Annotated in this window: 42 protein-coding genes (1 of these 42 running past the window's edge); 24 read left to right on the top strand and 18 right to left on the bottom strand. The window is 63.8% G+C overall.

Translation table 11 applies throughout. The features are described 5' to 3' along the window. Window positions 1–35: 35 nt before the first annotated feature. The gene (locus AOP77_RS02820; RefSeq protein WP_084622212.1) at window positions 36–1,706 is read right to left on the bottom strand and encodes an FAD-dependent oxidoreductase; all 1,671 of its coding nucleotides are present in this window, start codon (window positions 1,704–1,706) and stop codon (window positions 36–38) included. Window positions 1,707–1,801: 95 nt separating this feature from the next. Between AOP77_RS02820 and AOP77_RS12650 the strand changes: the two genes are divergently transcribed. Both AOP77_RS12650 and AOP77_RS02815 read left to right on the top strand, forming a co-directional pair. After that, the gene (locus tag AOP77_RS12650) at window positions 1,802–1,969 is read left to right on the top strand and encodes a DUF8730 family Cys-rich protein (RefSeq protein WP_500778284.1); all 168 of its coding nucleotides are present in this window, start codon (window positions 1,802–1,804) and stop codon (window positions 1,967–1,969) included. 59 nt (window positions 1,970–2,028) lie between these two features. After that, the gene (locus tag AOP77_RS02815) at window positions 2,029–2,295 is read left to right on the top strand and encodes a metal-sensitive transcriptional regulator (protein ID WP_061963821.1); all 267 of its coding nucleotides are present in this window, start codon (window positions 2,029–2,031) and stop codon (window positions 2,293–2,295) included. Here AOP77_RS02815 and AOP77_RS02810 read toward each other — a convergent pair. The 4 genes from AOP77_RS02810 to AOP77_RS12065 form a co-directional block, all read right to left on the bottom strand. Beyond that, window positions 2,292–3,605 (bottom strand): NAD(P)/FAD-dependent oxidoreductase, encoded by a 1,314-nt coding sequence (locus AOP77_RS02810; RefSeq protein ID WP_061963823.1) that lies wholly within the window; start codon window positions 3,603–3,605, stop codon window positions 2,292–2,294. The genes AOP77_RS02815 and AOP77_RS02810 overlap by 4 nt on opposite strands. 68 nt (window positions 3,606–3,673) lie before the next feature. Then, the gene (locus AOP77_RS02805; protein ID WP_061963825.1) at window positions 3,674–5,065 is read right to left on the bottom strand and encodes a class II fumarate hydratase; all 1,392 of its coding nucleotides are present in this window, start codon (window positions 5,063–5,065) and stop codon (window positions 3,674–3,676) included. Window positions 5,066–5,103: 38 nt separating this feature from the next. Continuing rightward, window positions 5,104–6,054: a carbohydrate kinase family protein gene (locus AOP77_RS02800; RefSeq protein WP_062209079.1), complete on the bottom strand. Its 951-nt coding sequence runs from the start codon at window positions 6,052–6,054 to the stop codon at window positions 5,104–5,106. After that, the gene (locus tag AOP77_RS12065; protein WP_084622408.1) at window positions 6,047–6,343 is read right to left on the bottom strand and encodes an exodeoxyribonuclease VII small subunit; all 297 of its coding nucleotides are present in this window, start codon (window positions 6,341–6,343) and stop codon (window positions 6,047–6,049) included. The genes AOP77_RS02800 and AOP77_RS12065 overlap by 8 nt, the downstream gene beginning before the upstream one ends. Window positions 6,344–6,428: 85 nt before the next feature. On the opposite strand from AOP77_RS12065, the gene AOP77_RS02790 reads away from it, so the two are divergent. Continuing rightward, complete coding sequence (locus AOP77_RS02790) at window positions 6,429–6,866, top strand: hypothetical protein (protein ID WP_061963829.1); 438 nt, start codon at window positions 6,429–6,431, stop codon at window positions 6,864–6,866. An 80-nt stretch (window positions 6,867–6,946) separates the two neighbouring features. Here the strand turns inward: AOP77_RS02790 and xseA are convergent, their stop codons facing one another. Continuing rightward, window positions 6,947–8,404, bottom strand: a complete 1,458-nt coding sequence (gene xseA, locus AOP77_RS02785; RefSeq protein WP_236685737.1) for an exodeoxyribonuclease VII large subunit — start codon at window positions 8,402–8,404, stop codon at window positions 6,947–6,949. Between the two features lie 31 nt (window positions 8,405–8,435). Between xseA and AOP77_RS02780 the strand changes: the two genes are divergently transcribed. Further along, window positions 8,436–9,419 carry a 4-hydroxy-3-methylbut-2-enyl diphosphate reductase gene (locus AOP77_RS02780; RefSeq protein WP_236685736.1) on the top strand — a complete coding sequence of 328 codons (984 nt, stop codon included), beginning with the start codon at window positions 8,436–8,438 and terminating at the stop codon, window positions 9,417–9,419. 237 nt (window positions 9,420–9,656) lie between these two features. On the opposite strand, the gene AOP77_RS02775 is transcribed toward AOP77_RS02780, so the two are convergent. Continuing rightward, the gene (locus AOP77_RS02775) at window positions 9,657–11,108 is read right to left on the bottom strand and encodes a DNA recombination protein RmuC (RefSeq protein ID WP_062209072.1); all 1,452 of its coding nucleotides are present in this window, start codon (window positions 11,106–11,108) and stop codon (window positions 9,657–9,659) included. A 276-nt stretch (window positions 11,109–11,384) separates the two neighbouring features. Here AOP77_RS02775 and AOP77_RS02770 point away from each other — a divergent pair, with 276 nt between their 5' ends. The 4 genes from AOP77_RS02770 to AOP77_RS02755 all read left to right on the top strand — a co-directional run bounded on the left by AOP77_RS02770 (window position 11,385) and on the right by AOP77_RS02755 (window position 16,865). Next, window positions 11,385–13,028, top strand: a complete 1,644-nt coding sequence (locus AOP77_RS02770) for a peptide ABC transporter substrate-binding protein (protein ID WP_062209070.1) — start codon at window positions 11,385–11,387, stop codon at window positions 13,026–13,028. Window positions 13,029–13,229: 201 nt separating this feature from the next. Next, on the top strand, window positions 13,230–14,156 hold the full coding sequence (locus AOP77_RS02765) for an ABC transporter permease (protein ID WP_061963835.1): 927 nt from the start codon (window positions 13,230–13,232) through the stop codon (window positions 14,154–14,156). Beyond that, the gene (locus tag AOP77_RS02760) at window positions 14,149–15,090 is read left to right on the top strand and encodes an ABC transporter permease (protein WP_062209067.1); all 942 of its coding nucleotides are present in this window, start codon (window positions 14,149–14,151) and stop codon (window positions 15,088–15,090) included. Before AOP77_RS02765 ends, AOP77_RS02760 begins: the two co-directional genes overlap by 8 nt. Next, complete coding sequence (locus tag AOP77_RS02755) at window positions 15,087–16,865, top strand: ABC transporter ATP-binding protein (RefSeq protein ID WP_084622206.1); 1,779 nt, start codon at window positions 15,087–15,089, stop codon at window positions 16,863–16,865. Before AOP77_RS02760 ends, AOP77_RS02755 begins: the two co-directional genes overlap by 4 nt. A 9-nt stretch (window positions 16,866–16,874) precedes the next feature. Here the strand turns inward: AOP77_RS02755 and AOP77_RS02750 are convergent, their stop codons facing one another. Continuing rightward, window positions 16,875–17,567, bottom strand: a complete 693-nt coding sequence (locus tag AOP77_RS02750; RefSeq protein WP_062209064.1) for a hypothetical protein — start codon at window positions 17,565–17,567, stop codon at window positions 16,875–16,877. A 48-nt stretch (window positions 17,568–17,615) separates the two neighbouring features. Here AOP77_RS02750 and ychF point away from each other — a divergent pair, with 48 nt between their 5' ends. Further along, on the top strand, window positions 17,616–18,701 hold the full coding sequence (gene ychF / locus AOP77_RS02745) for a redox-regulated ATPase YchF (protein WP_062209061.1): 1,086 nt from the start codon (window positions 17,616–17,618) through the stop codon (window positions 18,699–18,701). A 115-nt stretch (window positions 18,702–18,816) separates the two neighbouring features. Beyond that, on the top strand, window positions 18,817–19,122 hold the full coding sequence (locus AOP77_RS12635) for a type II toxin-antitoxin system RelE/ParE family toxin (protein WP_439644693.1): 306 nt from the start codon (window positions 18,817–18,819) through the stop codon (window positions 19,120–19,122). On the opposite strand, the gene AOP77_RS02740 is transcribed toward AOP77_RS12635, so the two are convergent. After that, on the bottom strand, window positions 19,119–20,075 hold the full coding sequence (locus AOP77_RS02740) for a class II glutamine amidotransferase (RefSeq protein ID WP_062209058.1): 957 nt from the start codon (window positions 20,073–20,075) through the stop codon (window positions 19,119–19,121). The genes AOP77_RS12635 and AOP77_RS02740 overlap by 4 nt on opposite strands. 456 nt (window positions 20,076–20,531) lie before the next feature. Between AOP77_RS02740 and AOP77_RS02735 the strand changes: the two genes are divergently transcribed. Together AOP77_RS02735 and AOP77_RS02730 are read left to right on the top strand one after the other, a co-directional pair. After that, window positions 20,532–21,995, top strand: a complete 1,464-nt coding sequence (locus AOP77_RS02735; protein WP_062209055.1) for a protein adenylyltransferase SelO — start codon at window positions 20,532–20,534, stop codon at window positions 21,993–21,995. A 164-nt stretch (window positions 21,996–22,159) separates the two neighbouring features. Next, entirely contained in the window at window positions 22,160–22,651 is a 492-nt protein-coding gene (locus AOP77_RS02730) for a peptide-methionine (S)-S-oxide reductase (RefSeq protein ID WP_236685735.1), read from the top strand. Between the two features lie 87 nt (window positions 22,652–22,738). On the opposite strand, the gene AOP77_RS02725 is transcribed toward AOP77_RS02730, so the two are convergent. The 8 genes from AOP77_RS02725 to AOP77_RS02690 all read right to left on the bottom strand — a co-directional run bounded on the left by AOP77_RS02725 (window position 22,739) and on the right by AOP77_RS02690 (window position 29,482). Further along, window positions 22,739–23,017, bottom strand: a complete 279-nt coding sequence (locus AOP77_RS02725) for a hypothetical protein (RefSeq protein WP_152649744.1) — start codon at window positions 23,015–23,017, stop codon at window positions 22,739–22,741. Between the two features lie 71 nt (window positions 23,018–23,088). Further along, on the bottom strand, window positions 23,089–23,919 hold the full coding sequence (locus tag AOP77_RS02720; protein ID WP_236685734.1) for a pseudouridine synthase: 831 nt from the start codon (window positions 23,917–23,919) through the stop codon (window positions 23,089–23,091). A gap of 113 nt (window positions 23,920–24,032) precedes the next feature. After that, the gene (locus AOP77_RS02715; protein ID WP_062209044.1) at window positions 24,033–24,500 is read right to left on the bottom strand and encodes a hypothetical protein; all 468 of its coding nucleotides are present in this window, start codon (window positions 24,498–24,500) and stop codon (window positions 24,033–24,035) included. A gap of 14 nt (window positions 24,501–24,514) precedes the next feature. Beyond that, window positions 24,515–25,126 (bottom strand): NAD(P)-dependent oxidoreductase, encoded by a 612-nt coding sequence (locus tag AOP77_RS02710; RefSeq protein WP_062209041.1) that lies wholly within the window; start codon window positions 25,124–25,126, stop codon window positions 24,515–24,517. Between the two features lie 256 nt (window positions 25,127–25,382). Further along, window positions 25,383–26,609: a low temperature requirement protein A gene (locus AOP77_RS02705; RefSeq protein WP_201774084.1), complete on the bottom strand. Its 1,227-nt coding sequence runs from the start codon at window positions 26,607–26,609 to the stop codon at window positions 25,383–25,385. A gap of 128 nt (window positions 26,610–26,737) precedes the next feature. Then, on the bottom strand, window positions 26,738–27,190 hold the full coding sequence (locus AOP77_RS02700; RefSeq protein ID WP_084622204.1) for an iron chaperone: 453 nt from the start codon (window positions 27,188–27,190) through the stop codon (window positions 26,738–26,740). Window positions 27,191–27,202: 12 nt separating this feature from the next. Further along, window positions 27,203–27,577 (bottom strand): DUF488 domain-containing protein, encoded by a 375-nt coding sequence (locus AOP77_RS02695; RefSeq protein WP_062209032.1) that lies wholly within the window; start codon window positions 27,575–27,577, stop codon window positions 27,203–27,205. 48 nt (window positions 27,578–27,625) lie between these two features. Beyond that, window positions 27,626–29,482: a phosphoenolpyruvate carboxykinase (GTP) gene (locus AOP77_RS02690; protein WP_062209029.1), complete on the bottom strand. Its 1,857-nt coding sequence runs from the start codon at window positions 29,480–29,482 to the stop codon at window positions 27,626–27,628. A gap of 118 nt (window positions 29,483–29,600) precedes the next feature. On the opposite strand from AOP77_RS02690, the gene AOP77_RS02685 reads away from it, so the two are divergent. Continuing rightward, on the top strand, window positions 29,601–31,043 hold the full coding sequence (locus AOP77_RS02685) for a helix-turn-helix transcriptional regulator (protein ID WP_062209026.1): 1,443 nt from the start codon (window positions 29,601–29,603) through the stop codon (window positions 31,041–31,043). A gap of 116 nt (window positions 31,044–31,159) precedes the next feature. Here the strand turns inward: AOP77_RS02685 and AOP77_RS02680 are convergent, their stop codons facing one another. After that, window positions 31,160–31,693, bottom strand: coding sequence for a CGNR zinc finger domain-containing protein (locus AOP77_RS02680; RefSeq protein WP_062209024.1), 534 nt, complete (start codon window positions 31,691–31,693; stop codon window positions 31,160–31,162). A 102-nt stretch (window positions 31,694–31,795) separates the two neighbouring features. Here AOP77_RS02680 and AOP77_RS02675 point away from each other — a divergent pair, with 102 nt between their 5' ends. The 11 genes from AOP77_RS02675 to AOP77_RS02625 form a co-directional block, all read left to right on the top strand. Then, entirely contained in the window at window positions 31,796–32,842 is a 1,047-nt protein-coding gene (locus AOP77_RS02675) for an EamA family transporter (protein WP_084622202.1), read from the top strand. A gap of 103 nt (window positions 32,843–32,945) precedes the next feature. Next, window positions 32,946–34,217, top strand: a complete 1,272-nt coding sequence (locus AOP77_RS02670) for a right-handed parallel beta-helix repeat-containing protein (protein WP_062209022.1) — start codon at window positions 32,946–32,948, stop codon at window positions 34,215–34,217. After that, complete coding sequence (locus tag AOP77_RS02665; protein WP_152649742.1) at window positions 34,214–34,942, top strand: hypothetical protein; 729 nt, start codon at window positions 34,214–34,216, stop codon at window positions 34,940–34,942. The genes AOP77_RS02670 and AOP77_RS02665 overlap by 4 nt, the downstream gene beginning before the upstream one ends. A gap of 90 nt (window positions 34,943–35,032) precedes the next feature. Next, window positions 35,033–46,315 carry an SdrD B-like domain-containing protein gene (locus AOP77_RS02660; protein WP_062209017.1) on the top strand — a complete coding sequence of 3,761 codons (11,283 nt, stop codon included), beginning with the start codon at window positions 35,033–35,035 and terminating at the stop codon, window positions 46,313–46,315. Window positions 46,316–46,472: 157 nt separating this feature from the next. Beyond that, window positions 46,473–49,409, top strand: coding sequence for a helix-turn-helix domain-containing protein (locus tag AOP77_RS02655; protein ID WP_062209015.1), 2,937 nt, complete (start codon window positions 46,473–46,475; stop codon window positions 49,407–49,409). Window positions 49,410–49,683: 274 nt separating this feature from the next. After that, complete coding sequence (locus tag AOP77_RS02650; RefSeq protein WP_201774083.1) at window positions 49,684–52,284, top strand: glycosyl hydrolase family 18 protein; 2,601 nt, start codon at window positions 49,684–49,686, stop codon at window positions 52,282–52,284. Between the two features lie 195 nt (window positions 52,285–52,479). Beyond that, a complete protein-coding gene (locus AOP77_RS02645; protein ID WP_084622198.1) occupies window positions 52,480–54,441 on the top strand; it encodes a glycosyl hydrolase family 18 protein in 1,962 nt (653 codons plus the stop codon). A 17-nt stretch (window positions 54,442–54,458) separates the two neighbouring features. Continuing rightward, window positions 54,459–55,055 carry a hypothetical protein gene (locus AOP77_RS02640; RefSeq protein WP_062209013.1) on the top strand — a complete coding sequence of 199 codons (597 nt, stop codon included), beginning with the start codon at window positions 54,459–54,461 and terminating at the stop codon, window positions 55,053–55,055. Between the two features lie 89 nt (window positions 55,056–55,144). Continuing rightward, window positions 55,145–57,043, top strand: a complete 1,899-nt coding sequence (gene typA, locus AOP77_RS02635; protein WP_062209010.1) for a translational GTPase TypA — start codon at window positions 55,145–55,147, stop codon at window positions 57,041–57,043. A gap of 101 nt (window positions 57,044–57,144) precedes the next feature. Next, complete coding sequence (locus AOP77_RS02630; RefSeq protein ID WP_062209008.1) at window positions 57,145–57,498, top strand: hypothetical protein; 354 nt, start codon at window positions 57,145–57,147, stop codon at window positions 57,496–57,498. After that, window positions 57,488–57,671: the start of a VanW family protein gene (locus tag AOP77_RS02625; protein ID WP_062209004.1), read on the top strand. The gene runs 2,132 nt beyond the window's last position; the window shows 184 of its 2,316 coding nt (coding positions 1–184); it begins with the start codon at window positions 57,488–57,490; its stop codon lies off the right edge, out of view. Before AOP77_RS02630 ends, AOP77_RS02625 begins: the two co-directional genes overlap by 11 nt.

Genomic DNA, 57,671 nt, shown 5'->3' with positions numbered 1-57,671 from the left:
AGGAGCTAGCCGGTTGTCCGTCTGAAGGCACCAGCTCAGACGGCGGCGACAGAACTACCGGCGCGCGTGCCATCGCGCCAGGTCAGGTAGCCGCCGTCGAGGTTCACTGCGTCGTAGCCCATCTGACGTAAGAGGCGTGTGGCGGTGTTGCCGCGCTGGCCCACCTGGCAGTGCACGACGAGCTTGACCTTGGAGGGGAGTTCACTGGCTCGGGTCCGGAGTTCGTCCAGCGGAATGTTGATCGCGGGGGAACCCGCAACCTCGACCGTGCCGCCGGCGTGCTCGGCCGCGCTGCGGACGTCCACCACCACGGCGCCGTCGTGGCCAACCATCGCGTCGAGCTCATGCCACTGGACTGACGGCGAGTCGCCGTAGCGGCGGTTGTCCGCGATGTAGCCGAGCATGTTCACGGGGTCCTTGGCGGAGCCGTAGGCAGGTGCGTAGGCGAGCTCCAGGTCTGTAAGCTCCGAGGCACGGATTCCGCCCATCATCGCTGTTGCGATGACGTCGATGCGCTTGTCCGCACCGTCCTCGCCCACAGCCTGCGCCCCCAGAATCTGGTCGGTGTGAGAGTCGACTAGCAGCTTGAGAGCGAGTGGCGTCGCACCGGGGTAGTAGCCGGCGTGCTGGGCAGGGTGGGCGTGAATCACCTCGAAGTCGCGGCCCTCAGCGAGGAGGCGCCGCTCATTGCGTCCGGTGGTTGCCGCTGTGAGGCCGAAGACTCCGACGACAGCGGTGCCGATCGACGCGCGCATCGGCGCCTCGCGACCGGCGATGACGTCCGCGACGTGGCGGCCGTGGCGGTTTGCGAGGTTGGCCAACGGAATCAGCGTGGTTGCCTCGATAGCGCCTAGCGCGTCTCGCTTGGATGCCGCGTCTCCCACCGCGAAAACATCTGGCGCTCTAGTGCGCAGGTTTTCGTCCACGAGGATGCCGCCCTGGGGGCTCAACTCGAGCCCTGCAGCCCTCGCAAGGGAGGTTTCTGGACGCACTCCGATGGCGGCAATCACGACATCTGCGGGAATTTGCTGCTCGCCACAGGGCCCAAGGACCGTGGCTGTTGTAGCGCCCAATCTTGTGACTTGCGCCGATGTATGGATAGTCACGCCGTTCGCTGCCATCCGGTCCCGGACGCGTATGGCCATCTCGGCATCGAGAGGGGCAAGTACCTGAGGTGCGAGTTCGACAACGGTGACGCCGATGCCGCGGTGGCTGAGGTTCTCGGCCACCTCCAGTCCCACGAATCCGGCGCCGATGACAACCGCGCTGCGGGCGTTCGGCAGCTGAGCGACGAGCGCGTCTACATCGCTTACGTCACGCAGGGTAAGCGCCTGCTCAATGCCTGGGATGGGAGGGAGGATGGGGCTTGCCCCCGGGCTGAGGACGAGCGAGTCGTAATCCTCGGTGTAGGTATCCCCGGTGGCGACTGCAATGGTGACCGACTTTGCTGCAGTGTCGATGGCGGTGACGCGCTCGCGGGTGCGCACGTCGAGACGGAAGCGCGCGTGGAGTGACTCGGGGGTCTGAAGCAGTAGTGCATCTCTTTCGGTGATCACTCCGCCGGCGTAGTAGGGCAGCCCACAGTTTGCGTAGGAGACGTGCTCGCCTGCCTCGACCACGATGATCTCTGCGGATTCGTCTAGGCGGCGAAGCCTGGTGGCCGCTGACATTCCGGCGGCGACTCCGCCCACGATGATGACCTTCACTTGGTTTCCTTACGTTCTGAGGTTGCTGCACTTGCTCCGACTATACCCCCCGGGGTATATTTAGTCGAGCCGAGATTCCAACCTAGAAGGAGTAGATGATGTGTAGCCCGATGAACTGCAAGAAGTGCGGCAAGACCACGTGGACTGGCTGCGGCCAGCATGTCGATAGTGTGATGAAGAACGTTCCGGCGTCTCAGCGGTGTCAGGGCCACGAAGGTGAGAAGTCTGACTCGCTGTTGGCGCGGATCTTCGGCCGCGCATGACCCAAGGCGCCGGAGCGCGAGGGCGTACCGGCCGTATTCACAACCTGGAGAGTGGACAGATGGAACTCGATGCAGAGCAGATGCGGAAGGTCAGCAATAGGCTCAAGCGCGCCCAGGGTCAGCTCGCCGGAGTGATCCGCAGAGTCGACGAGGGTGGCGAGTGCGAGGACATCGTGATTCAACTCGCGGCGGTGTCCAAGGCGCTAGACCGCGCCGGGTTCGCCGTGATGTCCGCGGGCATTCAGGAATGCATGACCGAGAACGATGCTGAGGCTAGGCAGGAGAACATGGCTCGCCTCGAGAAGGTGTTCATGGCGCTGGCCTAACTGTCCGCCGCCTCCTCGAAGGCGCGGCGCGGCTCGCTGATCCGCCCCATCGAGACTAGGTCGCGGCGGAAGAACACCGCCGTGGTCCAGTCAAGGATCACGCGCGCCTTGCGGTTCACGGTGGGAATCTGGGACATGTGATAGGTCCGGTGCGCGAACCAGGCGGGCCAGCCGCGTAGCTTCACGCCCATGATGTTGGCGACGCCCTCGTTGAGTCCGAGTGACGCGACCATGCCCAGGTTCCTGTGCTTGTACTCGCGCAGTTGCTTGCCGTCGATGCTGCGGGCGATGTTGTCGCCGAGCACGCGCGCCTGGCGCACCGCGTGCTGGGCGGTGGGGGCACACCACGCAGGCTGCTCCTTGGTGAGGTCCGGGATCTGCGCGCAGTCGCCCGCGGCCCATACTCCGTCCAGCGCCTCACCGTCCTCGGTAGCGACCTGCAGCGTCGGCAAGGTGTTGACGTGACCCTTGGGACCCAGCGGCAGATCCGAGTCCGCGAGCACGGGAGAGGGCTTGACGCCCGCGGTCCACACCAGGGTGTCGGCCTCGAACTTCTGGCCATCAGACAACTCGATGTGGCCGTCTACGCAGCTGACCAACTTGGTTCCCAGGTAGACCTCCATGCCGCGGCCACGCAGTTCCTCGAGCGCATACTCGCCCATACCTTCGCCCATCTCCGGCAGGATGCCGTCGAGCATCTCGACCATGACGAATCGCAGGTCGTCGGCGCTGAGGTTGGGGAAGTCGCGCAGCGCGGCACGGGCCATGTCCTCGGTCTCCGCGAACGCTTCGACGCCGGCGAATCCACCGCCAACGAACACAAAGGTGAGCAGTCGCCGGCGCAAATCAGCATCGTCCGTCGAGGCGGCGCGCGCGAGTCGGCCCAGCACCCGGTTCCTCAGGTTGATGGCCTCTTCGATGTACTTGAAGCCCAGGCCGAACTCCTTGAGCCCCGGTATTGGCAGAGTGCGCGACACGGAGCCGAGCGCGAGCACCAGGTCGTCGTACGCGATGGACTTGTCATCCCCCACGTCGGACGTCACGTGCACGCGCTTGTCCTGGCTGCTAATCCCGGTGATCTTTCCTTGGATGACGCGGACGCCCTCCAGCTCGCGACGCAGTGGAACTACGGCGTGACGCGGCTCGATGGAGCCTGCCGCGGCCTCGGGAAGGAACGGCTGGTACGTCATGTACGCGCGGCGGTCCACCACGATGATCTTGGCCTTGCGACCAGCGTGACGGCGTAGCGCCAGCGCGGTATACAGTCCGACGTAGCCGCCGCCCAGAATTAGAATCCTCTTACGCTTCATGTGTTGCCTCCATTGGGGGCAACCGGGCGCGGGGTCATTTCCTTCCCTGAGTCGGGAGCGCGCGGAGGCTACTTGTGGTCGCCCACCATGGTGGTCACGTCGAGGTACTCGTCCAGTTGTGCCTCGGTGAGCTCGCCGCGCTCCACATATCCCAGCGCAATGGTCGCCTCACGCACGGTCAGACCCTGCTTGACGGCGTGTTTAGCGATCTTCGCAGCGTTCTCATAGCCGATGAGGCGGTTCAGCGGGGTGACGATGCTGGGGGAGGCCTCAGCAAGGAAGCGCGCACGCTCAACATTCGCCGTAATGCCGTCCACCGTGGTCGTGGCGAGCAGCTCGGAGGCGTTGCCCAGCAGGCGCATGGACTCGAGCACTCCGAGTGCCATGACCGGAATCTGCACATTGAGTTCAAACGAACCGGAGGCGCCGGCCCACGCGACGGTGGCGTCGTTGCCGATGACCCGGGCGCACACCATGAGTGTCGCCTCGGGAATGACCGGGTTGACCTTGCCGGGCATGATCGAGGATCCGGGCTGCAGGTCGGGCAGGGCGATCTCGCCCAGGCCGGTGTTGGGGCCGGAGCCCATCCAGCGCAGGTCGTTGCAGATTTTGGTCAGCGAGACCGCGATGGTCTTCAGCGCTCCGGACACCTCCACCAGGCCGTCGCGAGCGGACTGCGCCTCGAAGTGGTTGCGTGCCTCCGTGATGGGCAGGCCGGTGTCCTCTGCAAGCAAAGCGATGACGCGCTGCGGGAAGCCCTTAGGCGTGTTGATGCCGGTGCCCACGGCGGTGCCGCCCTGCGGAACCTCGGCGACGCGGGGCAGCGCAGCCTGCAGCCGCTCGATTCCGTAGCGGATCGCGGCCGCGTAGCCACCAAACTCCTGGCCGAGCGTCACGGGCGTTGCGTCCATGAGGTGCGTGCGGCCTGACTTATAGACCTCCGCGAACTCGACGGCTTTGGCCTCGAGCGAGGCGGCGAGCGTCTCGAGTTTGGGAGTCAGGTCGTTGACGAGGGTCGACGTCGCGGCCACGTGCACCGAGGTGGGGAACACGTCGTTGCTGGACTGCGAGCAGTTCACGTGATCGTTGGGGTGGACGTCCTTGCCCAGCTCGCGCGTGGCGAGCGTCGCGATGACCTCGTTGGTGTTCATGTTCGACGACGTGCCCGAACCGGTCTGGAAGACGTCGATGGGGAAGTGGTCGTCGAACTGCCCAGCCGCTACGGCATCGGCCGCGGAGACGATCGCGTCGGCAATGTCCTGGTCCAGCACGCCCAGCTCGGCGTTGGCGCGGGCGGCGGCCTTCTTCACTCGCGCGAGGGCCTCGATGTGGCGTCGCTCAAGCGTGATTCCCGAGATGGGGAAGTTCTCCACGGCACGCTGGGTCTGCGCGCGGTAGAGGGCGGCGGCGGGTACTTTGACCTCGCCCATGGTGTCGTGTTCGATGCGGTAGTCGTCCATGCGTCCATTGTGTCAGGCGTGGACCGCGCGAGTGACTGTCAGCCTTCGCCGAGTTCCCAGATGGTGGGCGGGTTGGCGCCGGGACGGGAGACGGTGATTCCAGCGATGCGAGCGCAGCGGATCAAGATCTGCTCGAGCGCGGCGGTCTCGAGCGCATGGAGCTTGTCGCGGTGGCTTCCACCCAGCAGTCCGAAGTACCAGAGCCCATCAATCAGCCCGGCCATGAATGAGTCGCCAGCGCCCACAGTGTCCGCGACCGTGACCTTGGGGGCGGTGACGTCCAGCGTGCGCCCGTCGTGAATGAAGGCGCTCGCGCCCGAGCCGCCCCGCGTCAGGACGACAATGCTGGGTCCGCCCGATGCCGCCCAGGCTTGGGCGCTCGCGGTCGCGTCGCGCTCGGGGTAGAGCCATTCGAGATCCTCGTCGGAGACCTTGACGACGTCGGACAGGGCAACGGTGTCCTCGATCGCGGGCCTTGCCTCGTCAGGGGAACCCATGAGCGTGGGTCGCACATTGGGGTCGTAGGTGATGGTTGCGCCGTCGCGGTTTTCCGCGATGAGCCGGCGAACGTCCGCGGCCCCCGGGTGCATGACGGCGGCAATCGACCCGGTGTGGACCACCAGCGGGTCGATCCGGGGGCGGGCCTCGGGAGAAATCTCCCAGGCGAGGTCGAAGTTGTAGGTGGCCGCGCCATCGGCGTCGAGCGTTGCGGTGGCAACTGACGTGCGCGCCGCTGACTGTGAGCCGGGAACCAGGTGTACGCCCGAGGCCTCGACGTGGTCGCGCACGATAGCGCCGTTGTCGTCGAGTCCCATGAAGCACAGCAACTCGGCGTCGCGGCCCAGGCGACCCAGGCCGATCGCTACGTTCGCGGGTGATCCACCCGGGTGGGCACTCGTGGTGCCGTCCTGACGCACCACGACGTCGACGAGTGCCTCGCCGATCACCAGGGCGTGGATTGCGATGGGTGTGCGGGGGGCGTCAGTCATGAGCTTCTTCCGTGTCGGTCGCCTCAGCGAGAGATGAATCGTCCGCTTGGACTACCCCGATGACCCCAGCATCGGCCGAATCGGCGTCGCCGCGCGTCTCGGTGATGCGATCGCGTGCGCCATCGAGGAGATCCTGACAGCGGGCAGCCAGCGCCTCGCCTCGCTCCCACAGGCCCAGTGACTCGTCGAGGGTGGCGGAGCCGGTTTCCAACTTCGCTACGATTGCGATCAGTTCGTCGCGGGCGTCCTCGTAGCTGAGGGCGGCAACATCGTCCGTGGTATTTTTCACGACTTCCACGCTACCGCGTCATAACTAGCGGGGGTAGCCCTCTCACCTAGTACAGAGTCTTCTATTCACAATGAGGTGAAGGAACATGTTCAGCGAAAACTATTCACGGCAGACCGCCAATGCGAGTGCGAGCGGCGCCGTCCCAGACGAAATTTCCGAGGGTGAACTGGCCCAGCTCGCACGCTCTCCCGAGGCTAAGGTGCGCGCCACCGTTGCCGCCCGCACCAAGACTCCACTGACGTCGATCCTTCGTCTGCTGACCGACGAGTCGCCCGCCGTCCGCGCCGGCGTCGCCCGCAACGAGCGCCACGACATGCCCGTCGAAATTTGGGAAGACCTGGCCGGCGACAAGGCTCATGAGGTCATCGCGGCCCTGATCGCCAACCCCTCGGTACCTGACAAGGTCATCTCAAAGTTGGCTCGCCACCGTGGCAAGGACTACTCGGCCTCCGCACGCCAGCGCCTGTCCGCCTCGAAGGGCAAGTCCGGCATCCTCGGTATGGTGGGACTGGGTTCCAGGTAGGGATAGCGCGTCGCCGGCCTCCAAGCTGGCGTACGTGTCACAACGGCGTGACGCGTGCGTCTTACCTGGTAGTAGGCGTGTTATTGCTTCTTTCTAGTAGCAGGCTTCGTTGCGGCTGACTTCTTGGTCGTTGCCTTTTTTGCCGTGGGCTTTTGCGGTGAGGTGGGCTTCTTGCCGGCCGATGCATCGGCTGCTGTGACGGCGGCGAACTCGCCGCGGGCGACCCTGACGCTGACGTGCTGCCCCTCCGCAACCTCGGCGGCGTCGCGGACCACATCTCCGTTTGCGTCGCGCACCACCGCGTATCCGCGATCCAGCGTGGACTGCGGGCTCAATGCGCGCATGCTGGCGGCGAGCTCGCGGGTCTGGGCATCTGCTCGGCTCAAGATGTTGACGAGCGAGGCGCCCGCCGCGTGTCGAGCGCGCCCGAGCTGCTCCAAGTGAGGGGTGATGAGCGCGTGCGGGTTGCGTAGGACCGGGCGCGTGAGGAACGACTCGAGGCCGCGCGCCTCGCGGTCCAACTGAGTCTCGATCGCGGCGCGCATGAGCAACCGTGCTCGGGCGATGGCGCGTGCCTCCTCGGCGGCGTCGGGGACGATGCGTTTTCCGGCGTCCGTGGGGGTCGAGGCGCGATAGTCGGCCACCAGGTCCAGCAGCGGCGAGTCCTTCTCGTGCCCGATGGCGCTGACCAGGGGGGTGCGGCAAGCGGCAGCCGCGCGGATCATATTCTCGTCGCTGAACGGCAGGAGGTCCTCGAGCGAGCCGCCGCCGCGTGCGACCACAATGACGTCGACGTTGGGGTGAGAATCGAGCTCGGCGATGGCTGCGGTGGTCTCGGGGACGCATCGTGCGCCCTGAACAGTGACCCGACGAATCTCAAACTGGACCGACGGCCACCGGCGCTGCGCGTTCTCGATGACGTCGTGCTCCGCATCGCCCTGGTTGGCGCACACCAGGCCCACGAGCGTGGGGACGTAGGGGAGCGGGACCTTACGGTCCTCGGCGAATAGCCCCTCGGTGGCCAGGGCTTCTTTGAGCATTTCAATGCGGGCCAGCAGGTCACCAAGGCCCACGGTGCGGATCTGCTTGCCGGCCATCTGAAGGTCGCCGTTCTTGGTCCACCAGTCGGGCTTGGCGTGGATGACGACGCGGGCGCCGTCGGTGAGGTCGATTCCTAGCGCGTCGACCTCCTTGGCGGGGAGGGTGGCCTTGAGTGACATGTTCTCCTGGGTGTCGCGCAGGGTGAGGAACACCATGTGCTTCCAACGCTTGACGTTGAGCACCTGGCCCTCGATCCACACCGGGGACATCTTCGAGATGTAGGCGCCGATCTTGGGGGAGAGATGGCGCACCGGCCAAGGACTCTCGGGGGTGGTGTCCGCGGCAACGGTCGGCAGGATGACACTTCCTTGCGGGGCGCCGGGGACTTCCTTTGGCGACGTCAATCCCGCGCTCGACTCCGTGCCGGGAACGGACCCGCGGGTGGATGCGTTGCCTTGTTTGGACGGGCCCACGTGGGCCATGGAAGCTTCGGTCACGCCCCCTAGCGTGCCACGTAGGATGGAGAACATGCCCGACACCACTGAAAAGCGAGTCCTACTAGCCGCGCCGCGCGGATACTGTGCCGGCGTAGACCGGGCGGTGATCGCGGTCGAGAAGGCTCTCGAGCTGCACGGATCACCCATATATGTGCGCAAGGAGATCGTTCACAACAAGTATGTCGTGGAGACGCTTTCCGAACGCGGAGCGATTTTTGTGAACGAGACTGATGAGGTGCCGGAGGGCGCGCGCGTCGTGTTCTCGGCTCACGGAGTCTCGCCAGCGGTGCGTCAGGCAGCCGATGATCGAAACCTGCTATCCATCGACGCCACCTGCCCACTTGTCACCAAGGTGCACAAAGAAGCGGTGCGCTTTGCTCGCGAGGACCAGACCATTCTGCTTATTGGCCACGAGGGCCACGAGGAGGTTGAGGGCACCGCGGGTGAGGCTCCCGAGCACACCATCATCGTGAACTCGCCCGAGGAGGCGGACACGGTCGAGGTCCCGGATCCCGACAACGTCGTGTGGCTCTCGCAGACCACGCTGTCGGTGGACGAGACCATGGACACCGTGAAACGGCTTCGCGCTCGATTCCCCAAACTCCAGGATCCGCCCAGCGATGACATTTGCTACGCGACCCAGAACCGTCAGGTCGCCGTGAAGAAGCTCGCGCCCGAGTGCGATCTGGTGATCGTGGTCGGCTCCGCAAACTCCTCCAACTCGGTGCGGCTCGTTGAGGTGGCGCTGGAGTACGGAGCGCGCACCTCGTATCGCGTGGATCGCGCGACCGAGATCGACGAGGCGTGGTTCGAGGGTGTTTCTACGGTTGGTGTGACGTCTGGTGCTTCGGTGCCGGAGATTCTGGTGCGCGACGTGCTGGACCTGCTTGCTGGCCGCGGCTTCGACACGGTTGAAGAGGTTCGCACCGCGACCGAGGACCTGATGTTCTCGCTGCCTCGCGAGATTCGTGCGGATCTCAAGGAGAAGCAGGCAGAAAACGCGATGCGCGCCTAGCGGTCCCCCAACGTACGTATTGCGCACTGCAATTTTTCTAGCGGTCCGTGGCTGAGCGGGCGATGGCGTCTTCTTGTTCTAGGAATTCCTGGAACAAGGAAACTGAGGTCCCCGTCCAGCGACGTCGTCGAGGTGCCTACGTCCCGGTTCCACAAGAGGAGTGGACAGGGCGAGGCGTGTGGTGCCTGGTCGCGAGTCGCGGCGAGCCGTGTGCGGGGTTTGGAGCTCGCGGGAGGTCTAGGCGAAGTCGTTTGGTAGGACTGGCTCGGCGCGGCCCAGTCTTAACGGTGCAGACTTCTCCTGCACTGCGGAACTGGGGATGTCCACGGCACCTGCGTGCTCCGGGGGCCGGACAGTCGCTTGCTCCGTGAACTCCGGTGCTGACAGCGGCCGGATGTACTCCTCGGAGGGGATGCTGGGGGCGATCTCGGCGGAGATTGCCTGCATCTCGCCGAACTTGCGTGCACTCACTAGCACTCGCGACTCCATGGAGGCGACGGTCGCGTTGTAGGACCTGCTGGCGCTGTCGAGGGCTTTGCCGACCTTGGACAGGTGCCCACCCATCACGGATAGACGCTCGTACAGTTCCTTGCCGGTAGCGAGCACTTGCTGTGCGTTCTGGGCAAGGGTGTCCTCGCGCCAGGCGTGCGCCACTGTGCGCAGCATTGCGACGAGCGTGGTCGGAGTGGCGATCACCACATTCTTGCCGAAGGCGTACTCCTGTAGTGCCGGGTCCTGCTCGACGGCGGATTGGTAAAAGGCCTCTGACGGCAGGAACATCACCACAAATTCGGGCGCGGAGTCGAACTGGTCCCAGTATTTCTTGGCTGAGAGGTCGTCGACGTGCTTCTTGACGTGGCGCGCGTGCGCCACGAGGCGGTCGGCGCGCACTAGCTCGTCCTCAGTCTCAAATGCCTCGAGAAGGGCGGACAGCGCAACCTTGGAGTCCACCACGATGGTGCGCCCGCCGGCGAGCTTCACGGTCATGTCGGGGCGGAGGTTCTTGCCCTCGGAGTCGCGGACGTTTTCTTGCTCCTCGAAGTCCACATGCTGGACCATTCCGGCCAACTCGACCACGCGCCGCAACTGAACCTCGCCCCAGTTGCCTCGCACGTCAGAGCGCCGCAGCGTATTGATGAAGTCCGAAGTCTTCTTGTCGAGTTTTTCTGACGCAGCGACCATCTGGCGTACCTGCTCGCTGAGCGTGCTTTGGCCCTCCGCTCGGGCCTTGTCTGCCTCGGTGGTCTGGCGGCGCACATCGTCGAGCGCCTTGGCCATCGGCTCGACGAGTTGCTTGACGGACTCCTCGCGCTTGGCGAGCTCGGCATCGCTGACTTGCTGAGCTCGCTTGATGCGCTCGCCCGCGACCTCGAGAAACTGCTCGTTGTTTGACTTGAGCACATCGGAGGCAAGTGACTTGAATTGCTCCTTCAGCGCCGCCTGGTCAGCGGTCACTCGTGCGACGTATCTTTCGTGGTCGGCCCGGATTTCCCGTTCCCGCACCACGGAAGCATCTGCGACCTCGCGCACCCGCGCCTCGAGGGCGTCTGCTCGCGCGCGCTCAACGGCAGCCGCAGTCCGCAAACTTGAGTCGTCGGACCCACCCTGAGCTGCCCGCAAGGACGCAATCAGGAATCCGACGACGATGCCGACTATCAGGGCAAGTGAACCAACGATGACTTCGACCATGGGCTCACTGTGGCATGAGGGTCTGACACGTGTCGCATTGGCACTCTCAGGGGTGCAAAATCCACAAAATAGCCGGACAAAGCGGCCAAATGGATGTGACATTCATCACATTTGAGTCACGAAACCGGTACAAAGGGTTCTTCGAAATGCGTTTGTTACCTTCCGTTTCCTAGGCTTATCACACAGCGGAGAAACTCTCCGTGAGAATTCCGGTCGGTTATTCACCCCGAATCGACTTACCAGTGACGGCCCGCATCTGGGCTAACAGGAGGAAATATGAAGGTACGTAAGGCAGTCCTCGCAGGACTCGCTGCTACCGCAGTGGCAAGCCTCGTGCTTGCAGGTTGCTCGTCATCTGACGACACCGACAGCACGCCCACCTCGTCCACCGCCACGTCAGGCGACGCGATGGCCAGCGGCGGAGTCATCCGCACCAACGGTTCCGAGCCCGAGAACCCGCTGATCCCCACGGCCACCAACGAGACCGGCGGCGGCAAGATCCTCGACGCGATGTTCGCGGGACTCGTTTACTACGACGGCACTGGCGCCGCCCACAACGACCTCGCTGAGTCCATCACCCAGGTGGACCCGACCTCTTACGAGATCAAGATCAAGCCCGACCAGACGTTCACCAACGGTGAGCCCGTTGTCGCAAGCTCCTTTGTGGACGCTTGGAACTACGGCGCGCTCGCGAGCAACGCACAGAACTCCAGCTACTTCTTCGAGGACATCGAAGGCTTTAGCTATGACGAGGACAGCGAACTCACCGGACTCACGGTGGTCGACGACCTGACCTTCGACGTCAAGCTCAACAAGGAAGCCTCTGACTTCCCGTTGCGTCTGGGCTACTCGGCCTTCTACCCGCTTCCCGCATCTGCGTTTGAGGACATGGAAGCGTTCGGCGCCAACCCTGTCGGTAACGGCCCGTACATGCTTGCCGGCCCTGACGCTTGGCAGCACGACGTCCAGATTGAGCTCGTGACGAACCCGGACTACACCGGTGAGCGCAAGCCCGCAAACGATGGTCTGACCATCGTCTTCTACGCGACGCAGGACGCTGCTTACGCAGACCTCCTTGCTGGCCAGGTTGACGTCATCGACGGCATCCCGGACTCTTCACTGCAGACGTACGAGGCTGACCTCGGTGAGCGCGCTGTGAACCAGCCCGCCGCCATCTTCCAGTCCTTCACGATCCCGCAGTCCCTCGAGCACTTTGAGGGCGAAGAGGGCATGCTGCGTCGTCAGGCGCTGTCGATGGCCATCAACCGCGACGAGATCACCGACGTGATCTTCAACGGCACCCGTACCCCCGCGAGCGACTTCACGTCTCCCGTGATCGACGGTTGGTCCGACACCCTAGAGGGTGCAGAGGTTCTCGCATACAACCCCGACGAAGCTGTGAAGCTTTGGGCCGAGGCCGATGCGATGAGCCCCTGGGAAGGTACTTTCCAGATCGCTTACAACGCTGACGGCGGGCACGACGCCTGGGTTGACGCTGTGAACAACTCAATCAAGAACACCCTCGGCATCGAGGCATCGGGTAACCCCTACCCGACCTTCGGTGAATTCCGTACCGACGTGACGGACCGCACTATTGATACTGCGTTCCGTACCGGTTGGCAGGCGGACTACCCGGGTCTGTTCAACTTCCTCGGCCCGCTATACGCCACCAACGCTGGTTCCAACGATGGTGACTACTCGAACGCCGACTTCGACGCCCTTCTCCAGCAGGGAAACACTGCTGCGGACGCGGCTACTGCGAACGGCTTCTACCAGGACGCACAGGAGATCCTCCTCAAGGACCTTCCTGCGGTCCCGCTTTGGTACTCCAACGTCAACGGCGGCTACGCCGAAGGCGTGAACAACGTGCAGTTCGGATGGAACTCCGTCCCGCTGTACTACGAGATCACCAAGGGCTAGTCATGAGAACGGCCCGCCTCCCCATCGTGGTGAGGCGGGCCGTTCTGACGCCCGCTTGCTACAACTTGTGTGAGCGCTAAGCGCCCTACACGTAGTCACGACGTAACTGCCCTGCCGCGACCTAGCGGTGTGACGCGCGGTAATGTCGGTTTAGACTTTTCACACTGTTCTCAACATTCAACGAAGAAACGAGGCGCGCACTTGCTGACGTACATCCTTCGTCGCGTGCTTCAAGCGATCCCTGTATTTTTTGGCACGACTTTCCTGATCTACTTCATGGTCTTTGCTATGCCTGGCGACCCCATTGCTGGACTGTTCGGTGACAAGACACCGAACCCGGCGGTAGCCGACGCTTTGCGTGCGCAGTTCAACCTGGACCAGCCGTTCATCATGCAGTACCTCCTGTACATGAAGGACTTTTTCACCGGCAACTTGGGTGTCACGTTCTCTGGCCAGCAAGTGAGTGATGTGTTGGCACGGGCGTTCCCCGTCACCCTCAAGCTCGTCCTCATGGCCGTGGTGCTCGAGTTCATCTTGTCCGTCGTGATCGGTCTCATCTCAGGTCTTCGTAAGGGCAAGTTCTTTGACAACATCAGCCTGGTTGTCGCGTTGGTACTCAGTTCGGTCCCAGTGTTCGTCGCGATGTTCGTGGCGCAATACTTTGTCGGTATTAAGTGGGGGCTGGCGCCGGTAACGGTTGGTGCCGACACCACCTGGGGGGCGATGTTCCTCCCCGCTGCGGTGATCGCCCTAACCGTGTATGTCACCGGGATGAGGTTGATGCGCGGCTCGGTGATTGAGTCACGACAGGCTGACTACGTCCGCACCGCTTATGCGAAAGGTCTGACGCACAAGCGCATAGTTCCGGTGCATATTGCCCGCAACTCACTCATTCCCGTGATCACTAACACCGCCGCTAGTTTTGGCGCGCTGATCGCCGGTACTACCGTGACGGAGGGAATCTTTAACATCCCCGGAATCGGTCAGGTGCTCTACCAGGCCATCACGCAGAGCGAAGTGCCCACCGTGGTCACGTTCGTCACGATCCTGACTGTGATCTATGTGATCGTCAACATCCTCGTCGATCTTCTGTACGCCGTCCTCGACCCAAGGATTCGCTATGTCTAACCGTTCATCTGAGCATTACGTCGCGCCCATTGAGGACGCGAATGTCGAGGTAGACGCGCTCAAGCTCAAGGAGCGCAAGAGCAATCTGTGGCTCGACGCGTGGCGTGACCTCCGCCGGCGCCCGCTGTTCTACGCGGCGGTCGCGATGGTGTTACTCGTCACCGTCATGGCTTTGTGGCCCACCCTGTTCACTGATGTCCCGCCTAACTCGGACTGTTCACTGTCGAACAGCAATGGTGGCGCGGTTGCTGGTCACCCGATGGGGTTCACCCGTCAAGGATGTGACATCTATGCCCGTGTGGTGTGGGGCGCGCGCACGTCGCTCGCCGTTGGTGTGCTTGTCGTCGCCATTACCGCCGTGATCGGTATTCCGATGGGTGCGATCGCTGGCTTCTTTGGGGGCAAGATCGACTCGTTCCTCTCACGCATTGGCGACATCTTCTTCTCCATCCCTTACTTCCTCGCGGCAGTCGTCGTCATGTCGGTCCTGTCGGACCTGCGTAGCGTCTGGACCATCGCGCTTGCGATCGGTGGTTTCGCATGGGCCTCTCTGGCTCGCATTTTGCGGGCCGAGATTCTTCAGGTGAAGAACAGCGACTACATCATGGCTTCAGAGGCCGTGGGTCGGGGGCGGATGTCCACGCTGATGCGTCACGCGCTACCTAACTCGCTTACGCCAGTGATTGTGACACTGACTATTGCGCTGGGCGCAGCCATTGTTGCGGAGGCGACTCTGAGCTTCCTCGGCGTTGGGCTCGGCGATACCGTCATGTCCTGGGGTAACGACATCTCCAAGGCGCAGACGTCGATCCGCACCGCTCCCATGTCACTCGTGTGGCCATCCCTTGCGCTGACTCTCACCGTGCTCGCGTTCATCGTGCTTGGTGAGCTCATTAGAGATGCGCTTGACCCGAAGGCGAGGGCACGTCGATGAGCGACTCACCAGTGACCGCGGTAGACCTGAATCAAGATACGGATGTCCTCGTGCACGACAGCCACAATGTCGACCCGAACAAGCCGTTGGTAGAAATCCGCGACCTCGCGATCGGGTTCACGACGCAGGGCGGCGTTGTCGAGGCGCTCAAGGGCGTGTCTTTCGACATCTTCCCCGGCGAGACCGTCGCTATTGTGGGCGAGTCGGGTTCCGGCAAGTCAACGACGGCGCACGGCATCATTAACCTGCTTCCGGAGAACGGCAAGATCACCGGCGGTAGCGTGAAGTTCGAGGGTAAGGACCTCGCGCACGCCAAGAAGTCCGAGCTCTACAAGGTGCGCGGACGTGATATCGGATTCGTGCCTCAGGACCCGATGTCCAACCTCAACCCTGTCTGGTCGGTTGGCTTCCAGGTTCGCGAAGCGGTGAAGGCCAACGGTCTCGCCACGAATAAAAAGGATGTGAACGCCCGCGCCATTGAGGTGCTCAAGGAGGCTGGGCTCGCGGATGCAGAGCGCCGTATGGCTCAATACCCGCACCAGTTCTCGGGCGGAATGCGTCAGCGCGTGCTGATCGGCATCGGCCTCGCAGCCAACCCTAAATTGCTGATCGCGGATGAGCCGACTTCCGCACTCGATGTGACCGTGCAGCGTGTGATCCTCGACCACCTCGAGGCCCTCACACGTGAGCGCAACACGGCGTTGCTGTTGATCACTCACGACCTGGGTCTGGCAGCTGAGCGCGCCACCAAGCTCATTGTGATGTACCAGGGCAAGATCGTCGAGGCTGGCCCCAGCCTAAAGATCCTGCAGGATCCCCAGCACCCGTACACCAAGCGCCTTATTGCGTCGGCGCCGTCGCTCGCGTCGCAGCGCATTTCCGGCACCCACGTTGATCACGTGGGCGGGGAGGAGGCCGGCATCGATGTCGCGGATCTCGCGGCCAAGCACGAGCGCGCCAAGGCTAACCAGGCGGCCACGCCAGTGGTCGAGGTTAAGGATCTCACCAAGATCTACTCGATCCGCAAGGGCAACTTCAAGTCTGAGCCGCTGCGCGCAGTGGACAACATTTCATTCAAGATTCCCAAGGGCAGCACGCTCGCCCTGGTGGGGGAGTCGGGCTCGGGCAAGACGACGGCCGCCAAGATGGTGCTGGGACTCGAGAAGCCGACAAGTGGTGACATCTTCCTCGATGGCACCAACCTGGCGGGCGCCTCGCGCAGCGAGCTCTTCAAGGTTCGTCGCAAGATGCAGCCGGTGTTCCAGGATCCGTACGGCTCGCTTGACCCGCAGCGCTCCATCGGAGCGATCATCGGTGAGCCGCTCAAGGTGCATAAGGTGGGGGACAACGCCTCGCGAGACGCCCGCATCAAGGAGCTTCTCGATCAGGTTTCGCTTCCTACGGCAGTGGCTAAGCGCTACCCCAATGAGCTGTCCGGCGGTCAGCGTCAGCGTGTGGCAATTGCTCGCGCTTTGGCGCTCAAGCCGGAGATTGTGGTGCTCGATGAGGCGGTTTCCGCCCTCGACGTGCTCGTTCAGGCGCAAATCCTGCAACTTCTCGCTGACTTGCAGTCCGACCTCGACCTCACCTACCTGTTCATCACACACGATCTCGCAGTAGTGCGTGTGGTGGCGGACGAGATCGCAGTCATGGAGCAGGGAAAGATCGTCGAGTCCGGCACCGCTGATGAAATCTTCAGCAACGCTCAGACCGAGTACACCCAGAAGCTGCTGGAGGCTATTCCCGGCGCCGGCATCGAGTGGGGCGACGTCTAGGCGGTCGCGCTAGAAGCTAAAGGCGAACAGTCCCAGCCCTGCGACCAGCACGGCTATCGACAGCCAGTTGGGTCGGCGAGTAATCGCCCTCCCGCTGGCTGTCGCCGTTTGCGGCGACAGGATATTTTCTGCGCCCGATGCCTGGGTGACCTGTCTACCCAAGCCGGCCGATGCATCGGCCGGCTGGGCCGTGGCGCTTACCGAAGGCGTGGTGTCCGCCATCTTCCAGGCTTGATATGCGTCATCGACCAAGTGTGCTGCCGCGCCGGAGGCGGTGTCGGAAGACGTGCTTGGGCCGCCTTCGTAGATGATGGACGCGATGTCTGGGTCGACGTGGTCACGGTGCTTGGTGACCGTTCGCGACTTCATGGCCCCGGGGGCGGGAGCGGCGAAGGCCGTGGCCTTGGAAGAGTCGTCCGCCCGCAACTCGAGCGCCCAACGGGTGCTGATTGACGAGAGGCGGGCGAAGGGGGCCTCGGCGATGGTGAGCACGTTGACCAACACCACGCGGTCGTCGTAGACGTCGACGCTGGGTCGGAAGTACGCGGCGAAGGCGAGTGCCGCCAGGGCCGCGAGGAATCCGAGCGCTGGGCGGGCTTCGTACCAGCCGCCGCCAATCAGAACCATGATGCCGATGACGGCGCATGCACCCATGACGATGCTGGAGTAGATGAGCGAGGAGCGGGCCCGGAACTGTTTCATGCAGTCATCGTGCCATGAGTGCTCACATGGCAACTAGACTTGACTCCCGTGGCCTTAACTATCGGAATCGTCGGACTGCCCAACGTTGGCAAGTCCACCATGTTCAATGCGCTGACCCGTGCGGGGGTGCTCGCCGCGAACTATCCGTTCGCGACCATCGAGCCCAACGTCGGAGTGGTCTCGTTGCCTGACTCGCGGCTGGGCGTGTTGGCCGGAATTTTCGGCTCGGAGAAGATTCTCCCCGCGACCGTGTCCTTCGTAGACATTGCCGGCATCGTCAAGGGAGCCTCCGAGGGTGAGGGACTGGGTAACGCGTTCCTCGCGAATATCCGCGAGGCGGACGCGATCTGCCAGGTGACCCGTGCGTTCGAGGACCCCGACGTGGTGCACGTCGACGGCAAAGTGGACGCCGCCTCCGACATCGAGACCATCAACACCGAATTGATCCTCGCGGACTTGCAGACCATCGAGAAGGCCATCCCGCGCCTCGAGAAGGAAGTCAAGATCAAGCGCGCGGAGCCGGGCTTCCTAGCCGCGGTGCTGACCGCCAAGGAGATCCTCGAGTCCGGCAAGGCGCTGAGCGCCGGCGCTAAGGACGCAAGGCTCGACCTCGCGGACGTCAAGGAGCTGTCGCTGCTGACGGCCAAGCCGTTCATCTACGTCTTCAATACGGACGATGCGGGGCTCATGGACGCCGACAAGCGCGCTGCACTCGCCGCACAGGTTGCGCCCGCGGAGGCTATTTTCCTAGACGCTCAGTTCGAATCCGAGCTCGTTGACCTCACCGAGGAAGAGGCCGCGGAGATGCTCGCGGACTCGGGCCAGGAGGAGGCGGGGCTGGACCAGCTCGCACGCGTGGGCTTTGACACTCTCGGCCTGCAGACCTACCTGACCGCCGGGCCCAAGGAGTCGCGCGCGTGGACCATCCGCAAGGGCTGGACCGCGCCGCAGGCCGCCGGAGTCATCCACACGGACTTCGAAAAGGGATTCATCAAGGCCGAGGTGGTCTCGTTTGACGACCTCGTCGAGCACGGCTCCATGGCCGACGCGAAGGCCGCGGGCAAGGTGCGCATCGAGGGCAAAGAGTACGTGATGCACGACGGCGACGTGGTGGAGTTCCGCTTTAACGTATAGCCGTAATAACACTCTTCGTTATGCAGTGAGCGCGATCAGATCGTTCGGCAGCAACGACACCGAACGACTGTGGTGGCGTGAGCGGGTGCCCTCTATCGATCTTCGGATTCATTAGGTGGCGTTACGCAAGCTCCGCCAGGTGGGATCCGCCGGATCGCTCGATGACCTTCGAATCCCACCCGGACACCGGCTCGAAGCGCTGAAAGGCGATCGGATTGGGCAACAGAGCATCACGATCAAAGACCGGCAACGGATCTGCTTCGTGTGGACCAGCGCGGGCGCGGCGAAAGCACTCACGGGCCCGACGATCTTTCGCGTGACGCTCGTCGGTCAGTCGATGGGTGCCTCACATCGGCACAGGAGGTCCTCACCTATTCCGTCACGCCAGGCTGCTCACAAACTCCGTGAGAAGAACACCTAGCGCGCTGAGACCTTCAGTGTGTTGATGGTTCTGGTGATGCGCTCACCGTCTTTCTCGAGGAAGACGATCTCGCCGAACTCGAGATGCGACCAGTCGTCACCCTCGGTCAAGGGCTCGGAGGCGAATATGACACCAGTCGCGTCATCCTCGCCGCACTCCTCAAAGTCATAGGTTGTTGCGTCGTGTTCGAAGTTGCGCCCCATCAGTAGGTACATCGGTTCGAGGAGCATCGAGAGCGCGAAGTCGTCGCTGTCGGGGGCCGACTTCCGCAGCTCCTTCCAGTCGCCGGCGGGGTGAGTCTCACCGTGGTGACCGAGGCCGACGTTGACACCGATGATGCGGCCGGCCGACACGAGGGCCATCTTCAGCTTGGTCAGAGCGCCGAGGTCGAGGTCCTTCATGGCCTGGGCGATCAGCTCGATGAGCTTCTCGATCGCTCGTTGGACGTCCTCGTTGCTGTCACCCTCGAGCAGCGAGAGGAATAGCACGTAGATGAACTCGGTGTCCGTGTTCCCGCGCAGCTGTTTTAGATACCGATCCTCGCAGTGCTGCAGCAGCTCGCGCTGCAACAGCTGCCAGTTGGGCAGGTAGCCATTCTGGGCGACGATCCACGGGGTCTCCTCGAAGGAGAACGGGTGGCAGTTCTCGTCGACCATCACGACCTTCGAGTCGTACGCCGCGGCTCGCACATGCGCCAGCATGGTGCTGGCCTGGAGGCTGGGGATGATCCGACTGGCATTGTCGTCGTAAAAGGCCGCCATGGGTCGGCGGTAGATGAAGGGCTCTTCGGGCTTCAGCAAGTGCTTGCCCCAGATCCCGAATCCCCATCCGGCCAACTGGAGCTCGGGGTGCCGTTCCGGGTCGAGTGCCTGGTTGATCAGGCTATTCTCTGGCCTGAGTAGGAGGTTCTCCAGGGGTGTCTCAGGACCGAGGTAGGCGAGCACGCGGCACATACGTCTCCTTCGTTGGACTCCTGCCATCCTATCCTCGTCGCAGGGAGCCGGTGCTGGTCGCGGTGGCGAATCCGCGCCGGTGGCGGTTGCGCCGAGATCGCCTGGGTGAACGGTCGGCGGACGTCCTCGCCGATCACGGCAAGCACCGCGAGCCGTCAGTTCCGGACCTCCTCATTGCAGCGACGGCGGAGGGTTGATTGTGCTCGCCATCGACAAGGACTTCGACTTGATCGCCGCGGCAGCCGGTCATCCATTTGAGACAATGCTGGTCATCCGAACAGCACACTGAGGTTAGTCGGCTACGGAACGTGGTCGAGTTCCGGTTTAACGTCTAGCTCCGAACCGGACGTCGAACGAAATCAGTTGTAGGGGCCCATGGTGGCCGGTGGGTGCGGTACTCATGAAGGGGCTACCCGAGACGAAAGACTCTCCCCAGCGCGCGGGTAGTCTCGTGAGATGAGTGCTTCCGCACAGTTCACAATTACCTTCCACAGTCACTTCGCCCAGGCGCTTCCGGAACTGGGAACCCCATGGGAGGCGCAAAAGGTTCTCACACCCCGGTTGCTTGCGCTCAACGAGCCCCTGGCTGCAGAGCTGGGCCTCGACCCAACGGCACTGCAAGGTCCAGATGGATTACTCCTATTGACCGGCAACCTCGTCCCCGAGGGCGCCGCTCCGGTCGCGCAGGTCTACGCAGGGCATCAATTCGGCCATTACTCTCCTCGGCTAGGTGACGGGCGCGCGCTGCTGCTAGGTGAAATCACCGATGCCAACGGACGCCTGCGGGACGTTCATCTGAAGGGATCTGGGCGGACGCCTTTCGCCCGTGGCGGAGATGGACAAGCGGCCGTGGGGCCGATGCTGCGCGAGTACATTCTCAGCGAGGCGATGCACGCCTTGGGTATCCCCACGACACGGTCGCTCGCCGTGACCAGCACCGGGAGGCCCGTTCACCGTGAGACGGAACTTCCGGGAGCTGTGCTGACGCGGGTGGCGAGCAGCCACCTTCGCGTAGGAACTTTCCAGTACGCGCGAGCCACGGGTGACACTGAGCTGCTGCGCAGACTCGCGGATCACGCCATCGCCCGTCACTACCCAGCTGCGGCGAACGCCGAGAATCCCTACATTGCGTTGCTCAAGGCTGTCATCACTGCGCAGGCGTCGCTGGTGGCTCAATGGATGCTGGCTGGCTTTGTCCACGGCGTGATGAACACCGACAACATGACCATCTCGGGAGAGACCATCGACTACGGGCCCTGTGCGTTCATGGACGCCTTTGATCCCTCTACGGTCTACAGCTCAATCGACCAGGCAGCGCGTTACGCCTACGCCAACCAGCCCGCCGCGGCCGAGTGGAATCTCGCCCGTCTCGCAGAGTCATTGCTGCCCCTCCTACACGAGAATGAGCAGCAAGCAGTAGAGATTGCCACCGATGCACTCGACGGCTTCGCGGCCGATTACGCGGCCGCTTGGGCGAGAGGTGCGAGTGAGAAGATCGGTTTACGCCACGACGTAGACGGCGATGCCGCGTCAGTTCTGATGCAAGAGTTCTTGGTGGTTCTCGAGGCGCACCAGGTAGATCTCACCTTGGCCTTCCGCCACCTCGGTGCCGCCGCCTCGGGTTCAGCCGAGCGGGCTAGGTCCCTCTTCGGGGGCGCGGCAGGTTTCGATGACTGGATGGAGCGCTGGCTGCGACTTGGACCCGACGGCGAGTTGATGAGCCAGGTCAATCCCATCTATATTCCTCGTAACCACCTCGTCGAAGAGGCGCTTGCGTCGGCTACCGAGGGTGATCTCGCCCCCTTGCATCGGCTTTTGAACGCTGTGACCCGCCCCTACGAGGAGCGCCCGGGGCTAGAACGCTATGCCGCATCGGCTCCCGCCGACTTTGGTGATTACAAGACCTTCTGCGGAACCTGAAACTCATCCTCGCGGGTATCTCCAGAGGAAAAGAGCGTGGGGGAAGACGGCGAAGGTGAAACTCACGTGTATCTCTCAGGCCGCGCGGTACGACGTTGATCGGCTTCGGAACGCGCTCGAGTTCCGCTTTAACGTCTGATTCCGCGGGCGCGTACGATTGCGTCGTGGATGTGGAGCGTAGGTCCGAGGAGCTCTATCTTGCAGGCGGCTGCCTCTGGGGTGTGCAAGCGTTCGTTACGACCCTGCCAGGGGTGACGTCCACCGAGGCTGGGCGTGTCAACGGCACCAGTCAGCGTCTCGATGGGGACTATGACGGCTATGCGGAATGCGTAAAGACACGGTTTGATCCAACAGTGGTGATCGTCGAGCAGTTGATGGCTTACCTCTTTGAGATCATCGACCCGTACAGCGTGAACCGGCAGGGACCGGACATCGGCGAGAAGTATCGGACCGGCTTATACTCCGACGATCCGGCCCACCTCGACGCGGCGCGGGCCTTCATCGAGGCCAGAGACGACGCTGACCGCATCGTGGTCGAGGTACTTCCGCGTGCCAACTATGTGCCGAGCGCGGACGAGCATCAGCATCGGCTCGCTCGGTTCCCGGAAGATTCCTGCCACCTCCCTGCGGAACTGCTGGACAAGTACCGCGCATAGAAAAGGCCTGCCGGGGCACGGCTCTGGCTTGGGGCAGCCCTCTTGCGGACAGAATTCAGTGCCGCATTGACGGGCGCCGGAGCTTCCCTAGCCTTCGATTCCCGGAGGTGCGTCTCCGGTCACGCCGTCGATTACTGCGCGGTCGCCAAGGGGTGTATCGAGCGCGACCTGAAGCGTGTCCTCGCAGGCATCCCCAGGAGATCGAAGCGTCGAGGTGACGGTGACGGTGACGTCCTCGACGACCTCCGCCTCAGGGTCGCCGTGACATGTGCCGACGTTGAGGATCAAAACGTCGCCACCGTTCGACCAGCCGGTAATGGCTTGCGGGCCGCGTTCCTCCGTCGGGTCTGTTGGATAACACGCCACCAGGGCAATGGCCGTCAGCGGCCCTGCGAAGAATGCCAGAGTACTTCGCGTGCGCTTCTTCCTTTACCCCCTCAGAAGTTTTTGTCATGCGGGATCGGTTCATGGCAAGGCCACTGAAGAGGACACCCGCTCAGGTAGTCCCGGGGGGCATGGTCAATCGGGTCCGTGAATTGCAGGCGCCGGGCGACGAGTTGCAGTGGACTCGAGAAATCGCCCGGGTCAACCTTCAGAATGTCGGGATAGAGCGAGTCGCCGACGAGGGGAAGTCCAATATCGGACATCTGCAGGCGTAGTTGATGAGTCTTGCCGGTGATGGGTGATAGCCGGTAGCGCGCGTACTGGCCGCGAGTCTCCATGAGTTCAACCAGAGTCTCCGCGTTGGGCTCCCCAGGGACTAGCTTGGCCTGCAGACTGTCGCGTCGCTTCTCTATGCGCCCAACCAGACGCAGGGGAAACTTGAGTGACGGGTCGAAGGGGGCCACGGCATCGTACGTCTTGACCGCGCTGCGTGACTGGAACACCCCGGCGTAGGCGCCGCGAAACTCACGACGCGCGCTGAACACCAGCACGCCAGCGGTGAGTCGATCCAGCCGATGCGCCGGAGCCAGTTCAGGTAGGTCCAACGCCAGCCGCATCTTGACCAGTGCGGTCTCCTGCACGTGCGCCCCGCGCGGGGTAGTGGCCATAAAGTGAGGCTTGTCGGCCACCACAAAGCGCTCGTTCACCTCCAAAACGTTGACAGGGAACGGCACGGGGACCTCGGGCGCGAGGGGGCGGTGAAACCACACAAAACTATGCGGCCGGTAGCCCTCGTTGCCACTTAACGATCGCCCTGACTGGTCGACGAACTCGCCAGCCTCCAGCATTTCCCCAACGAGCGCTTTGGCGGGGAGGCGTTCCATGAGAAACTCGCGCATCGTCGTCCAGGGCGGCCCCGCGCCGGCCTCAATGCCCGGCGTCCGTAGCCATGCCGCATCCAGTCCATCTCGCTGTGGCAGCGGAGAGCGTGGCGGCATTAGCGCGGAACGGCGATGGTGACGGTTCCGCCGCCATAGCCGTTGGCCTGATCGCGACCCTCGACCGTGACCTCGGTGACGTCATCGGGAATCGCGAACGCGGCGCTGGTGCGGGTGAAGGGCTGCTCGCTCGCGTGATCGTGGCCCAGTTGGTGCTCGGAAAGTACGTCGCCGTCTGGTGAGAGCACTCGCCATCCGTCGGCATACCTGCTCGCGGAGTCGTATGGCGAGGAGATAGTCACCGCGACGGTGAACTCGTCGCCGCTGGCGCTGAGTTCAGCTTCCAGCACGTCCGGGAACTGTTGTTCCACGGCATCGCTCGGCGGGCCGCTCGACGTGGCGGAACTGGTAGTCGTAGGCGCCGATGACTGGTCGCCGCTCACGCTCTCATCGGACGATGGCGAACAGCCCGCGAGGAACGCGCCGCAAAGCGCGATCGTGGCGATGGCAACTCCTGTGCGTTTCATGTCTTCCGACGCTATCAGCCGCTCACGCCGAGCGCGCCGCCGATGGTGGAGTGGTCGGTGACGCTCTCCAGGATGCAGGCGGCAAGATCGCCACGGGAGATTGAACCCGAGATCTTTCCCTCTTCTCCTACCCTCAGCGCGGTCCAGGAACCGGTCGGTTGCTTGTCGTTGAGGCTCGTGGGCCGGACGATGGTCCAGTCCAACCCCGATGCCCTGACCACAGCCTCCTGTTCGGTGTGGTCGGCCAGCGCCTTCCCCAGCAGCAATTTGATGATGGGACGCATTAGTGCCGGCAGCTGGGTGATGGACTCGCCCGCGCCCAGAGAGGACTGGATCACGAGCCTGCGGACTCCCGTTTCCTGCATGGCGGCAATGACGCTTTCGGTGATGGCCGTGCGCGGCTGGGCGGCGCCCTTGGTGCCGCCCACGGTGACCACCACGGCATCGGCTCCGGACACGGCGTCCGCGACGACGGCTGGATTGGTCGCGTCGCCGGCAATTGCTCGGACGCCGTCCGGTGCGGTGCCAGAGCGCGAAAGTGCGGTGACGTCAAAGTCGGCTGCGTGGGCAAGGGACGCGAGCTGGGCTCCGGTGCCTTTCGAGCCGCCGATGATGGTGATCTTCACGAATCCCGCTTCCTACGTTCTGGATGCCATTTGGAGGCCAGTCTAGGCCGCGAGTCTGGTCCCCTCTGAGTCCAAAAAGTTCCACGTCAGTGAGTGGCGTACTCAGGGTGCGCCTGACTGCGGCAAAGTGCGCCGGACGTTCATAGCGCGCAGGCCGCCCAGGGGGACTTGTCGGGGAGTCAGCAACTCGACGTCGCCGGTGGACTCCGCAGGAACGACCACTACTTCGCGAGGTATGGCGTCCAGGTTGCTCAGTTTAGGAGCCGCTAGCGAGGCTCTGCTCGCCAGAGTCATCTCCCGTAATGTGGCCGCGCTCCTCGTCCTCCTCGAGCGGTGGATGGCGCACCAGGATCACCACCAGGACCACCAGCACGATCGAGGTGATCGCGATAGGGATCGGCATGATCGGGTCGGCAAGTACCAGCGCCGCGCCCACCGGAACGGCGATGTTCACGGTGCGATCCGCGTGCTCGCGCACTGTGATCCACCACACCGTGAGCATGAAGATTGCGACGGGGATCGCGATAGTGAGTGACGCCGCCGTCTCGCCGATGTGCGCCTCATCAGTCAGCGCATCGATCTCGACCTCTACGCCCACCGAGACTGCGGCCGCCGCAGCGAGAATGATGTAGTGCCCGTAACCGTAGCGAACGGAGCGGGAGAACGAGCCAATCTCGCGGTGATGCGGTGGCCAAAAGTAGACCCACCATAGGGATGCCGTCACCACCAGCGTCAAGACGGATAGTGAGATCAGCGTGGCTAGTTCGCCATCGCCCTCCAGCGCCTCAATGATGGCGTTGGCTGAGGCGAGCAGGCTCTCGCCCAGCACGATGATAGTGAACAGACCAAAGCGCTCGGTGATGTGATGCGGGTGCCAGGGTGTGCTGGTCTCGCGCTCAGCAAGAATGGGGACTGCGAGCTCGGCTGCGATGAGAAGCAGTACGGCCCCCCTCGACAGCGGCGACTCGGGCAACAGTAGCCACAGCAGCCACAGCACTTGTGCGGTCGCAATGCCAAAGGCGTAGATCAGGGTGGTGCGGCGCAACTCGCCGGCGTTGCGGGAGGCACGTAGCCATTGCGCGACCATCCCTATGCGCATGAGGACGTAGCCCGCGACCAGCAGCCGGTAGTCGTGATCGTTAAAGGCCCGACCGATCCCCGCTGCGTAGACCAGCACACCGCCCATCTGGACAAAGGTGAGCACTCGGTAGAACCAGTCGTCCGTGCCGAACGACGTGGCGAACCACGTGAAGTTCATCCACCCCCACCAGATGCCAAAGAACACGAACACGTACGAGTACAGGCCCGATGCGGCGTGCCCCTCGGAGATCAAGTGGTGGAGGTTGGAGGCCGCGATGCTCACCGCGATCACGAATACGAGGTCGAAGAAGAGCTCGAGGGGTGTCGCTGCCCGGTGTTCTTCGTCCGCGCTGCGCGGCACCATGCGGGTGAGTCGGAACCGTGCGGGAGGAGTGTTCGCCATATCGTCATCGTACGTATAGGTCCGGCACCGGCGCATGCTTCACGGTGGCGCTCGTCACTGAGGACCCTGGACATCTCGCAGCTACGAGCGGTAGCGGCCGCTGTAGAGGCGCTACACAGTAAAGCCGCCTAGCTCACGGCCTTCTTTACCTGCGCCTTGATGGTTTTCTCCTGGGCCGCACCAATAGCGGTGATCGCGTAACTGGTGATCCACATCGTGCCGTCGTCCAGGTTGGCGGCCTCCTCGAAGCCCAGCGTGCTGTAGCGCGACTTGAATTTGGCGGCATCCTTGAAGAAACACACGATCTTGCCGTCTTCATTCGCGTAGGCGGGCATGCCGTACCAGGTCTTAGCATTCAACTCCGGCGCAGTCGAGGTGACAATCTCGTGCACCTTTTTAGCGAGCTTGCGGTCCGCGGGTTCCATCGCCTCGATCTTGTCGAGGACTGCCTGGAGGTCGGCCTCGCGAGCCTTCGCGCCCTTGGCCGCCTTTGCCTCGCGTCGAGTCTCCGCCGCTCGCTCCTTCATCGCGGCCTTCTCGTCGTCGGTGAAGCCGCCCTTGTTACTGTCATTAGTAGCCATAGGGTCAGTCAATCACTCGACGAGGTGGTCTCGCAGTACCTTCGCGTGGTTGATCTCGGGATCTGTTGCTGCGTACAACAGGGTGAGCCCACCAGGTCGGGACGCGAGATAGCGCAAGGTGACCACGGCATCGGCCGCCGGTGCGTTGCCGTGGTCCGAGATCTCCGCGAGATAGCGCCGCGCAAACTCATCCATGCGATCCGGGTCGTGGTCCCACCACTTGCGAAGTTCGGGGCTAGGTGCGGCGTCCTTCATCCACTCGTCGAGCCCCGCACGCTCCCTGGAGACGCCGCGCGGCCACAGTCGGTCTACGAGGACCCGCACGCCGTCGTCGTCGGACGGGTCCTCGTAGATGCGCTTAATGCGCACGGCGGCCGATGCTGTCATTCAGTCAGCGTACGACCGTCGCCACTGTAGGGGCTCGGCCTGGTTTCACTAACCCTCGCTGCTGAGACGACGGGCGTTCGCGAGCCTGTCCTGCATGAGGCGGTGCTCCGTGTGAAGCTCGTGAGGCACCCGCGAGCCCATGCTGTCGAGGTAGCCAACGGTGTCGCGGGCCTCGGCACGGAGCGCGTCGTGGTCGAGCGCGAACAGCTCGAGCCAGGCGTCGCGGTCGATGCCGGCGGCCTCGAAGTCGATCTGGCCCTCACGCGGCACCAGTCCAAAGGGTCCAGAATCCGCGGCGACCTCTCCGTGGGCACGGGCGAGGATCCATTCCAGCACGCGCGAGTTCTCCGAGAATCCCGGCCACAGGAACGAGCCGTCCGAGCCCTTGCGGAACCAGTTCACCTGGAAGATGGGCGGAGGAGTCGAGCTCTTGCTCAGTACATCCCCGAGGTCCAGCCAGTGCTGCCAGTGATCAGCCATGTGCATACCGGCGAAGGGGAGCATTGCGAACGGGTCGCGGCGCAATTCGCCGAGGGTGCCCTCGGCCGCGGCGGTGCGCTCCGATGCGAGCGTGGAGCCGATGTACACGCCGTGCTCCCAGCTGCGGGCCTGCGCGACGAGCGGAATGTTGGTGGCGCGGCGGCCGCCAAAGATGAGGGCGTCCACCACGACGCCCTCGGGAGCCTCCCAGTCATCGGCGATGGTGGGGCACTGCGCCGCGGCGACTGCAAAGCGCGAGTTGGGGTGCGCGGCGGGGGTGGCCGAGCCAGGGGCCCAGTCGTTGCCCTTCCAGTCAATGAGGTGCGCGGGGGCCTCCTCGGTGAGACCCTCCCACCAGACATCACCATCGTCGGTGAGCGCGACGTTCGTGAAGATCGTGTCGTGCGTCAGGGTGTCGATCGCGATGGGGTTGGTATCCACGCCGGTGCCAGGGGCAACACCAAAGAACCCTGCCTCGGGGTTGATGGCGCGAAGCTTGCCGTCGGAGTCGGGGGCTAGCCAGGCGATGTCGTCGCCGATCGTCTCCACCTTCATGCCCGGAACCGTGGGGGTCATCATCGCGAAGTTCGTCTTTCCGCATGCGCTCGGGAAGGCGGCGGCGACGTGCGAGACGGTTCCCGCCGTATCGGTCACCTTGAGCAGCAGCATGTGGGCCGCCATCCAGCCCTCGGAGCGGGACAAGGTTGAGGCGATGCGCAGCGCGAAGGCCTTCTTCGCGAGGATCGCGTTGCCACCGTAGGCCGAGCCGTAGGACCAGATCTCGCGAGTCTCAGGGAAGTGGACGATGTACTTGGTGGGGTTGCACGGCCAGGCGACGTCCTGCTCGCCGTGGGCCAGCGGAGCGCCCACCGAGTGAATGGCGGGAACCCAGGCGGTGTTTTCGCTGATCTGACCGAGCGCTGCGGCGCCCATGCGGGTCATGGTCCCGGTGCTCACCACCACGTAGGGGGAGTCCGTGACCTGGACGCCGTAGCGGGCCATGGGGCTGCCCACGGGGCCCATCGCGAACGGCACCACGTACATGGTGCGTCCGCGCATCGAGCCTTCGAACACGTCCTTCATCTTGTCGCGCATCTCACCGGGCTCGACCCAGTTGTTGGTGGGGCCAGCGTCGGCCTCGTTCTTGGGGCACACAAAGGTGCGGGACTCCACGCGGGCGACGTCGTCGGGGTTGGAGCGAGCGAGGTAGGAGCCGGGGCGCAAGTTCGGGTTGAGTGCGGTCAGGGTGCCGGAGTCGACCATGCCCGCGAAGAGTTGCTGGCGCTCGGCGTCGGAGCCGTCGCACCAGTAGATTGCGTCGGGTTCAGTGAGGGCAGCGATGCGCTCGACCCAGGCCACGACGGACGGCGTCGCGATGCGGGGTGCGCGGTGGGAGGTGTGGGGGCGGATGTCGGTGAAGGTCATGTCGTCTCCTTTAGTTCCAACTAAACTTGCTCGTGTTCTCGACGTTACGGTGACTTTTGCACCACGTCGTGGCACTATTGGGCGAAAGAACTGCAATTCTTTAGATTGCGAGAAGTTAATGCCCGATATTGCGATGATCGGCCTACGAATTCGCCACTTCCGCTCCGCGGCCGGGCTCACGCTTGACCAGGTGAGCGAGCGCATCGATGTGGCCGCCAGTCAGTTGTCACTCATGGAGAACGGCAAGCGCGAGCCGCGGCTGTCGGTGCTCACCGCGCTCGCGGACGCGTTCAATGTGTCGGTCACGGACCTGCTTGACGAGGCCCCGCCTACGGAGCGCGCCGCGCTTGAATTGGACCTGCATCGGGCCCAGTCGAATTCGGCCTACCGCGAGTTGGGTCTGCCGACGATCAAGGCGACCCGCGGCATGAATGACCAGACGCTGCGTGCGATCGTGGGTATGCACCGCGAACTGGACCGGCGCGCGCGGTTGGCGATCGCGACGCCCGAGGAGGCGCGGCGAGCGAATACCAAGATGCGCTGGTGGCTACGCGAGCAGAACAACTATCTGCCGGACATCGAGGTGCTGGCGGACCAGGCGACCGCGGCCGTGGGTCACGCTACGGGCGCGCTGACACACCGTACGGTGGCAGAGATGGCGGACCGAGTGGGGCTGTCCATCATCCACGTGGATGACCTGCCGCACTCCGCGCGCTCGGTGCTGGACCTCGAGAACGGCCGCATCTACATCCCGCCGGCGTCCATCCCAGGGGGGCACGGGTTGCGATCCCTGGCGCTGCAGGCCGTTGCCCACGTCGTGCTCGAGCACAAGGCCCCCACCAGCTACCGGGATTTTCTGCTTCAGCGACTCGAGGCGAGTTACTACGCGGCTGCATGCCTGATGCCTCGTCGCGCCTCGGTGGACTTCCTGCAGGCCGCGAAAGACAACCGCACCATCGCGATCGAGGACTTTCGCGACGCGTTCGGCGTGACCCACGAGGCGGCTGCACTGCGCTTCACCAACCTCGCGACCGAGCACTTGGGCATCCCACTGCACTTTCTGCGGGTTAGCGGCGACGGTGCGGTGGTGCGCGCGTACGAAAATGACGGCCTCCCGCTTCCTCTGGACGCCACCGGGTCCACCGAAGGTGAGATTGTGTGCCGGTACTGGGGTGCGCGTCAGGCGCTGGGGCGGACCACACGCACCACCGAGCACTACCAGTACACGGACACCCCGCACGGCACCTTTTTCGAGTCCACGCAAACCGGCATTGGTTCCAACGATGAATTCGCGATCACCCTGGGGGTTCCGTACCGCGAGTCCAAGTGGTTCCGCGGGCGCGAGTCGCCGCACCGTGCCACGTCGCGGTGCCCGGACCTCACCTGCTGCCGGCGTCCCGACGACGGTCTCGCACAAAGGTGGACGGGTCAGGCGTGGGCCAGCGCTCGCGTGCACGCGCACATCTTCTCGCCGTTGCCGCACGGCACGTACCCCGGAGTCGACGACCGCGAACTCTACGAGTTTCTTGAGGCACATGCGGGGGACGGCGGGCACGTCTAGCGCGATCTCCTCGCCGCCCGTTGCTGCCGCTTACTTCCTAGCAGTACATGAGTGCGGAATTTGGCGCTCAATCCGCACTCATGTACTGCCAGGACAAGAGCGGGGCCGGGCGGTGGCTACTCGTCGGCCTGACGGGCGCGGTAGGCGCTGACGGCGGCGCGATTGGTGCACGTGGTGGAGCAGTACTTGCGTGACCGGTTGCGCGAGAGGTCCAGCACGATCCCGTCGCAGTCGTCCATCTCGCAGCGGCCAAAGCGGCTCATCTCGTCCGCGCGAATGACGTCGATCATCGCCATCGCAGACTCCACCAAAATGCGCTCCGCGAGCGGGCGGTCGTCGTCCGTTGCATGCACGTGCCAGTCGACGTCGCCGTGGCGAACCAGCTGCGGCAGGGCGCCTTGGTCGGCGAGGATCTCGTTCACCAGCGGGACGGCTCCGTCGCGGGACGCGGTGAACAGTGAGCGCAAGGTTGAGCGGATCGCGCGCACCTCTTCGAGGTCGCGTGCGGTGGGCCGCGAGCCCGTGTAAGTGAAGCCGTCAAAGTACTCCACGAGCTCGTCCATGGTGGTCAAGGTGTCGGGCTCTAGTTCCGAGTTCGACAGCAGTACGCCAGACTCCAGCGCCTCGCGCGTGTCATTGGCAAACGTCATGTTGACACATTACCACTCGGGCGATTATCGTAATGAGCCATACGGACTTTGACTAATGACTCATCTAGGGAGGCGACAATGAAAAGCGCGACGAAATCAAGCATGACTAAGGCACCGCGGATCATTGCGCCCGCTAGTGGCCAGGCGGCGTCGTTGCCGGCAGCTGGCGCGCCCGGCTCGCCGGTCTCTGGGGCGCCGTCGCGCCTGGGTTCGGGCCTGCTCTTCGCGCTCGCCGCCGCAGCATCGTTCGGCTTGTCGGGCAGCCTCGCGCGTGGCCTGATGGATTTGGGTTGGAGCGCGGGTGCGGCAACTCTGGTGCGCGTGGCCATCGCCACCGCTGTGCTCATCGTGCCTGGTATCCTCGCCCTTCGCGGACGCTGGGGCCTGTTGAGGCGCAGCATCGGCACCGTGGTCGCCTATGGCGTCTTCGCCGTGGCCGGCGCACAACTCTGCTACTTCCTGGCCATCGGCTACCTGGATGTGAGCGTCGCGCTCCTCATTGAGTACACGGCACCGGTCGCCGTGGTGTTGTGGCTGTGGGTGCGCCAAGGCGCGCGCCCCTCCGCTTTGACGGTGATGGGGGCGGGCGTAGCGGCATTCGGCCTGGTGCTGCTGCTCGATGTCCTAGGCGGCGGTCGCATCTCCTTGGTGGGCGTGGCGTGGGCGCTGGCGGCCATGGTCGGCGCCGCGGTTTACTTTGTGATCTCTGGGGACGAGAGCAACGGCCTTCCGCCTATGACCCTCGCCGCTGGCGGGCTGTTGGTGGCTCTCGTGGTGCTTGGCGCAGCCGCTCTCGTCGGCGTTCTCCCGATCACGGTGGGCTTTGGCGACGTGCAGTTCGTGACCTTCGCGGCGCCCTGGTGGGCAGTACTACTGGTGCTGGGAGTGATTACCGGTGCCGTGTCCTACGTGACGGGCATCGCTGCGACCCGTCGTCTGGGCTCGCGGCTGGGTTCCTTCGTGGCGCTCTCCGAGGTGATCGCCGCCGCCATCTTCGCGTGGCTGCTTCTGGGTCAGGCGCCCATGCCGATTCAAATGGGCGGAGCTGCGTTGGTGCTCGCGGGCGTGGTGCTAGTGAAGGTGGGCGAGAAGCCACGCGGCAAGCGCAAGCGCGCCGTGACCGACCCGGTGGTCGCCGTTCCGGTGTGACGCGGTGGTTTGCCCCCGCCCGGTAGCTCGCCGCGGCATCGGCCGATGGGGCTGAGCGAACAGGGCGGGCGGGCTGCACCGTGGCGTTGCCTACACTGTCAGCATGATTCGCTCGATTGCCGCCGCCGTCTGCGCACTGCTCTGCGCAGTCGGACTGTCCGCCTGCTCATCGTCGCGCGACCCTGGCACGATCGAGGTGCCGGGGGACTACGCCACAGTTCAAGACGCGGTTGATGACGCGGTACCCGGCGACCTCATCCTGATTTCGCCTGGCACGTACACCGAGGAGATCTCGGTGGATGTCGATGACGTGACGGTGCGGGGGCTTCACCGCAACGAGGTGATCTTTGATGGCGGCGACGACCTGCGCTCGGCGTTCATCGTGACCGGTGACGGCGTGAGCATTGAGAACCTGACAGTGCACTCGTACCGCCACAACGGGGTCATTTTCACCGGCACCGGGGAGCTCGGGCACTTTGAGGACGACTACCGGGACCCCCCGGAGACCGATGACGACGGCACGGTTCCTCACCTCGAACGCTTCCACGTGGACTACGTCACTAGCTACAACAACGGCCTGTATGGCATCTACGCCTTCCAAAGCCGTAACGGCGTGATCGAAAACGTGTACGCCAGCGGTCACCCAGATTCCGGTCTGTATGTGGGCCAATGCGACCCGTGCAATACCGTGATCGACGGCGTCACCATGGAGAACAACGCGATCGGGTACTACGGCACCAACGCGTCGGGCAAGGTCTACGTAGTCAACTCGACGTTCCGTGGCAACCGCCTGGGTCTCACCCCCAACTCGCAGACGCAGGAACTCCTCAGCCCGCAGCGAGAGACCTTCGTCGTGGGCAACGTGATTGAGGACAACGACAACGAGGACACCCCGCCCATCTCGCGCGGCTTCTTTGGTGGGGGCATCGCGATTGGCGGCGGCATCGCGAACTATGTCGCACGCAACCTCGTGACCGGACACGACGTGTTCGGCATTGGCGTGGTGGGGTTCAATCCGTTTGACCCCGAGGGCAACGTCATCGAGGGCAACGTGCTCCGCGACAACGGGACGGATCTAATCTATGGGCCATCGTCCGCCGTGACGACTAGCGCAGGCAATTGCTTCCAGGACAATGACTTCACCACGTCGCTTCCCGAGGACATCGAGACGCTCATGCCGTGTGACGGCCAGGAACACACCCTTGAAGAGGTGGACCTCCGCTATCCGCGTGACCCCGCGGGAGTGGACTACCGGGCCATGGATGCGCCACCGGCGCAGACCACCATGCCGGGAGATCTGACGGTCGCGCCCGCTCGGTTGCCCGCGGAGCCCACGTTCCCCGATCTAGATGCCATCACGGTGCCGTCCGCGTGAAGTCAATGATGCGCGCCGGCGCGCTTGCCGTGGTGGCTGCGCTCGCACTCGCGGCGTGCTCCCCCGCGGACGAGGGGCCGCGTCCCGTGACCAACGACGAGGCGGACCGCATCGCGGACACGTTCTTTGAGAACTACGATGCGGGCGGCGCGAGTTTTGTGGTGCGCGCGGTGATGCCCGATGGCCAGAGCATTACCCTGGACGGCGACGTCGACTTAGTGGGAGGCGCGGGACGCGCGCTCGTGCAGGCCGATGGCGACCTTGCCGGGGTTGATGAGGTTGCCTGGTTGGGCGACTCGGTGCTGGTGAACTACCCGGACCTGCCCGATGCCGCGGCGGCCTTTGGCCGCGACGCGCAGCCCTGGGTGGGACGCCCGGCGGACCCCGCGACCTACGAGCTTGACTCGCTCATCGCGGTGGTTACGGCTCTGGCTGCACCTCAACGCGAGAACTCGCTCCTGATCCAGCAGAATGGCGTGCAGTGGCTGCGCACCGACGACTCCACCGGCATCGAGGCTGACGTGTTTCAGTACGGCGACGCCACGCGTGTCTGGCTCGAGGCTGACGGTACGGTGATGGTGCGTTTTGAGGGCAATAACTCCGATGGCACTCGCCCGGTGGTCGTGGAGCTAGCCGACCAGGGACCGCGAGACATCGTTCTGCCGGCCGCCACGGAAGTGACTCCCATCCAAGACATAACGGACATCCTCATAACGATTGAGTAAAGGAAGTGGCCTAGGTCACACTTTCACTAGGGATTGATCCTGCTACTCGGATACATTTCACTCGGTTCTTACGAATGCTGAGGGAGTGTTGTGAACTTTTCTGGTCTGTTGTCGCGCGCCTATATGGTCCGTCCCGTTGTTGCCGGCGCCTTGGTGCTGTTGCTCGCTAGTTTTGGGTTGACGTTGGTCGCAGTCCCCGCATCGGCGGCTGCGTCCCAACTGACGGGCACGGTGTTCAACGACTATGACCACGATGGTGTCAAGGATGCCGAGGACGTGGGCGTCGGCAGCGTCAAGATCTACGCGTACGACGACGCGGGGACCTCGTACTCCGCGACCACCGCCGCTAACGGTACCTACACAATCGCGACCGGTAGCGCTGCCGGCCCCCTACGAGTTGAGATGGCCGTCCCCTCCGGCTACGAATCCTCACGCATCGGCACCAACAACAAGACCTCAGTCCAGATTGTGCCCCTCGCGGGCGACAGCTCCGCCTCGGGGGTCGACTTCGCTGTCGAACAGCCTGGCGACTACTGCCAGAACAACCCCACACTTTGCACCACGGTGTTTCCCTGGGCGGTGTCCGACGCCAACAAGTCGTACCTCAACAACACGGGCCTGCTGAGCTTTAGCTACAGCCAGGCGGAGAGCTACGCCAACGCCAGCAACGCGAATACCACTCTGACCAGGGGCGACAATACTGGCGCGCTGTACGGCATCGCTTCGGACCCGGTGACCGGGGACGTGTTCACCTCGTCGTATCTGCGCCGCAAGGCTCCATTCCTGACGGACAACGGCGTCGCGACCATTTACCGCCAGAGCGGTTCGACATTCTCGACTCTCGTCAATCTCAACACCTTGTTCTCGAACAGTCCCGGCGGAGCGAACCCGCACCCCAAGTCGAGCACCACCTGGATCAACGACTCTGCCACGGCAGATCTGATCGGTAAGCGTGGCCTCGGTGACCTCGAGGCTTCTCACGACGGCCGCCTGCTCTACGTGGTGGGACTCAACGACCGCAAGGTCTACCAGGTGCCCACCACCAAGACGTCCGCGCTGGTCGCAAGTGACATCAAGTCCTTCGCTGTTCCGACTACGGTCGCCGGCTGCGCCGCGGCGGATGTCCGTCCCTTTGGTTTAGGGATGAGCCCCGGCGGAGTGCTACACGTGGGCGCCGTGTGTTCCGGCGAGTCTGAGACGTTCAACGACGCCGCGAACGACAAGCTCAGGTACTACGTGTGGACCCTTGACCCCGCCGGAAACTCAGGCGCAGGGGCATGGACCATGGTTCTCAACGCGGATGTCGACAACGAACAGCAGATTCGCCGCAATGACGAAGTGAACATCAGGGACAACCGTAGCCAGGACATCGACCGCTGGAACGCGTGGCACTTCGAACAGGCGTGGGCCGACTCGGATCGCAAGACCTCGCCGACCAACAACAACCAGGGGCGCGAGATTCAGCCCCAGCCGATGCTCTCAGACATCGAGTTCGATGGCGCGAACCTCATCCTGGGTATCCGTGACCGGTATGGCGACCAGGTTCCTGGCAACGGCAAGTTGGAAGCCTCGAACCCGTACCCCCGTGGCCTCGGCGACACGCTCCAGGCGTGCGCGGTGAGCGGCGGAGGCTTCGTCATCGAGGGAGCCGCGGGCTGTTCGCACTCCGGGACCGAGTACTTCAACGGAGACGACGCCTCCGACAGCTGGGAAGAGGGCGCCATGGGCGCACTCGTGAACCTGCCTCTCAAGGCCGGCGTATTGTCCACGTCCTACGACCCGCGCGGTTACACCAGCAACGCCGCAGCGGCTCAGGTCAACAACCGCTACGACGAGAACGGTGTCATCAACCTCAAGAAGAGCGACAACGGTGGGCAGTTGGGCTCCTATGCTGTCTACAACAACTCTGGAAAGATCAATCCTGCGAGCGCCGACCCGAACCTGGCCACCAACCCACAAACGTACTGGGGCAAAGCCAACGGACTCGGAGACCTCGAGGCGCTGTGCGACTCCGCACCCCTGGAAGTAGGAAATCTGGTCTGGCGCGACCTTAACGGCAACGGCATTCAGGACCCGAGCGAGGCTGGGATTTCCGGCGTCACGGTTCAGCTTGTCAACTCGTCCAACGCTGTCGTGGGCACCGCGATTACCGACGGCGCCGGTGCGTACCGCTTCACCACCGACACGACGCAGGCCAACGCGTCTTCTTCGGACAGCATCGGCGGCGGCCTCAAGTTCCGCGAGGGGTTCACCGTACGGGTCGGCAAGTCAGCTGACTACCAAAGCGGCGGAAAGCTCTTTGACCTGGTGCCTACCAAGAAGGACGTGGCGCTCGCCTCGAACGCATACCCGGGTCAGTCGAATGCTATTGACTCCGACGCCACGGTCTCCGGAACCGGCGTGCTCGGCTCGGGGTGGTTCCCGGGCATCAGCATCTCCGCGGCGGATACTAATCCCGGCGAGAACGACCACACCCTCGACACCGGGTTTGTGCGGTACGTGCCGGTGGACCTGGCGTTGACGAAGAAGTACAAGACGATGACTGGCTCATACGTCGCAGGCAACGCCGCCGTGACGTTTGACGTCACCGTGATCAACCAGACCTCGCAGGCCATCAAGCCGGTGCGTGTGGTGGACTATATCGACACCGATTCATTCACGCCGCTTACCGAGGCGCAGTCCACGAGCCTCGCCTTCAGCGGCACCACAAGCTCCTCGACGGTTGATTGGGTAGTGACGGGCAATGGCTCTGCCGCCGTTCCGTCGATTACTATTCCGGAGCTGGCTGCCAGCGAGAGCGTCACGTTCTCGATCACCTTGCAGGTCGCCGCGGGGGTGACCGCCGCCGACTCGCCGTTGGTCAACAACAGCGAGATCAGCTACTACGACACCGACGGCAATCCCGCCAACGGTGATTCCACTTCTGGCCTTGTCTATGACGTCGACTCGATCGCGGATTCCGCGTTGGGTAACGACGGCGCCGTCGAGGACGATGAGACGGCTGGCAAGCACTTCACCAACACGGGGGTCGCCTCTGTTGTCAACACGTCCGGAGTACTGGACGAGGACGACCACGATGTTGCGTCCGTGCCGCTCTACGACCTCGCATTGAGCAAGAGCCTCGCGGATCCCAATGACGTGGTTGGCGCCCCGTATCCCGACCAGGTGCCGTTCGTGATTACCGTCACCAACGAGGGAGAAAATCAGGCGTACGAGATCGTGGTCGAGGATCTTCCCGGTGCCGAGATGACGATCGACACGGCAGCCACGGGATCGCTCTACCCCGCGACCATCGCGTCTGATGCCTCAAATGACCGCGAAGTAGCCTTCGACGGCGCCGATCAGTTCACCATCGATACCTTGGAGTCAGGCGAGTCGGTCGAATTCACTGTGCTGATCGACATCACCCCCGCCACCCTGACTACCTGGGTTAACCAGGCGCACATTTGGGCATTCGACAATGACGCTGACGGCGACAACACGCCGCCGGCGTACGTGCAGGACGTCGACTCCACCCCGAACAACCTCGACCGCGACCCCTTCGTGAAGTACGAGGACGACGAGGATGATGCCGAGATCGGCACCCGTCCGCTCGCCATTGGATCCACGCTGTTCCTGGACACGGACGGCGACAACGAAGCCGATGACGTGGCAGGCGAGGGCATCCTGGTTGAACTTCTCGACGCGGCGGATGAGGATGCTGTAATCGGCAGCACCGAGACCGACAGCAACGGCGACTACTGGTTCACGAACGTCAAGCCAGGAACCTACAAAGTGGGGGTTCCTGCAGACCAGAGTTCGGCTTCGGAGCCCTCAGCTCTTGCTGGCTACGCCTCAGTTCCGGGCGCAAGTACCAACCCGAGCGCTACCAACACTGAGATCTCTGAGTCTGGCTCGGACGCCGCGAACGATGACGGTGTGCGAGACATCGCGAATGGCTGGACTGCCGTGACCAAGTCCTTTGCCATGAGTTACGAGGGCCACGCGGGCTCGTCGGATTCCGACCTTCTCGTGGTTCCCACCTGGGGCGACCCTGCGGCGCAGTACTCTGACGAGCAAGCGAATCTCAACATTGACTTTGTCTTCACCGCCGTGCCGACTTATCGCGTGGGCAACCTGGTGTGGGAAGACCTCGACAATGACGGTGTCAAGGATGCCAGCGAAGACGGCATCGACGACGTCACGGTAGACCTGCGCCGGGCATCCGACGACTCCCTCGTGGCGTCAACTTCCACCGATGACGGCGCCTATGTTTTTGAGGGTCTCGACGCGGGCGAGTACTACGTCGAGATCCCGGCGAGTCAGTTCGATGATGCGGCTGTGCTCGAGGGGCTGCGCGCCTCCACCGGCGCGGGCTTCGAGTCGGACGCGGACTCTGACGGTGACAACAATGCAAACGGCCTCCAGGCCGCCGCGGGCGCGAAGACGGTCACCAACACGTTCACACTGGGTGCGGACGATGACATTTTCGACGCCTCTGAGCCCACAGACGAGACGGATTCCGATAGTTGGGCGCATGGCGACGCGCGCTCCAATCTGAGCATCGACCTGGGCTTCTATCAGCCGCTTCGCTTAGGTTCGCTGGTCTGGCTCGACAACGGTCGCGTTGACTCCTCAACGTTTGACTGGGCCAACGAGGACAACGGGTTGGCCGAAGACGGCGAGTTCGGTATCGACGACGTTGACGTCAACCTGTGGCGTGACGTGGATGGCGACGGCGTGTTTGAGCCTGCAGGAGACGACTCGACGGGTGAGGTCGGGACCGTGACCTCCAACGAGGACGGCACCTACGTGTTCGACGGGCTGGACGCCGGGCAGTACTTTGTTCGGGTTGACATGGATCAGGACGGACTCGATGGGCTACGCCCGTCGACCGCTACGCGAGCGGCGACTGCCGAGACCGACGATGACGACAATGACGGTGCCTTGAGCAGCGGTTACTCCGTCTCTGGCCCGATCGTGCTGAACTACGGCACCGAACCCACGGACGAAGCCGGTGACTTTGGCGCTGGTGACTCTGAGGCTCTCGCCACGGCTGTCACTGGAGTCGCTAAGTTGGACTACAACTCGCAGCTTGAGGTCGACTTTGGTTTCTCGCCGGTGCCCGGCTACCGCATTGGAAACCTGGTGTGGTCAGACTTCAACAATGATGGCGCCGCCGACTCGGGTGAGCCGGGGATCCCCGGCGTCACTGTTCAATTGCAGACGCTCTCGGGTGCTGCGGTTGTCGACCTCGATGGCGATGCCGTCACCGCAGTGGTGACGGACCAGGACGGCCACTATGTGTTCGATAACCTTCCCGCTGGGACCTACCGGGCGGTGATCTCTAAGGCAGGCGCGAACGCAGCCGTCCTCGGGGGTGCCGTGACAACGGACGATGCTACTGCCGGCGAGCCCAGTGTCGATAACGACAACAACGGCTCGGTATTGACTAGCCCGGCCGGTTGGACCTCCGGCGCGATTGTGGTGGGAGACGGTGACGACGACCACTCCGAGCTCACAGGTGAGACCCTGCGAGACGGCGTCGCGACGCTCGACGAGGACGGAGTCCTGCGCGACGACCGCTCTAACTTGTCGGTCGACTTTGGTTTCTATTACGGACTCCGCCTGGGCAACCTCGTGTTCCGCGACCAGGACGGCAACGCCACGGCGGTGGCCTCCACCGACGATGACGCTGATTTCGACTCCGCAGCTGGCGAAGTGCCGCTGTCCGGCCTCACCGTTCAGCTTTTCGCAGACAACGGCGACGGCGTGTTCGATGCATCCTCCGATGCTCAGGTGACCATTGATCAGTCCGGTGCCAGCATCGGCGCCGTGCAGACTGATGCGACGGGAAACTACCTGTTCGAACACCTCCGCGCAGCCAAGTACTTTGTGGTGATTCCGTCCGGTGGAGCCAACGCATCGTGGTCAGGTCCCGCGCTATCCTCCACTGGCACCGATCTGACTGACAACGGCGATCACGGCACCTCGGCCACCGAATACGTCGCAGTAAGCAACCTCGTCACACTCGCGGTGGGCGCTCAGCCCACTGGGGAGCAGGATGATGACAAGGCGGACTTGGCCGAGGAGCTCGCCAATGCCGGATCGTCGCACGAATTCGCCGACAACAACTCGAACCTCACCGTAGATCTGGGTCTTGTTGAGGTGCCCGTCTACCGAATTGGCAACAAGGTTTGGTACGACCGCGATGACGATGGCAAGTTCACCGCCGAGGAGGCGGGCATCGCGGGCGTTGTCGTTGAGCTACGCAATACGCTCGGGTCGACGATCGACGCTACGGTGACCGATGCAGATGGCTACTACTCATTCGAGAACCTCGTCGCTGGTGGCTACCGCGTCTACATCAACCTGGATCAGCAGGCGTCATTTGACGCGGCAGATACCGACGGGTGGATCACGACGGCAGAGGGTGACCTGTTCGATGCGGACGCTCTGGCCAACCTGCGCTCATCCTCGGTGGACGTCTACAGCACGGACGTGCAGGACGGCGACAACGACGACAATGGAATCGCCACCAATGCGACCGTGTTGAGTGCCGAGATTGCCCTGGGTGGTGCCGTGCGCGCTGGAGCGAGCGAGCCCACCGACGAAACGACGGTACTTGAGGGAGCCGACGAGGAGTCAGATGGGGACTGGGCCAATGGCTCAGACGCGCATTCCAACTTCTCAGTCGACTTTGGCTTCTCGCCGCTCATGCGCGTGGGTTCCACACTGTGGCTCGACAACGGCAACGGTGATCCCTCGCTTGCGGAGAACGGCGTCATGAATGACGACGAGCCGGTACTGGCAGGTGTGAGAGTTCAGCTGCTGGATGGCCTCGGTGACGTGGCGCAGACCACCACGACTGACGCGAACGGACATTACCTATTCGAGGGCGTCGCCCCGGGTGCCTACTCGGTGGCAGTGCCTAGCTCGCAGCCCAGCGGTTCCGAGGTCGACGGCCGCAAGGTCACGCCCGTGCAGGTCTCAACCGCCAAGTCGGACGGCGTCAACGATGGTGCTGTGGCGACGGGATTCATCGCGGTGAGCGCGAAGTTCACGCTGTCCTTGACTGCCGATGCCGCACTTGCCTCCGACGGCGAGGGCCAGGGAGTGGATAGCTTCGACGAGTCCGATGCGAACGCGCTGGGATCCTTCGATGTCGCGGACGCCTTGTCTGACCTCACAGTGGACTTCGGTTTCGTGGACGCGACGGTCTATCGCGTAGGCAACATGGTCTATGTGGACGCCAACAACAACGGCGCCCTTGACCTCAGCGAACTAGGGATCGCGGGCGTACGAGTAGAGCTTTACTCCGCCACGGATGGGTTTGTGAAATTCACCACGACAAGCGCCACGGGGCACTACTACTTTGATGGTCTTGTTGCGGGTGACTACTACGTAGTGATCCCCGACGCGACCTTCGGAGTCGGTACCAACGACGTGCTTGACGACTATTTTGCGTCGACCACGGTGATCGCCGATCCTGACGCCACTTTGGACGACGACAACCTGAACGTCGGTGTCGAGACCGGAGGCCCGGTAGCAGGAGCAGCAGTACGCAGCGGTGTCTTCACGCTCGGTAGTTCAAGCGATGAATATGCTTCCGCCGAGCCTGAGGGTGAAACGGATACCAACGCCGCTGACCAGACGCTGGGTTCGGCCGAGTCCGCAGCTGACGCCGCAGGCGCAACGTATGCCGATGGTCGATCAGATCTGACGGTGGACTTCGCCTTCTACCCGGCGCTCCGCCTGGGTTCCAAGGTGTTCCTTGACAACGGCATCGATGACGGCGAAATCGACGCCTCGCTAGAGGATGACGGTAAGCTGAACGGCGACGAGGCAGGCATTGCCAACGTGACGGTGCAGCTCTTCCAGGACGTCACGGCCAATGGGCTCGACGCCAGCGACCCGCTCGTCACGTCGACGGTCACGAACGCGATCGGTGACTACTACTTCACGAGTTTGCGTGACGACGTGACGTACATCGTGGTGGTGGCCAACGCGCCGACGGCTACGCGCAACTCGACGCCCACATTCTCATCGGGCACTGTCGATAACCGCGATACGGCGGCTGAGGGCACATATGGCGTGCTGTCGTATGCAGCAGTAGCGACCAGCGTGACCATGTCTGCGGGCGGTATGGCGACTGCGGAGGCGGCAGGCGAGGAAGCCCTCGCTGACTCCGCCGATGCATCGGGCATCGACATCGCTGATAACAACTCCTTCCTACTCGCGGATGTTGGCTTCTCGCCGGTGCCGACCTACGAACTCGGAAACCGCGTCTGGTGGGACGACAACGACAACGGTGTGTTCGACTCGGCTGATGAGTCCGGCATCGCCGGCATCACCGTCGAACTCCGTGACGGATCGGGCGCAGCGGTGAGCGATAGCTCCGGCCCCATCACGGCGGTGACCGACTCGGATGGCGAGTATCGCTTTGCGGATCTTGTCGCGGGCGACTACCGCGTGTTTGTCGCGAGCGGGGAGCTTCCCGCGGATATTCGTCCGGGTGGGGCAAGCGTGGCTAGCCCCAACGACGATGTCGACTCCGACAACAACGCGGTGGCGAATGCGGGTCTCGGAGGCTTTGCTACCGGCGTCGTCACGCTCGGTGGCGCAGCGGGTCCCGCGGACCACAACGAGCCAGTAGATGAGGATGAGGGCGACGAGCCTGGGACCGACATTCGCGATGACAGGTCCAATCTCTCGGTCGACCTGGGCTTCACCACGGGTCTGCGCATCGGTAACGTCGTCTGGCTCGACGAGGGCGCTGGCGACCACGAGAACAACGGCCTCTTCGACGCTGACGAAGCCGGAATCGTTGGATTACGTGTGGAATTGTGGCGCGACGCTGACGCGGACGACGTGTTCAGCACGGCGGAGGACACCTTCGTGGCCTTCACTACCACGGGCGCCGAGGGCACCTATTACTTCAGCAACCTCGAGGACGGCGACACATACTTTGTGGCGATCGAGGAAGTTCCCGATTATGACGGCAACCCCGTCAAGCCTTCGGATCCCCGTAGCCCCGGTGCTGCGCCGCTGAGCGTCGACAACGACAACGACGGCGCCACGCTTGGCTCCTACCTGTCGGTATCCAAGGCGCTGAAGCCCGCCACAGGCGAGGCACTACTCGACGAGGCGGACGTGATCGGCGTCGAGGATGGCACCGCGGAGGTCGCTGCGGATGCTGTGACCGGACGCGTGCCTGACGCCAACTCCTACCTGTCGGTGGACTTTGGCTTCATGAATGTGCCGCTGTACCGCATCGGCAACCTGGTCTGGAAGGACTGGAACAACAACGGAATCGCCGAGGCAGGCGAGGACGGAATCGAGGGCGTGCTGGTTCAGTTGCTCGATGACACAGGCGCCGTGATTGCAGAGACCGTCACCGACGAGGACGGCGGTTACGTGTTTACCAACCTTGCTGCGGGATCGTATTCAGTCTTCATCCCGGCTAATCAAGTCGATACCGGCGTCTCCGGCGCCCAGGTTGTCGTCCCCGGCGCACTGTCTGGCTTCTATGCCACGACAGTGAGCGTTGCGGACGCGAACAATGAGAACAACAACGATTCCAACGCGATTGTGGCGTTCGACCCGTCCAACCCGACCACGCAGATTGGCTGGCGTTCCAGCCAGTTCACCGTGGGCGAGCGGGGTGATGACGAGCCCACTGGCGAGGAGTCGCGTACAGACGACGACACCGTAGAGGACAACGGGCAGGCCACCTTCCGAATCGATGACGACCGCTCCGACTTCACGGTTGACTTCGGCTTCTACTCGGCATCGGTCGGCAACCAGATCTGGATCGAGCGCGACAACGTGGGCGTCTACGACGTTGGCGTCGACGTTCCCGTAGTGGGTGTGTCGGTGCAACTCATCGAGCGCTCGTCGGGCGCAGTGGTGCAGACCACCACCACTGACGCTGACGGTCTCTACCTGTTCACGGGGCTGATCGATGGCACTGAGTATCGTGTCAAGCTCCCCGCATCGAACTTTGCGAGCGGCGGCGTGCTCGAAGGCGCCTATGGTGCGTCGGGCGAGTACCCGACGTACGACGCCGATGGTCGTGACCGTGGCGAGGATGCTCCAGCATTTGCTGACATCTACGGCGCATGGTTTACCACCGACGCTGGCAGTTTCCCCACCGGCGAAGGTTCCGAGGGGAACCCTGTCAACGACGATGTGCGGCCGGACACTAACAGTCATCTGTACTTTGACTTCGCGTTCTACTCCGTCGAGGTGGGCGGTGTCCTGGGTTACGACGAGGACAACAGTGGCCACCTTGAGGCCGATGAGACTCGCCGCTACGCGGGTGTGACGTTGCGCCTGTACAACGCCGATGGTTCGCCGGTGATCGATGCGGAAGGTAGCCCACGCGTTGCGACATCGGCGGCCGACGGTAGCTACCTGTTCACTGGCCTGCCAAACGGGGACTACTACATCGAGATCCCGGCTAGCTACTTCGCGATTGGTGACATCCTGCAGTACACGGTGTCGTCCACGTGGCCGACGCTCGCCGCGGCTCCCGGAAACCGGGAGGGTTCCACGGCCTTCGATCCTGATGACGACGAGACGGTCCTGGACGACAACGGCTATCCGGTGTCTGGGGACCCGTACTCCAAGGGCGCCGTCCGTTCACTCGTCTTTACCCTCGGAGCGGACACCGAGCCCACCACCGATCCCGAGTCGCGCACCGGTCAGTCGCAGGACTTCTCGAATATGTCGATCGACTTCCTCGTATTCGAGATACCACCGGGCGAGCGCGAGCTTCTGCCGGGAGACATCGTCGCTCAGTGTGTGGGAGACATCCCGTGGCTCAACTACTCGTTGCAGCTTCCGGAAGGTTTCACCACCCAGGATGCCGCCCCGCTGACCATTACGTTCAAGCACCCGACGGATCCGTCGCAGAACCACATGATCGAGAACCAGCCGCTTTCGGGAGAAATCCTGTGGCCGGGCGCATCGGCCACCGAGCCGCTGCAGTGGCCTGGCTGGGAGCAGTTGGCCGATGGTTCGTATGTCGAGACGGATGGCAACTACGCCTGGACCCGCGAAGGTGTCGAGGTGCTGTTCAAGGTCAACCCCGAGTACACGGTGACTTTGCAATACCCGCCAGCCACGCCCGAGTGCGCGACGAGTCCCCAGAACTCGCCGCCCACGGAGGAGCCACCGGCGCCTGCGCCGGATCCTTCCGTCACGCCGGATCCGGACCCCACGCCTGCAGCGAGTATCACGCCAGCCCCTGAGCCGACTCCGGTACCGACCTCGGTCCCCGAGCTGTCAGGGACGGGAGCGGACTCGGGCCTGCAGATCGCGGCCGCACTTGGCCTCGCCGGGCTTGGTGCGCTGATGCTGTTGATGGCCGCTCGCCGTAGGCGCTACTAGTACAACCTGAGGCACGTGGGGCCCTACCAACTGGTGGGGCCCCACGTGTGTGCTGAAGCGCCGTTGCGCAACGGAGACGTCCCAGGGCGTTTGTGGGCCGTCGACGTTGTTACCCTGTGAACATCGTTGCGATGATGCGCGGAGGGCGAGGTGGCACTTGGAGTCGAGTACCCAACTGAACGCGCTCGCTGCGCGCGCCTCCGACAGCGCAGGCGCCCAGGTTAGCGAGATCCTTCCCGATGCTCGCCAGGTTGAGGTTGACCGCGCACTCGGCGCAGTTGATTCCGGCCACGGCAGCATCGTCTGGAATGGCGAGTACGGAATGGGTCGCTCCACACTTCTCGATGCAATTTGCGAGCGTATCCGCCGCCGTGGTGACGGTCGCGAGGTGGTGCTCGCGAGGTTGACCGTGGAGGGTCGGGCGACGGCACGCGGTGGCGCTCACGGCTCGATCGGTGACCTGGTCGCGTTCCAGACGGAGGGGCCTGACGGGGTTCCGCGAGATGGGATTGCACGCACGTTGACCCAAATGCTCTCGGGTTTTGATCCTGGCGACGGCGCGACTAGTTCTGTGACCCTGCAGTCACTAGTAAGCGACCACACGCTGGTGCTGGTGGTCGATGACCTCGAAGAGTGTGCGCCCGTAGTTCTGGAGCGGCTGCTGCTGATCTTGCGTAGCGAATCGCTGCGAATAGTCCTCCTCGCGACATCGATGTGCTCGCCCTTTGGACAGCGGCCACCTCATGACGTCGACCTGCGGCAGTTGCCGCCGCTCACGACCGAGGCTGCCCTTCTGGTGCTGGCTAGCGCAGGTTGCCTGCCGGTCGCGCCTCACGTGGCAAGGCGGTTGGTGGACAGGCTGAACGGCAATCCGGCGTGTCTTATCCAAACTGCCCGCGTCTTGACGAGCGAGCAGTTGGCGGGGACGTCCTTGTTGCCGGATCCGCTGCCCGTCGTTCCTGCGGTGCGGGGTGCACTCGGGCCCCAGGTCCAGGGGCTGACGGCGCGCGACAGGGGAGTGCTACTCGCGGCCGCTGTCGCGGTGGTGGATCGACTCGACATTCTCACCTCCGCCACTGGAGTGTCCATCGTGGCGCTCACCCAAGGCAAGTTGGCGGAACAACTGGACCCCATCGCCGGGCGTTTTGCCTTTGCTGACCCGCGCATGCGAGCTCTCATCCACGGCGATGCGAGCCTTGCCGAGCGTACTACCGCACACGTCGCGCTCGCTAAGACCCACCGTGAGGCGGGAGACCGAGAGATCGCCGCCTGGCACACGGCACTCGCCACGCTGGTGGGCGATTCCGCCGTGGTCGCCGATTTACTGAACTTGGCGCATCGTCACCTCATCAGAGGAGACACGGAGTGGGCACACGCCGTGGCCCGTGAGGCTGTGGGACACGCCACGGGCGACGAGCGGTTGCGAGCTTGCGAGTTGTCGGGGCTGGCGGCCGTGTTGAGCGGTCACGTACACGATGCGGCGCACTGGCTACCTCATGCTGCCCGGAGCGGCGACCTCACGGCCAGAGCTCGAACGTTGCTGGGGCTCGCCGTGACGCTGACACTCACTGAAGGTCGAGTGCCCGACGATCTACTTGAGCGCACGCGCGCCGAGGCGGCGCGACTGGACGGCCAGAGTGAAGCGGATCAACGTGTGGCGACCGATGTGGCTCGTGGCCTCACGGTGGCCGCTTGCCTACATTTTGAACGCGGGAACATTGACGCTGCCCAGGATCGCATGGCCGAGGCGAGCGGTCTAGTAGGTGTTGCCGAACTCTGCGCACATGAGGGGACGTCGCTGGCTCGGGCATGGCTCGCGATGTATTCGAACGAGTTCGCCGCGGAGGTCGACCTTCCCGAGCACGCAAGACTCGTAGACGACGAGGCCCTGGGCGCAGTGGCTCGCGCCGTGACACTGATGCACAGGGACGAGAGTTCCGCAGCGGCTCGTGTACTTGCGAGCGCGGTTGCGGAGCTCACGCAGTTGCGACACGGTGGTCGATGGTTCGACGGCCCTGACCGCGCGGTGTCACCGCTGGTAGAAGCTCATCTTCGTGTGGTTCAGGCGCTCGTGGAGATGCGCGCGGGTGATATTTCCCGAGCCGCGACGACGCTCCGCGACGCCGCGGCAAGTTTGCCCGTGGGGATGGTTTTCGCGGGTCTCGGCGTCACCCTGAGTCGCAGACTCGATACCGTACGCGACGGACGCATCGGCGCTACCTCCGCCGCACTCGCCGCGTCGTCGCCATGTGCGGCAGGGGCCCCGATGCGGCTAGGGATGCTCGTGGACCGGGCGCTCGCCGCGTCGTTCCGTGAAGAGCATGTCCAGGCGGCTACGTTGCTCGAGCTTGCTGCAGAGCGCGAGACGCGCGAGCGTGGCGTCGTGATGGCGGTCCCCGGACTCGACGCCGTTGAGACCTGGTCGATGGCCGGCCGTCCTGACGAGGCTCGACGTGCATTGGAGCGACTTCAGCTTACCTTGACGGCACTCTCGCCGGCCGTGCGTGACGCGGCGCTTGCCCGGGCCCGCCTGGCGCTTGCAACCCGGGCGGATGTGGCTCAATTGGCTTCGTCGGCGACGCTGGCTGGCCGTCAACTGGAGTCCGCATATGAACGCGGCAAGGTGGAGCTCAGCATCGGGCGGGCGATGGCCCGCCTCGATATTCGCGAGTCCGCCTTGGCTCATCTGATGGCGGCGCAGGACCTGTTTGAGGAGTCAGGAGCGCAGGCGTGGGTAGCGCTCGTGGGGCTAGAGGGAGAGCGGGCGGGGCGCGGTGCGTCGGCCCGAACCTCTGGCGGACAGGGTCCGGCGCCGCGAACTGCCGCGGCGTCCGTTCCCCAGAACGAGTACGGCACTTTGCCGCCCGAAGCCCAGCCACTTGGTCACGAGGACTGGGCTGCGGAACTCACCGAACGCGAGCTTGAAGTAGCGCTTCTGGTGGCGCAGGGCCTAGCAAATCGGGAGGTAGCCACCCGCCTCTTTTGTTCGGTCAGAACGGTCGAAGTGCACCTGGGGCGGGTGTATCGCAAGCTCGATCTGCGGTCGCGTTTCGAGCTTGTTGTGCTCGCGCACTCCCCCGACACGGGCCACTAGTCACACTCGCATCGTTTCGTACGTATTTCCACGTACGTGCAGTATGTGAGGAAACCTAACAATGTGGTGAATGCGCATAGCGCTGGCGTGACCTCTGTCCTTATTTTGGTTCTACGGCTGAGGGCCCGAACCATCCGCACAACGTTGTCGCGGTAAGGAAGAGAAGGTAGCCACCATGCACCTGCCCACCCATCAACCGCCAGCAGTTCGCCGCCCCAGCAGGGGTATCGCGGCGACTGTTATGGCTAGCCTCTTAGGGGCCACACTGACGGCGGTGGCCGTCACAGCTAGCGCCACCGGCGCGACTGCCGCCACCCAAGAATGCGAACCCGCTTGGTCTGCGGGCACCACTTATGTGGGCGGCAACCTCGCTTCCTACGACGGCGAGAATTACCGCGCCTCGTGGTGGACGCTCGGCGACACGCCCGGTACCGCTCAGTGGGGCCCGTGGAAGTCGCAAGGGGACTGCGGCGGCGTCGTGCCAGACCCGGATCCTTCCGTAACTCCCGATCCTGAGCCGTCTGTTACTCCCGACCCTGAGCCCTCGGTGACGCCTGACCCCGAGCCCTCGGTCACTCCGGATCCTGATCCAGAACCCTCCGTGACGCCGGACCCGGAGCCCTCCGTCACTCCCGACCCCGATCCCAACGCCAACCCCGATGAGCAGTGCCGCCCCGACGGCATGGCGCAGACTCCAGGCATCGACACCCCCTACTGCGACGTGTACGACACCGACGGCCGCGAGATCCTGCCGAACAGCCTGGACCGTCGCGTGATCGGCTACTTCACCAACTGGAGGACCGGTAAGAACGGTGCCCCTCAGTACCTCGCGAGTGACATCCCGTGGAACAAGCTGTCCCACATCAACTATGCGTTTGCGCACGTGGGCCCGGACAACAAGGTCTCGGTGAATGCCAACGTGGCCGGCAACTCGTCGACCGACATGACGTGGCCGGGCACTCCCGGCGCGGAAATGGACCCGTCGCTGCCGTATACCGGTCACTTCAACCTGCTGGCCAAGTACAAGAAGGACAACCCCGGGGTTAAGGTCCTTCCCGCCGTGGGAGGCTGGGCTGAGACAGGCGGCTACTTCGACGGCAACGGCGATCGCGTCGCATCGGGCGGCTTCTACACGATGACGGAATCGCAGGCCAAGATCGACACGTTCGCTGACTCCGCGGTTGACTTCATTCGCCAGTACGGGTTCGACGGCGTGGATATCGACTACGAATACCCCACATCGAACAACCAGGCTGGTAACCCCGACGACTTCGCCTTCTCTGACGCGAAGCGTGGAGAGTTGTTCGAAGGCTACGTGGCACTCATGAAGACTCTTCGCGAGAAGCTCGACAAGGCTGGCGCCGAGGATGGCGAGTACTACATGCTCACCACCGCAACGCCCTCATCCGGCTGGCTCCTGCGCGGCATGGAGGTCTTCCAGATCACCGAGTACGCGGACTACGTCAACATGATGACGTATGACCTGCACGGCGCCTGGAACAAGTTCGTCGGCGGCAATGCTGCGCTCTACGACGACGGCAAGGACGCCGAGCTCGCCGCAGGCGGCGTCTACACGGGCTACAAGGGAATCGGCTACCTCAACGCCGACTGGGCCTCGCACTACTTCCGTGGCGCTATGCAGGGTGGCCGCATCAACCTGGGCGTTCCGTTCTACACTCGCGGTTTCCAGGGCGTGACCGGCGGTACCAACGGCATGGGAGGCACAGCGGCAGCACCCGCCGGCTTCAACTGCCCGGCAGGAACCAACGGTAAGTGTGGCTGGGGTGCCGAGGGCATCGACAACCTTTGGTATGACACGGACCCGCAGGGCAATGCGGTTCCCGCCGGTGTCAACCCCATCTGGCACGCGCTCAACCTCGAGAACGACATCGTGGGTGACTACGCCGAGGCGTACAACGTCCCCACCACCATCGTGGGCGACTACGAGCACCACTTTGACCCGGTCACCAAGAACGAGTGGTGGTGGAACCCCCAGACCAAGGTGTTCCTGTCCGGCGACTCGACCGACGCCATCACGGCCAAGGCCGACTACGTCAACGACACCGGTCTCGGTGGCCTCATGATCTGGGAGCTCGCAGGCGACTACGACTTCAACCAGACCAAGGGCCAGTACGAAATGGGCGAAACCCTCGTGGATCTCATGCACGACAAGTTCACGAGCTCCACGCCTTACGGCGCGACCAAGGCAAACGCCGACCGGCCGATGCCGTCGCAGGCTCTGGACGTCAGCATCGACTACACGGAGTTCGCCCTGGGAGACAACAACTACCCCATCTCTCCCAAGGTCGTCTTCAGCAACAACGGCTCGGCGGACATCCCGGCAGGCTCGACCATTTCGTTCCAGTACGGCACCACCGACACCGGCGAGATGAGCGACTGGAGCGGCTACGGCACCAAGGTCACCAAGAGGGGTCATACGGGAAACAACGTGGGCGGCCTCGATGGCGACTTCCACACCGTGGCCTTCACTGTTCCGACCGGCGGCATCCCCGCTGGTGGGTCCATCACGAACCAACTCAAGTGGGCACTGCCGGTTGCGCAGTTCTCCAATGTGATCGTCACGGTTGACGGCACCGAGTACGCCACTACCTACGATCACCCCCGCGGCGTGACCGTGGTCAATGCCTCGACCGGAGGAGGCGACACCGGAGGCGGAGATGGTGACGGTGATGGCGGCGACGGCGGTGACCCCGGCGCGTGCACCTCAGCAGGCTGGGACAGCGCCGCTGTCTACAACGGCGGAGCCAAGGTGAGCCACAGCGGTCACGAGTGGACCGCGCGCTTCTGGACGCAGAACAACGAGCCGAGCATCGCGGACCCCTGGGGCCCGTGGGCAGACGCCGGTAGCTGCTGATTGAGTGGGCGGGGCGCCGATGCCCGGCGTCCCGCCACCTCGTTCAACTTCCGGACAAAACCAAGTCCGGGACGCGCTCGCGGCGGCACCTGCTCCGAGCGCCCCATGCACCATCAATTACGTAGTACTCCACCCGCAGTACCCCAAAAACCTATGCATGATCAGGTACTCAACACTCAGAGAAGAGGAAGAGACATGACCTCACCAAAGAGGACAAGTCGACTCGGCCCATGGGGCCGCGTTGGTTCCGTCGTCGCGTCGCTCGCGCTCATTGGCACCGCAGCCACTGCAGCGTCAGCTGCGACACCAGCTCCCGCAGCGGTTCCTACGGCGACGCAGCAGACCGCGGACTCCACGAACATCAATGGATTCCGTAACGTCGCCTATTTCACCCAGTGGGGTGTGTACGGCCGTGACTACAAGCTCAAGCAGCTGCAGGACTCGGGCACCATCAAGGACATCACCCACATCAACTACTCGTTCGGAAATATCCACCACCAGACGGGCAAGTGCTTCATCGCCAACAAGGCGCAAGGGACCGGACCTAACGGTTCGGATGGGGCAGGCGACGCCTGGGCCGACTTTGGCATGGGTTACACCACCGCCAACTCGGTCAACGGAACTGCCGACAAGTGGGACCAGCCGCTCGCGGGTTCGTTCAACCAGCTCAAGCAAATCAAGGAGCTCAACCCCAACGTCAAGGCCGTGATCTCGCTCGGCGGTTGGACGTGGTCAAAGAACTTCTCCACGGTCGCGTCGACTGACGCGAAGCGCAAGGCGTTTGTCTCCTCGTGCATTGACCTGTACATCAAGGGCAACCTTCCCAAGATCGACGGCAAGGGTGGCCCTGGCGCCGCCGCCGGCGTGTTCGACGGCATCGACCTCGACTGGGAGTGGCCAGGATCGCCCAATGGGCTCGAGGGCAACGTCGTAGACGCCGTCAACGACAAGGAGAACTTCCGCCTCCTAATCCAGGAATTCCGCGACCAGCTGGACGCTTACGGCAGCACGCAAAACAAGCACTATGTGCTGTCCGCCTTCCTGCCCGCCAACCCCGCGGATATCGCGTCCGGCGGCTGGAACGACCCCCGCATCTTCGAGGACCTCGACTACGGCAACGTGCAGGGCTATGACCTCCACGGCGCGTGGGACCCGACGCTGACCGGTCACCAGGGCAACCTGTACGACGACCCGGCAGACACGCGACCCGCCACCAAGAAGTTCTCGGTCGACAAGGCCGTCAAGGAGTACATCAACGCGGGCATCGCGCCCGAGCAGTTGGGGCTGGGCATGGCCATGTACGGCCGAGGCTGGAAGGGCGCAACAAGCGCCGACGCTTGGACTACCGCCAACGGGGCGGGTCCTGGCACTTGGGAGGCCGGCAACGAGGATTACGACAAGCTCAAGAACCTCGGTACCAGTTACTACGACGCCAGCATCGGAGCCTCATGGCGCTACAACGGCGACCAGTGGTGGAGCCTCGATGACCCCAAGTCGGTCGCGATCAAGGCTGACTACATCCGCGAGAAGGGCCTTGGCGGCGCCATGTGGTGGGAGCTCTCGGGCGACCGCAACGGTGTGCTGACTACCGCGCTCATGGACAAGCTGGGCACCGGAGCATCGGGCCCCATCGATGGTGGGCCCATCGTTACGCCTACCCCGACCCCGGACCCGACGGTGACCCCCGATCCCGACCCGACCGTAACGCCGGACCCGGATCCCACCGTCACTCCCGACCCCGACCCGACTGACCCGCCTACCACCTGCACCATTAGCCCGTGGGTGTCCGCTACTGCCTACAACGGTGGAGCGCAGGTCCTCTACAGCGGCAACGTTTACGAGGCAAAGTGGTGGACGCAGGGCGACCAGCCCGGCGCGGCCCAGTGGGGACCGTGGAAGCTCGTAGACGCCTGTGGCGACCCGATCCCGGACCCGGATCCCACGGTCACTCCTGACCCCGACCCGACGGTGACGCCGGACCCGGATCCCACGGACCCGCCTCACCAGTGCGCGTCCGCATGGTCCGCGTCGGCCATCTACGTGGGAGGAGCCACCGCAACCTACGGCGGCCACACCTACGAGGCAAAGTGGTGGACGCAGGGCGACCAGCCCGGCGCTGCTCAGTGGGGACCGTGGAAGGACCTCGGCGCTTGCTAACTCGCACCACAGCGCGGATGCTCCCCGTTGCACTCGCCGTGAGCTTGCTCACGGTCGGGTGCGCGGGGGGCGTCTCCGCGCCCGGAACGTCGGACGTCGGCACTCAGCATGACAACACCACCGCAGCGGCCGATGCCGGGATCGACCGGATCTCCGAAGCGTCGCTGATGCCCGTGGGCCCACTCGCGATCCCTGCCGCAGACTTCTGGGCACAGGGTGAGGACACGGACACGGTGGCCGTGGTGACCGCTGGTGGTTGTGAGGCCGGGGTCAACTGCCCGGCATTCGCCGTCGTTACTGGACCCGGCGCTCAGGCGGCCGACCAAGCAATCCTCGACGACGGCATCGGCTGTCCTGGGGGAGAGGGGCTGACGCCAGTGAGCGCGACCCTCGCAGCGGCAGAACCAGCGACCGTGGCAGGCGGAACGGGCACGGTGCAGGTCTTCGACGTCGAATGTGCCGATGCCGACGGCGCGGGCACAATCACGGTTCAGCAGAGCCAGTGGAGTGCAGACAGCGTCAATGGCGCGGTCACAGTAGTGGATCGCTGGTCATTTGCGGAGTTAGGGGACAGAGTTGCAGGCGCGCAGTGGCTTGATGAGGCGAGCGAGTAGAGGCTTGCTCCCCAAAAGCGCCCACAACCGCTAGACTGGAGTGCTGGCCCATGAGGGACCGGACCCCCAATCTTTGAATCGAGTTTTCTATGCCCTTGCGCTCAGACCTGCGCAACGTCGCCATCGTGGCCCACGTTGACCACGGTAAGACCACCCTCGTTGACGCCATGCTCGTGCAGGGTGGCGCCTACGGTGACCACGCACACGTCGAAGACCGTGCAATGGACTCCGGTGACCTTGAGCGCGAAAAGGGCATCACGATCCTCGCCAAGAACACCGCGATCCGTTACACCGGTGCGCACTCGATCGAGGGCGGCGTCACCATCAACGTGATTGACACCCCTGGTCACGCCGACTTCGGTGGCGAGGTTGAGCGTGGACTGTCGATGGTTGACGGTGTCGTGCTCCTTGTCGACGCGTCCGAAGGACCGCTTCCTCAGACCCGCTTTGTGCTCCGCAAGGCGCTCGCGGCCAAGCTTCCCGTCATCATCGTCGTCAACAAGGTCGACCGCCCAGACTCGCGCATCAGCGCTGTAGTCGAGGAGAGCCACGACCTGCTCCTCGGCCTCGCAGGAGACCTCGAGGACGAGGTCCCCGACCTCGACGTCGACGCACTACTTGAGGTGCCTGTCGTCTTCGCGTCCGCGAAGGCCGGCCGCGCCAGCATCGAGCAGCCTGGCGATGGTGAGCTGCCTGTCGAGGAAAACCTTGAGCCGCTGTTCAAGGTCATCATGGACACTATCCCCGCACCGTCTTACGACGAGGATGCGCCTCTTCAGGCTCACGTCACCAACCTGGACGCGTCGCCGTTCCTTGGTCGCCTCGCACTGCTGCGTGTCTTCAACGGCACCATCACCAAGGGTCAGACGGTCGCCTGGGCTCGCGCCGACGGCACCATGAAGAACGTCAAGATCACCGAGCTGCTGGAGACCAAGGGCCTGACCCGCGTTCCCGCAGAGTCGGCTGGCCCCGGCGACATCGTCGCCGTTGCCGGTATCGAGGGCATCACCATTGGTGAGACGCTGACCGATGTCGATGACCCCCGCCCGCTGCCGCTCATCACGGTGGACGACCCGGCCATCTCCATGACCATTGGTATCAACACGTCGCCGCTCGCCGGCCGCGTCAAGGGTGCCAAGGTCACGGCCCGCCAGGTCAAGGACCGCCTCGACAAGGAGCTCGTCGGTAACGTGTCGCTCCGCGTCCTGCCCACCGAGCGTCCCGACGCGTGGGAAGTTCAGGGTCGTGGAGAGCTCGCGCTGGCCATCCTGGTCGAGCAGATGCGCCGCGAGGGCTTCGAGCTCACCGTCGGCAAGCCGCAGGTTGTCACCAAGGAGATCGACGGCAAAAAGCACGAGCCGATGGAGCACCTCACCATCGACGTGCCTGAAGAGCACCTCGGCGCCGTCACTCAGCTGCTTGCGGCCCGCAAGGGTCGCATGGAGAACATGTCGAACCACGGCACCGGCTGGGTGCGCATGGAGTTCGTTGTGCCCGCCCGCGGCCTGATCGGATTCCGCACCATCTTCCTCACGGACACGCGCGGCACCGGCATCGCGTCGTCCATCGCGCACGGCTACGAGCCCTGGGCTGGCTTCATCGAGTTCCGTGTCAACGGCTCGCTGGTCGCCGACCGCGCGGGTGTCGTCACGCCGTTCGCCATGATCAACCTGCAGGAGCGCGGTTCGTTCTTCGTTGACCCCACGTCGGAGGTCTACGAGGGCATGATCGTGGGCGAGAACTCGCGCAACGAGGACATGGACGTCAACATCACCAAGGAGAAGAAGCTCACCAACATGCGTGCAGCCTCGTCCGACTCCTTTGAGAACCTGACGCCCCCTCGCCACCTGACGCTCGAGGAGTGCCTTGAGTTCGCCCGCGAGGACGAGTGCGTCGAGGTGACGCCGGAGAAGACCCGTATTCGCAAGGTCATTCTCGGTGCCAGCGAGCGTGCACGCAGCGCATCGAAGGCTAAGCGCGACAACTAGTCCGCCTACCTGCCACTCAACGCGGCGGCGACTTCCACAAACGTGGCTAGTCGCCGCCGCGTTGTCGTTGGTGTGCGTAGTTCCCGCCTATCCTGGGAAGCATGATTCGCTCCGCCCTCGGCTACCTGGTGCTCGCGATCGTCGGGTTGGTCGCCGCCTTGGTGGGGGCAAGCGCCTACCGTGCGATCCCGCCCTTCGGCATCGCCCTATGCATCCTGTTGATGCTTGTCGCGACCGTCTTCGCGCGCACCTGGAAGGAATGGTCGGGGATCGCTGTTTTTGGCGGCGCTTGGGCCGTGGTGACGTATATCTTGTCGCTCGAGGGACCCGGCGGATCACTGCTGATCGCGACTGACGGCTATGGATACGGGTGGCTTATTGGCGGGTCGCTCGCCATCATTGTGGTCTGTCTGATTCCGCGACGGGTGCTTTTTGGGAGGAACGATGTCACGTAAGCGGGACGCTGAACGGGCGCTACGGGACCAACAGGCGGAGGCTAGGCGGCGTAGCAACGCGCACCGGTCGCTGCGACGTCGTGCGGAAAAGCGTCAGGCAGCATCCGATGCCGGGGTTGCCGGCGGAGCGACTGCCAGCGGAGTTCTCGCGGACGAAACGGCGAAGGGCGATG

The organism is Demequina oxidasica, from assembly GCF_000975115.1.
Lineage (GTDB): Bacteria > Actinomycetota > Actinomycetes > Actinomycetales > Demequinaceae > Demequina > Demequina oxidasica.
This window is presented reverse-complemented; position numbering and strand designations above follow the sequence as displayed.

What these genes read in the sequence shown, in the direction of transcription:
- AOP77_RS12650 (WP_500778284.1), top strand. Translation starts at nt 1,802, where the DNA reads ATGATGTGTAGCCCGATGAACTGCAAGAAGTGCGGCAAGACCACGTGG.
- AOP77_RS02815 (WP_061963821.1), top strand. Translation starts at nt 2,029, where the DNA reads ATGGAACTCGATGCAGAGCAGATGCGGAAGGTCAGCAATAGGCTCAAG.
- AOP77_RS02810 (WP_061963823.1), bottom strand. Translation starts at nt 3,605, where the DNA reads ATGAAGCGTAAGAGGATTCTAATTCTGGGCGGCGGCTACGTCGGACTG.
- AOP77_RS02805 (WP_061963825.1), bottom strand. Translation starts at nt 5,065, where the DNA reads ATGGACGACTACCGCATCGAACACGACACCATGGGCGAGGTCAAAGTA.
- AOP77_RS02800 (WP_062209079.1), bottom strand. Translation starts at nt 6,054, where the DNA reads ATGACTGACGCCCCCCGCACACCCATCGCAATCCACGCCCTGGTGATC.
- AOP77_RS02790 (WP_061963829.1), top strand. Translation starts at nt 6,429, where the DNA reads ATGTTCAGCGAAAACTATTCACGGCAGACCGCCAATGCGAGTGCGAGC.
- AOP77_RS02780 (WP_236685736.1), top strand. Translation starts at nt 8,436, where the DNA reads ATGCCCGACACCACTGAAAAGCGAGTCCTACTAGCCGCGCCGCGCGGA.
- AOP77_RS02775 (WP_062209072.1), bottom strand. Translation starts at nt 11,108, where the DNA reads ATGGTCGAAGTCATCGTTGGTTCACTTGCCCTGATAGTCGGCATCGTC.
- AOP77_RS02770 (WP_062209070.1), top strand. Translation starts at nt 11,385, where the DNA reads ATGAAGGTACGTAAGGCAGTCCTCGCAGGACTCGCTGCTACCGCAGTG.
- AOP77_RS02760 (WP_062209067.1), top strand. Translation starts at nt 14,149, where the DNA reads ATGTCTAACCGTTCATCTGAGCATTACGTCGCGCCCATTGAGGACGCG.
- AOP77_RS02755 (WP_084622206.1), top strand. Translation starts at nt 15,087, where the DNA reads ATGAGCGACTCACCAGTGACCGCGGTAGACCTGAATCAAGATACGGAT.
- AOP77_RS02750 (WP_062209064.1), bottom strand. Translation starts at nt 17,567, where the DNA reads ATGAAACAGTTCCGGGCCCGCTCCTCGCTCATCTACTCCAGCATCGTC.
- AOP77_RS02740 (WP_062209058.1), bottom strand. Translation starts at nt 20,075, where the DNA reads ATGTGCCGCGTGCTCGCCTACCTCGGTCCTGAGACACCCCTGGAGAAC.
- AOP77_RS02735 (WP_062209055.1), top strand. Translation starts at nt 20,532, where the DNA reads ATGAGTGCTTCCGCACAGTTCACAATTACCTTCCACAGTCACTTCGCC.
- AOP77_RS02720 (WP_236685734.1), bottom strand. Translation starts at nt 23,919, where the DNA reads ATGGAACGCCTCCCCGCCAAAGCGCTCGTTGGGGAAATGCTGGAGGCT.
- AOP77_RS02715 (WP_062209044.1), bottom strand. Translation starts at nt 24,500, where the DNA reads ATGAAACGCACAGGAGTTGCCATCGCCACGATCGCGCTTTGCGGCGCG.
- AOP77_RS02705 (WP_201774084.1), bottom strand. Translation starts at nt 26,609, where the DNA reads ATGGCGAACACTCCTCCCGCACGGTTCCGACTCACCCGCATGGTGCCG.
- AOP77_RS02700 (WP_084622204.1), bottom strand. Translation starts at nt 27,190, where the DNA reads ATGGCTACTAATGACAGTAACAAGGGCGGCTTCACCGACGACGAGAAG.
- AOP77_RS02695 (WP_062209032.1), bottom strand. Translation starts at nt 27,577, where the DNA reads ATGACAGCATCGGCCGCCGTGCGCATTAAGCGCATCTACGAGGACCCG.
- AOP77_RS02690 (WP_062209029.1), bottom strand. Translation starts at nt 29,482, where the DNA reads ATGACCTTCACCGACATCCGCCCCCACACCTCCCACCGCGCACCCCGC.
- AOP77_RS02685 (WP_062209026.1), top strand. Translation starts at nt 29,601, where the DNA reads ATGCCCGATATTGCGATGATCGGCCTACGAATTCGCCACTTCCGCTCC.
- AOP77_RS02680 (WP_062209024.1), bottom strand. Translation starts at nt 31,693, where the DNA reads ATGACGTTTGCCAATGACACGCGCGAGGCGCTGGAGTCTGGCGTACTG.
- AOP77_RS02675 (WP_084622202.1), top strand. Translation starts at nt 31,796, where the DNA reads ATGACTAAGGCACCGCGGATCATTGCGCCCGCTAGTGGCCAGGCGGCG.
- AOP77_RS02670 (WP_062209022.1), top strand. Translation starts at nt 32,946, where the DNA reads ATGATTCGCTCGATTGCCGCCGCCGTCTGCGCACTGCTCTGCGCAGTC.
- AOP77_RS02645 (WP_084622198.1), top strand. Translation starts at nt 52,480, where the DNA reads ATGACCTCACCAAAGAGGACAAGTCGACTCGGCCCATGGGGCCGCGTT.
- AOP77_RS02640 (WP_062209013.1), top strand. Translation starts at nt 54,459, where the DNA reads ATGCTCCCCGTTGCACTCGCCGTGAGCTTGCTCACGGTCGGGTGCGCG.
- typA (WP_062209010.1), top strand. Translation starts at nt 55,145, where the DNA reads ATGCCCTTGCGCTCAGACCTGCGCAACGTCGCCATCGTGGCCCACGTT.
- AOP77_RS02630 (WP_062209008.1), top strand. Translation starts at nt 57,145, where the DNA reads ATGATTCGCTCCGCCCTCGGCTACCTGGTGCTCGCGATCGTCGGGTTG.